Origin of the sequence: Arthrobacter liuii (genome assembly GCF_014639275.1) — a bacterium.
GTDB lineage: Bacteria > Actinomycetota > Actinomycetes > Actinomycetales > Micrococcaceae > Arthrobacter > Arthrobacter liuii.
The window spans coordinates 1-55,871 of record NZ_BMFW01000016.1; the positions used below are offsets into that span (position 1 = coordinate 1).

Here is a 55,871-nt window from a genome sequence, read left to right on the forward strand (position 1 = left end):
CCTGATTCTCCGCCGGCGTGCAGTCCTCCAACCAGAACAAGTCATACGGCTCCAACGCCTTACCAAGCTTCGCCGCCTGGATCGGCGTCATCCGGTGATGCCCATCGTGCAGCAACGGGATCTCCGGACCGAACTCGTTCCGGACCGCCTCAAACACCGTGGGCAGATGCCGCAGGTAGGCCCGGGTATCCCAGTCCTCCTCCTGCGGGAACGCACCCCGGCCGGCAGGTTCGTAGTCATACCGCTCCCCCGACGACTGGGCCTGCGCCGCCACCCCATACACGGCCTTGATCCCCGGGACCGCGGTCTGGATCCGGATCGACTTATAGCCCAGGTCCAGGTGCTCACGCACCGAATCGAACAGCGACTCCAGGTCCGAACCCGACGCGTGCCCATACGCCCGCAGCCCGTTCCGCGACGCACCACCGAGCAACTGGTACACCGGAAGACCCGCAACCTTGCCCTTGATATCCCACAACGCCATATCCACCGCCGCGATGGCCGCCATCGTCACCGGACCNCAGCTGGTCCTTTCGAAGACGGCGGGTCGCAGGGGTGGGGATGGTGGGGGACTGAATATTTGTTGGTGCTCAGCGGCCTTCTACGTGGACGGCCGCCTGGCTGTGTTCGGACGCGCTTACGGCCTGGCGGGCCTTGATTTCCGCGACGATCTCCGCGTGGGCAATGTCGGTGAGCTTGTAGAAACGCATGATAGCCATACCCAGCGCGCACAGCACCAGGGGCACGAGTCCGGCGGCCAGCTGCAGCCCCTGGATGGTGGCATCGCTTTGGCCGGTCTCGGAACGGACGTATCCCGCACTGGCGATTGCGTAGGCCATGACGGCTCCGCCCAGGGCCTGGCCCATCTTGCGGGTGAAGGAGAACAGCGAGTAGATGATGCCTTCGGTTCGGACACCGGTGCGCGCTTCGCCGTATTCCACCGTGTCGGCTTCCAGCGCCCAGACCACGATATTCATCATCTGGACGCCAAGGAGGCTGACCACGAGTCCGGTGAATGCCAGGTAGGTCAATGAGTGCGGGGTAAGCATGACCATCAGCGAACCGAGCATCACCAGGCCACCTGCCATCAGATACAGGGCTTTCTTGCCCCATCGGCGCACCATGGCAGGGGTGAGGACGATAACGACGACGGCCAGGACCACGTTGATCACGGCCATGGGCTGGGCGAGGCTGACGTTCTGCAGCACATCGCGCAGGTAGTAGACCTGGATGGTGGACAGCCCGGTGCTGGCGGTCAGCATCAGCAGGGAGGACATGCAGAGCATCAGCAGTGGACGGTTGCCCTTGAGCGTGGCCAGTGACTGCTTGAACGTCACCTTGGGGACTTCGCGGTGGACCACTTCGCGGGTGGTGAACACTGTCATCAGGTAAAGCGCCATGCCCACCACCACGAAAGTGATGGTCAGTGTGGTGAAGAGTGGCTGCAACTGCGCGGCACCCTGCTTGGTGAGGGGCGTGATGAAGAACAGCAGGCCTGAGCCAACGATGAGCGACCCGCACGAGCGGGCAGCGCCCAGCTTGGCGCGTTCGGCCGGCTGCTGTGTCATGGCACCTGCAAGGGAACCGTAAGGGATGTTGACCATGGAGTATGCCAGGCCCAGGCCGGCGTAGGTCAGGTAGGCGTAGGCGAGCTTTCCGTCGTGGCTCCAGTCCGCCGGGACGGAGAACGTCAGGGCGCTCATGATCAGCAGCGGAAGTCCACCGAAGAGGATGAAGGGACGGAATTTGCCCAGCTTCCTGTGGAACGTGCGGTCCACGATCCTGCCCGCGAAGACATCGGCGAAGGCATCGAAGAAGCGGACCAGGAGGAAGAGCGTGCCCGCTGCTGCCGCTGAAATGCCTGCTACGTCCGTGTAGTACAGCAGGAGGTACGTGGTGGAAAGCGTGAACGCAAGGTTGTTGGCAAGATCCCCGGCGCCGTAGCCGACGATTGTCAGTTTGCTCAGCTGTTTCGTGGCGGGTTCGCGCGTTTCACTGGCTTGCTGTTTGAGCATCTGGAAGTCCTATCGCGTCATTGCGGTTGTGGCAGAAAAAGAATTGGGGCCGGCGGAGCGCCGGGCTATTGCTCTGGCTGTAATCCTAACCAAAATGGCAATCGAACGGCAACCGGTTGCCAAAAGTTGCATAAAAGCCTCATCAAAAAGGCTGCCCCGCACGTGTGCGCCGGGCAGCCTTTCGATGGGAGCACTACAGGGAAGCTGGATAGCCCGCTTCCGTCCCGCACAGGCCCTCCACCAGCCGGACCACGCTGGCGTCGCCGGCCAGGACAGGGTCAATGACTGCCAGCAGTGCCTTGATGCGTTCAATTCCTTCCAGCCGGTTGGCTGCGGCCACGTCCTCAGCCAACGGGTCCTGGAAGGATGCAGCGGTGGCACTGTAGTCCATCCAGGCCGCGATCATCAGGGCGGCCGCTGCACCCGTCCTGCCGGCCGCACGTTCAGCCTTCAGCACCGGAACGGCACGCATGCGCAGTTTGGTACTGCCATCCATGGCGATTTGGGCCAGGTTGTGGGCGATCCTGGCATTGCTGAAGCGGGCTGCGAGAGCAGCACGGTATTCGGGGATCTGCAGCCCAGCGGCCTGGGGAAGGTTGGCTTCTGCTTCGTCCCAGAAAGCTTCCACGGCACGCCTGCACTCCGGGTCCACCAAGGCCTCGGCCACGGTTTTGTGACCCCTCAGCTGGCCCGCGTAGGCCAAGAGTGAGTGTGCGCCGTTGAGCAGCCACAACTTCCGGTTTTCATACGGTTCGATGTCCCCGACGAACAGTGCACCGGCGTCCTCCCAGCGCGGACGCCCCGCGGGGAAGTCCCCGCTGAGCACCCAGCTGGAGAAGGGTTCGGTCACTACTGGCGAATTGTCCCGGTAGCCGCAGGCTTCCCGTACGGCCGCGAGATCCTCGTCCGTGGTCCGCGGTGTGATGCGGTCCACGGACGTGCTGACAAAGCTGACGTTGCCGTCAATCCAGGCGGCGAACCCGGGATCCCAGGCCTTTGCAAACCCTGCAACCCCCTGCCGGGCCACAGTGCCGTTGTTGGACAGGTTGTCGCAGCAGACGACGGCGATCGGCCCCGAGCCGGCATCCCGGCGCGCTGCGAGCGCAAGCACCAGCCGTCCCAGCGGCGTAGCCGGCTGCGCGCTGCCTGAACCCAGCAGCGCAAGGTCGGCGGCGACGTCGGGCGCGCTGATGTCCAGCTTGCCGTCCGCACCCAAACCGTAGGCGGCCTCGGTGATGGTCAGCGTGACCAGGGCAGTTTCCGGCGCGGCCACCAGGGCGGTCAGCCGGCCCAGGTCCGCTCCGTCCACAGCTTCCACGATGCTGCCGACCACAGCAAAGGAGTCGCCCCCATCCGCACGTTCCACCAGCGTGTAGAGCCCGTCCTGCTCAGCAAGGGCAACCGCGGCATCCGGGCGCCGGCCGGTAAAGGCCGCGATGCCCCAGTCTGCCGAGTCGGATGCCTGCTGGGTGTACCAGGCCTGGTGCGACCGGTGGAAGGCACCCAGTCCCAGGTGGACTATTCGCACCGGGGCTTTGGGGACAGGACGGAGCTGCCGGTTCAGCCGCGGAAGGTCTGCGGCAGGCGATGTTGCGGACGGCGGTGTCTGGAATTGGGCACTCACAGCTTGAACACTCTCCGGGGTGATGCGTCCACGATGTCAACGATGAGTTCCTGTGCCCGTTCCTCGGTAAGCCTGTGCTCCGCCACGAGCCGGGCCAGGAAGGACGCCTCGATCCGCCGCGACGTATCGTGCCGCGCCGGGATGGAGCAGAATGCGCGGGTGTCGTCGATGAAGCCGGAGGACCGCGAAAATCCAGCCGTCTCGGTCACCGCGGACCGGAAGCGCAGCATGGCATCCGGCGCGTCGAGGAACCACCAGGGCGCGCCGAGGTAAACCGAGGGGTAGAAGCCGGCCAGCGGGGCCAATTCCCTGGAGAACACGGTCTCGTCCAGCGTGAACAGGACCAGGTGGAAGTCCTTTGCCGTGCCGAAGTCCTGCAACAGCGGCCGGATAGCCTCGGTGTAGTTCACTGCCACCGGGATGTCGTGGCCGGTATCCGCCCCAAACGCTTCGAACGTGGGCGCATGGTGGTTGCGGAAGGAGCCCGGGTGGATGGTCATGACCAGGCCGTCTTCCACCGACATTCGGGCCATCTGGTACATCATGTGGGCTTCGAAGGCGTCCCTGTCCTGTGCACTGGCTTGGCCCGCCCTGCCGCGCTCGAAAAGCCGCTCCGCCTCGCCGTCGTCCAGTTTCAAGGTGGCCGGTGTGAACACGCCGTGGTCAGCCGACACGGCGCCGCGCTCCACGAAGTGGCGCCGGCGTGCCTCAAGCGCCTTCATGTATCCCGTGTAGCCTGACGCGCCCTCCCCGGCGGCACCGATCAGCCGCTCCACATTGTGCTGCCAGGTCGGATGTGCCATGTTCAGGTACTGGTCCGGCCGGAAGGTGGGCACCACGCGGCCCGCGAACGCGGGATCGGCCTGCAGCGCGGCGTGGGAGTCGAGGGAGTCGAGGGGGTCGTCGGTGGTGGCGAGCACCTCGATGTTGAACTCCTTGAACAGCTCGCGCGGCCGGAAACCGGGCTCCGAGAGCTTGGCCTGCAGGGCATCGTAGAGCTGGTCCGCGTTCTGGGCGGATGGTTCCCCTTCAAGGCCAAACACATGGGCGAACTCCTGCCGGATCCAGTACCCGGAGGCCGTTCCCTCGAAGGCGGGCCACGCCTCACAGAAATGGCGCCACACCTGCCGTGAATCAGCGGGCACGCCGCCCAGGCCAAGCTGGTCCATGGTTACTCCGCCGGCGTGGATCAGGCGGGTGACGTAATGGTCAGGGGTGACCAGGAGCGCGGCCGGGTCCGGGAACGGTGTGTTCTGTTCGATGACCGCAGCGTCGACGTGCCCATGCGGGGAGATGATGGGCAGGCCTTCCACCCGGGAGAAGAGTGAGCGGGCTATGTCACGGACGCCGGGATCGGCCGGCAGGAGCCGGTCCGGGTGGTCCGCTATGGGGTGTCCCATGGCTCAACGCCTCCCTGCGGCGACCCGGAGCCCGGCCAGGGCGGCCGTGGAGCGAAGATAGTCAAGGTTGTCCGCCGTCCGCTGAGCCAGTGGGAGGTCTGTGGAGAAGTCCTCCACGGTTACCCATCCGTCATAGCCGAAGGCGGCGAGCGCCTTGAAGTACTCCAGTACGCTGCCCTGGCCCGAACGCAGCGGCGCCCACTCGTTCCGGTAGACCGCGGCGCCGGACTCGTCTGTTTCACCGCTGTTGACCCAGACGGCGTTTTTCACATGGACGTGCGCCAGGTAGTCACCCAGGAGCTCGAATGCGGGGAGGTAGTCCTCCTGTCCTTCGATCAGCAGGTTGCCGAGGTCATGGATGACGCCCACGTGACGGGGGTCCAGGCCGTCCAGGAGCCGCAGCGCCGATGATGCGGATGCAGTGATGGTGCGGTGGTGTAATTCCACGAGGGCTTTCACCCCGTAGTGAGCGGCCCGTTCGGCGATCCACTCGAAGTCACGGCGGGCATTGGCAAAGAGTTCGGGGTACGGTGTGCCGCTTGCCGGTTCATTTCCCCATGCCGCGGTTCCCAAGGGAGGTGTTGTCACCCGGACCTTTCCCGCACCCAGTTTGGCGGTGGCTGCCAGCATCCGGTCCACATCGGCATGGTTGTCGCACCGGGCGTAGCCGCCGATGCCGGAAAACTCCAGGCCGGCGTCCGTGGTGATGGTGGCGATCCGGTCCAGGTGGTCTTCCATTCCGGTGAGCGGGATGGTGGCCTTGTTGCCGGCCCAGAAGCCCGGCTCGGCAGCGTCGGCCTGGTCGGTGATGCGCCATTCGATGCCGTCCCAGCCCTGTTCGGCGAGGTGCTGGACTGCTTCTTCAGGGGCCCATTCGGGGGTCGATGCCGTAAATACTGAAAACTTCATAGCCTCAGGCGCTTTCTGCCGCAGTGTTGCCAGTGCGGACTTCAAGGTCGTTGTACTTGCCCGCCAGGACGTCCTCGAAGAGGACGGGCTGGCCGAGGGTGGCTGAAACGTAGACGGAGCGTACCGCGGCAAGGGCGTTGACGGCGTCGCTGACGGTCACGCCTGCCTGCCTGCCGCCGGCGATGGCGGCCAGGATGTCACGGTACTGCCGCACGTGGCCGGCGGGGTAGACGGTGGGATCGGCCGCCTTGTAGTCCTCCTCCGGGTATTTGGCCAGTTCCTGTTCCGCCTGGTTGCCCCCACCCTGGAGGCCCATGTCCGCGGACTCGCCGCCGGCGTCGCCGCTGTGGAAGTACTGCAGGCGGTCGTTGTCCACCACGGCCGAACCTTCCGATCCCATCAGCTGCACGCGCACGGTAAGCCCGGGGTAGGCGGCGGTGGTTGCGTGCAGGACTGCCAGTCCGCCGTTCTCGAAGGTGACGGTGGCCACTGCCGTGTCCTCCACCTCGATCCGTTCGTGCGCGAGCCGGGCGGTGTGCGCGTGGATTTCCACGGGGCGCCCCATAAACCACAGGAGGAGGTCCACGGTGTGGACGCCCTGGTTCATCAGTGCGCCTCCCCCGTCCATGGCCCAGGTGCCGCGCCAATCACCCGAATCGTAGTAGCCCTGGCTGCGCCACCAGGCAACGGAAGCGATGGCGGAGGTCAGCCTGCCGAAACGGCCGTCGGCAATGGCGCGGGCCACCGCGACGCTGGACTGGTCGAACCGGTGCTGGCTGATGACTGAGGCCACGATGCCCTTGCCCGCGGCTTCTTTTGCTGCGGTTTCGATTTCCTGGGCCCGCGTGAGGTCCACGTCGAGGGGCTTTTCGATCACCACGTGCTTGCCGGCAGCCAGGACTTCCAGGCTTTGCTGGATGTGGAGGCCACTCGGGGTGGCCAATGCCACGAGATGGATGTCCTGGGCAGCGAACGCCTCCGCCTGGGTGGTGTACAACGCCGGCCGATCACCGCCTTGCTGCTCAATGAAATCGGCGAGTGCTTCGGCCGCCGCGGGAATGGCATCAACGAGCGCCACAATGCGGACTTCCGGAAATTCACGAAGGGCAACGGCGTGGGTGCGGCCAATGACGCCGCATCCGGTGATGGCTACGTTAAGGGTGCTCATGCTGTCTGGACTCCTGCTTCTGCGGTGACTTTTGCGAAGGCGCGGGCTGCGATACCGAAGGCGGCGGGCCCGGAGAACCCGCCCAGGCCGTGGGCGCCCGCCAGGTGCGGCTCCAGGGAGGCGAAGCCTTCATACCCATCGGCTTTTAGGGCCTCCACGGTGCGGAGCACGTCGCCGTCGCCTTCACCGGCCGGCATCACGTGTCCATTGGCGAAAAGTGCGTCCTTGACCTGCAGGTACTCAAGGTGCGGGCGAAGCTTCGCGTATCCCTCGTCAAAGGGTTTGACGCCCACCTGGACGAAGTTGGCGGCATCCCAGGCCACCTTCAGTGCCGGCGAGTTGACCGATTCGATGATGTCCAGGACGCGGTCGGGGACGTCACCGAAAATGTCCTTCTCGTTCTCGTGCAGCAGGATCATGCCGGCTTCCTCAGCCACATCGGCCAGCGCCCGCATCCGCTCGATGACGGCGTCGCGGATGCTTTCCACCTGGACCCCCTCGCCATAGTAGAAGGAGAAGATGCGGATGTACTTGGCGTCAAGGACTTTGGCGGCATTGGCTGCCCGGCGAAGCCGTTCCACTTCGTGCTCCACAGGGAGGCTGACATCCACCTTGCCGATGGGGGATGCGATCGCCGAGACCTTCATGCCCTTTTCTGACAGCAGGGTGGCGAGGGCCTGGAGCTGTTCGTCGCTCAGGTCCACGATGTTGGTGCCCCATGCGCTGCGGACTTCGATGTGGTTGGCGCCGAGTGCCTGCAGCACTGCTATCTGCACTGCGGGGTCGTCGTCGATCTCGTCGCCGAAGCCTGACAGCTGCCACGTGACCTGGGTGGTCGAAACCATGGTTATTTAACTCCTCCGGCGGTCAGCCCGCCTACTAGGTAACGCTGGAAAATCAGGTAGAGAATGACCACCGGCGCGGCGCACACCAGGGCTGCGGCCATCATCTGGCCGTAGTAAGGGATGGCGCCGCCTTCCTGCGACGCACCAAAGATTTGAAGGGCGACGGCGGCGGTCTGGCTTTCCGGACGGGTCATCACCGAGGCGAACAGCACGTCATTCCAGCCGAGCAGGAAGGCGAAGATGCCGGAGACAACAATGCCGGGCCAGCTGAGGGGCAGGACGATCCGGAACAGGACGCCGAGGTTGGAGGCGCCGTCGATCCGGGCTGCCTCCTCGAGCTCCTTGGGAAGCCCGCGGAGATAGGTGACCATCACCCAGGTGGAGAACGGCATGGCGAAGGTCAGGTAGGTCACGAACAGGCCCCACTGCGTACCGATGACCTGGATGCCCAGGTAGGTCGAGGCAGAGGAAAACAGGACGAAGACCGGCAGGACCATCAGGGTCCCGGGGACGGACTGGAGCGCCAGCAGCCCGCGGAGGATGGTCAGCCTTCCACGGAAGGTGTAGCGGACCAGCACGAACGCGGTGGATATGGACAGCGCTGCGGATACGACTGCCGTTGATCCGGCCACCAGGACGCTGTTGGTGAGGCCGGTTGCCAGGCCCACGCTGGTCCAGATCTTCGAGTAGTTCTCGAACGTGACTGAGGACGGCCAGAATTCACCGTTGGCCACCCCAATGTCCGAGTTGACCGAAGCCAGGAAGATGTACAGCACCGGGATCAGGACCAGGGCGCCCAGGAAGACCAGGATGAAGATCAGCAGGGGGCCCGGAAGAAGCCGCAGCACCTCATGCTGGCGGTGTGAGCCTGGGCGGTCGACGTTGAAGGTGGCCGCACCCTGCCGGCTGGCTGTCGTGGTGCTCATTTCTTGGCTCCTGGTGTTTCGGCGTCGTCAAGCTTGACGGCACGCAGGTAGACGAACAGCGGGATGGCAATGAGCACCAGGGAAATGAAGGCCATGGCAGCGCTCAGGCCAAAGCGGAAGCTCTGGAAGCTGGTGACGTAGGTCAGGATGGGAAGGACCTCGACGTCGGCCGGCGCCGGTACGCCGAACAGCACGTACGGGAGGGTGAAGTTGTTGATGTGGTGCAGCATGCCGATCAGGAAGGCGAGGGCCAGCGGGCCTTTCAGGTAAGGGAAAACAACGTAGCGAAGTTTGTTCCACCACAGCGCGCCATCGAGGGCTGAGGCTTCATGGACCTCGTGGTCGACGGACTGCAGGCCGGACAGTGCCAGCAGGTAGATGAACGGCCAGGAAGCCCAGATCTGGACCAGTACCAGCGTCCAGAATGTCTGCGGGCCGTTGAGCCAAAGCCCAACGTGGATTCCCACCGTCCCCAGGGCCTCGTCCACGATTCCCCCCGGCTGGAGCATGGTCCGCCAGACCGTTGCCACCACGAAGGAAGGGAGGACATACGGGATCAGGAAGATCGACCGGATGACGGCGCGTCCCTTGAAGGCGTTCTGCGTTGCCACTGCCGCCGCGATGCCAAGGGGCAGCGTCACCACCATGGCGAGCAGTGAGTAGCTGACACTCAGCCAGACAGCGTGCAGCAGGGGCGAGTTGGTGACGGCCTCAACGAAGTTATCCAGTCCGATGAACGGCGCACTGACCCATTTGCGCAGGGTGTACTGGTCAAGGTTGAGGGTGGACATGTAGATGCCCAACAGCAGGGGTACCACGATGATGATGATCATCAGGACCCCACCGGGGATGAGCATCCAGAGCGGCCGGTTCCTTTCGCTCATGCCCTTGCGGCGCGGACCGTCCTTGCGCCCGGGCAGGTGCCCGGTGGTATTGGTGTTCCGGGGCGCCCGGCCTGCAGCGGACTCCGCCGCAGGCCGGACTTCATGAGGGGTGTCGGTTGACATCGGTACTTATCCTTTTGAGGCCCGGTCCAGGGAAGCCTGGCCCTTGCTTTGGGCGTCCTTGATCCTTGAATCGAGGGCGGATTCGTCCACCTTGCCAGCGGCAAGGTCCGGCACGGACTGAACGGTGACGTTGAGGAGGCCGAGCTGGATGTCGCCCCATGCGCCGGTGAACGGAGTGGCCTTGGACTTGGCGGCGGCGTCAGCCAGCGGCTTGAGCTTGGCGTCGATCAAGGCAGCAAGTGCTTCGGCGTTGGCCGGAAGGTCACCGAAGATCTTCTGGTAGTTCAGCTGCTCGTCCTTGGACGTGATCAGCTTGATGTACGCGAAGGCGAGGTCCTTCTGCTTCGAGTAGTCGGCGACCACCAGGTTGTCACCCGAGAGGATGCTGGCGGCGTCGCCGTCGGACTTGGACTGCGTCTCACCCGGCGCGATGGTGGGCATCAGGGTGTATTCGTACTTGCCGGCAATGGCCGACTTGTCCAGGGTGGGGATGGAGCTGGACGTTGTCATCATCAGGTAGCCGGCCTTGCCGCTGGCGAAGGCGGCCACGGCGTTGCTGTTGCTCCAGCCCACTGAGGCGGGGTCAACGACCTTGTCGTTGGTCAGCCAGCCGAAGTACGTTTCGTAGGCCTTCTTGACCGTGGGATCGTCCATCTTCAACTTGTTGCCGTCAACCAGCGGGTTCCCTGCCTGGACGGACATGGCCCAGATGAACTTCCAGGGATCGTAGTTGTCCTTGTAGCCGGTGGCGATGCCGTAGGTGCCGTCCTTGGTCATCTTCTTGGCCTGGGCGGCAAGCTCATCCCAGCTGGTGGCCGGCTTGTCGATCCCAGCCGCCGCCAGCAGGTCCTTGTTGTAGGCCATCACGAACGGGCGGCTGACGAAGGGAATGCCTGCCAGGTGGTCCTTGTCCGGACCGGAGATGCCCAGGGCGGCCTGGTTGAAGCGGTCTTTCCCGCCCACTTTCTTCCAGTCGTCATCGGAGAGGGTGACAAAAGCCTTGGTGGCGTAGGCCGTAGGAGTGAACGTGGTGCCCAGCCCGTAGATGTCGGGGCCCTGGCCTGAGACCACGGAGGTCTGGATACGGGTGAGCTCATCATTGGCCGAAGCGAAGGTTTCAAACTTCACGTCGGCCCCGGTTTCAGCCTTGAACTTGGCGGCGATGTCGCTCTGCCACTGCTTCTGCTGCTCCGGGTATTGGCTGAGAACGCCCACCAGGACGTTGAGGGTCTTGCCCGTGCCGTCCACCTTGCCGTCTGCGTTTGTGGAACCTCCGCCCCCGGAACTCGATCCGCAGCCGGTCAGGGCGAGCGCTGCAGCCGTGACAATCGCCGCAAGCCCAGTAGTCGATTTAAACCTCATTGTTTTTCTCCTCTAGGACACCCACATGGCCACATCCGTCCTGTGGCGGAAATCACTGCAGGCGACTCGAGAGCCAGTCTAGGAAATCGGAAAGCGTGCGGCAAGCGGTTGCCAAAAGTTGCCATGAGTGGTCTTATTGGAGAATCCAAAGTCAAGGGCACGCAGGCGGAACACCGCCGGTAGCGGGTTCTTCCAGCCAGCGAGGAAAGGTCGGCAACTATGGCTAATCCATCGATGGAAGCCGCAACACGGGGTGCCGCAGACGCGAGTGCCCGCCGGGACCGTCCGCCCACCATCCGGGACGTGGCGGAACTCGCCGGCGTTGCGACGTCCACGGTGTCCAGGGCCCTCTCCCGGCCGGACCGGGTGAATCCCCGGACGCGCGTGCGGATTGAAGAGGCTGCAGCGGAACTCAACTACGTGCCGAGCTCCCAGGCGCGCGGCCTTAGCTCGGGCCGGACGAACGCCGTGGCCGTGCTGGTGCCTGACATCACCAACCCGTTCTACTTCGACATCATCCGCGGCACCCAGCATCAGCTCAAGGCCGCAGGGGTCACGCAGCTCCTGGTCGATACCGAGGAGTCCAGCGAGATGGAACTGGACGCACTCCATAAAATGCGCAAGTCCGCCGACGGCTTCATCCTCGCCGCCTCCCGCCTGACGGATGCCCAGCTGGCTGAGGTCTCGCAGTCGCAGGCTCTGGTGACCTTCAACAGGGCCTCCACCAGCGCCCCCACGGTGATGATCGACACGCCGTCCGCCATCATCCAGGCCCTGGAGCATCTGGCGTCGCTGGGCCACCACAAAGTCTGCTACGTGGCAGGACCGCCCACCTCCTGGTCCAACCAGTTGCGCTGGAAAGTCTTTGAGGAGGACGCGACCAAGCGCGGCATGGAAGTGCACCGAATCGGCCCCTACACCCCCAAGACGACGTCGGGGGCCGCCGCCGCAGACGCTGCGGTCCGGACGGGTGCAACAGCGTGCATCGTCTTCAACGACCTGCTGGCAATCGGCATGCTCCAGCGCCTGCAGGCCCGTGGCATCCGGGTGCCTGCGGATATGAGCATCATCGGATCCGATGACATTTTCGGCGCGGACTTCTGCAATCCTCCGCTGACCACCATCTCGAGTCCCATCGAACAGGCGGGCAGGGTGGCGGTGTCCATGCTGTTGGCCCAGCTCAACCCGCTCTCGGGAAGCGCCAGCCGGCAGCTCGCCGTCATGCCCACCCACCTGACCGTCCGGGAGTCCACAGGTCCCGCACCGGTTTAGGGGTGCAGGCTCGATCCGCCCGAGGTGAACGGCAGGACCAGCCGGGACTGGTGGTGTGCGTCCCGGTAGATCTTGTGGGTGACGGGCCGTCCCACCGGGAGGTGGAACGCATCCGGCGGGAGCAGCGAGTTGTGCTCATCGGCCAGCGGCTCGCCGTTGGAGAGCTCCACGGTCAGGCGGTGTCCGGGGTTGAAGGTGTTGGCGAAGGGGTAGAGCCGGACCACGTACTCCTCGATCTTTCCCGGTTCCACGGGAACTGCCCGCGTGTGCGGGTGGTAGGGGCTGCCTTCGGTGGTGCGTTCGTCCAGTTCCCGATGCGAGGCCTTGAGGTAGCCGGTGGTGATGAGCTGCCGCTTCCCGTTGGGCGCGGTGTCCCAGAGCCGGAGGATGAAGTTGGTGTCCGGCTGGTCGATCTCCGCGAAGATGTGCGCCGCGCCGGTGCCGATCATTTCGATGGGCTCTTCGAACGTCTCCGTGCTCCAGCTGATGATCTGCACCTTGTCGGTGACCGTCAGCGGGGCCTGGTAGAAACCGTCAGGCGCGGCATATTCGGATCCCATCAGCTCAGGCTGGCTGGAGAGCTTGTGGCGTGGCCGCAGGTACAGGGCCCGGTAGTCGACGTCCTTGGGCGGCCATGCCTGCGCGGTAACCACCTCGCGGGAGCCTTCCACGAAGACGCTGACAGCGGGTTCGTCCATCACACCGTTGTCGATGCCCTTGATCCAGTAGTCGTACCAGCGGAACATCTTGTCGTGTTCTTCGATGAAGGGCCGGGACTGCATGGGCGGGTAGGGGCCGATGTCCAACTTCTTCGGGCCCTTGAGCGCGTTGAACAGCTCGATGGTGCCGTCCAGCGTCCAGCCGCGGCCCTGGTCCAGTTGCAGCCAGACCGGGATGTCGATGTTGGGGGCCAAGGCGACGGGGTTGCGCTCCTCGTACCAGTCGCCGTCGACTTCATTCATGACGATGTCGAACCAGGCCTCGTGGTTCGTGGGGTAGTTCAGGACGTGGACCAGGTTGGGCCACGCGGCGACGTCCGGGTCCTGAAGCCGTTTGGCCACCAGGTCCTTGAGTTCGTCCGGGGCGAACTTCTCGATCATGCGGGACTTCACCCGGTCGGTGAAGGCCCAGCCCGAGTCCCCTCCCCTGCCCTCGCGGGCCGCCCGGGGCATGAACCACATGACACCGCCGTGGTAGGTGGTCTCGTAGAAGTCGTAGTGGCCGCCGGAGACGAAGATCGCCTTCAGGTGGGGAGGCCGTTCGGCGGCGGCGAGGACCTGCATGGACCCGAAGTAGGAGATACCCACCATGCCCACGTTGCCGTCGCACCACGGCTGCTCGGCGACCCATTCGATGAAGTCGTAGGCGTCCTGCCCCAGGGAGACCCCGCCGGCGTTGTAGTTGCCGATATGCTCGCCGCCCGAGTGCCCGGAACCGCGCAGATCGCCGATGACGTGGACATACTCTTCCTGGACGATCCTGGCGATGTCACCGGCCTCGATGCAGCCATCCCACATGGGGCTGGGCCGGCGCTGCGGCGGGGTGGTCAGGGCCAGCGCCTGCAGTTCCTTCCCGTAAGGACTTAAGGCCACCAGCGCAGGGCGCGGCTTGTCATCCATGCCCTGGTAGGCGTCGGCCGCAAGCTCAACACCGTCCCGCATGGGGACGCGCAGGTCCTTTCGGATGGCAATCTTCTGCCCGCCGGCGTCGACCGTTTGATACTCAGGCATGATTCTGAACGCTCCTCTGCGATGACGTGCTGGTGAACTGCGTGCGGTAGCCGTTCATTGTGGTGAAGAACGGCGAAGGCTCAAGGCTGGGATCGCCGTCGTAGTTAAGGTCTGCGGCGACGGGCGCGAATGGCGAGTACACCGAGTCCGTGTGCTCCAATCCCGCGGCCAGGCAGCCGCACGCCGCACAGTTGACGCGGGACTCGAGATCCAGGCTTTCCGTGAGGGCTTCACTGGCTTGGGTTGCGTCCAACTCCACCCCGTACGGCGTGCCGTCGGCGCGGCGGTACGGGTGCCCCAGGTACAGGCGCCGCGGGCGGACCTTGTCGCGAACGTACTCCAGGCTGGTGCGGTAGCCGTCCGGGTCCACATAGCCAGGGAAACCGTTGGCAGCACCGTGCACCTGGACAGCGTCGCCGACGAAGGCATCGTGTTGGCCGTCAATGACGTAGGCCACCGAGCCCGGTGTGTGGCCCGGAATAGAGTGGACCGACACCGTCACGCCGCCTCCAAGCGGGAGGGTCTCACCGCCGCGGACCAGCAAAGACGGCTCCATTTCCCCCGAGATAACGGCGTTCGCTGCCGCCACCTGTTTCTCTTCGCCCTTGGAATCGTGCAGATACTGCCCCCGGCCGGAAAGGTACTCCTCCACGTGGGCCCGGCGTGAGCGGAGAAGAGGTGCATCAGCTTCGTGGATGACCACCCGTGCGCGCCGCCCGGTGAGCTCCCACAGGGCGTGAGCGCCGCCGACGTGGTCGATGTGCCCGTGGGTCAGCAGGATCCAACGGACATCCTCGATCCGGCGGCCGATGGCTTCCAGCGCCGGCACCATGCCCTCCGCGGGCGAGGAGGCGATGCCCGTATCCACAATCGCCGGTTCCGGAGCGTCGATGTAGAAGCTGTACAGGCCAAACCGGCCCCAGGGGGACACCAAAGGGTGGACAGCAACCGTCATGGCCGCGCCCCCGGGTTGACCGCTGCACCGTTCAGGAAGTCGGCCGTCTCTTCGAACGCCCGGTAGAACTCCGGGATCCAGGAGAAGTTCTGCACGAAGCCGTGGTTGGCTCCGTCATAACGGCTGATGGTGACGGCGACGCCGGCCTCGTACAGCCTGCGTCCGTACAGTTCGCCTTCGTCCCGCAGGGGGTCGTGCTCGGCGGTGATGACCAGGGCTGCAGGGAGGCCGCTGAGGTCGTTGCGCTTGATCGGCGAAACGAGCGGGTGGGTGGGCTCGGCTCCGCTCTCCAGGTAGAAGGCGTTGAACGGCCTCAGCCCCGCCGTTTCCAGCCCGTACCCTTCTGCGTTTTCGCGCATGGACGGGTAGCGGTCCTCATCGAAGTCCAGGTCCAGGGAGGGGTAGAACAGGATCTGGTGGGTGATCCGGTCAAAGCCGTCGTCGTGGGCCTTGGCCGCGACGGCGGCCGCGAAGGTGCCGCCCGAGCTGTCGCCCGCGATGGCCAGGATTCTCCCATCCCAGCCCAGGCTCCTCCCCTGCTCAGCGGCCCATCGGACCACGCCGTAGCAGTCCTCAAGCCCGCCCGGGAAGGCGGCTTCCGGTGCCAGCCGGTAGCCCACCGAAATGACCTTGCAGCCCGTTTCCTTGGCCAGTGAGCGGGCCACGTGGTCGTGGGTGTCCAGGCTGCCCAGGAAGAAGGCCCCACCATGGAAGTACACCAACAGTCCATACGATTCCGCCTCTGCCGGCGTGTAGATACGGACGGGAACCTCGCCGGCCGGCGTCACCGCCGTGGCATCGTCGACGGCGTGAAGCGGCAGTCGCTGATCGGCGGGCGGGACGTGGGCTGCTTCGCCGGCACGCATGGCTGCTGGATCCAGCGGCGCGCCGTCAGGGGCAGGGAGGGTGCTGAGGACCTTGGCAATCTCGGGGTGGATGGTCATGGATCAGGCCTTTACTGGTTCTGCGGGCTGCGATGCGGGCTTTCGGGATGCTGGCTTCTGGGGTTTGGGCTTCTGGCCCGGGAAGACATCGTTGACTTCTTCCTCGCTCCAGCCCTGCCGGGAGATGCGCTGCAGTTCGTCGGTGACCGGCTTGCGGGTGGCCTGGAACAGGACCAGCGCCTCCTTGACCGAGCCTGCTTCCGCCAGGGCGTCGGCGAGCGCCCCCGCGTCTTCAATGGCTGAGTTGGCGCCCTGGCCCTGGTGGTGGAGCATCGAGTGGGCGGCGTCGCCCATCAGCACCACCGAGTCGGTGTGCCAGGTATCCACGGGGTCGATGTCGTAGACGGCGCGGACATTCACGCTGTCCATGTCCAGGCCGCGGGCGATGTCCACGATCCGCTCGTCGAAGCCTTCCACCGTCTTCAGGAGGTCTTCCTTGGTGATGGCCGGCGCCCACGTGCCGTCCGGGTTCAGGGCGGTAATGTCGAAGGACATCTGGTTGCGGTGGCGCAGCGGCAGCAGGTACACCTTGGTGCCTTTGCCGATGTACATGCGCAGGTTGTCGTCGGTCACCATGCCGTGGGCGTCGTCGGCGGAGATCACCACACGGTAGGCGTGCTCACCGGAGAACACCGGGCCCTTGGCGCTGAAGAGCTGCCCGCGCACTGAGGACTTGATGCCGTCGGCGCCCACCACCAGGTCGGCCTCGGCGGTCCCGCCATTCGAGAAGACAAGGAGTGAGCGGCCGCCCTTGTCTTCGATGGACTCCAGCCGGTGGCCCAGCTGCACCATGCCCTCGGGGAGGACGCCCAGGAGGGCCTCAATGAAGTCGCGGCGGTGGATGAGGTAGGTGTGCTTCTCTTCGCCGAATTCCGGCCAGGTATCCTTCATGATCGGGTCGCCGGCGGCTGTGAGGATCTCGAAGTAGTCGCTTGCGGAGCTGACGCTGGCGATCGTGTCGAAGATCCCCCACTGGCGGAACCGGGCCATGGTGGCCGGACGCAGGCCGATGCCGGCGCCGACCTCTCCCATCTGGGGAGCCTGCTCATAGACCTTGACGTCTGCACCGAGCAGGCTCAGCGCCTTGGCCGCGGCAGCGCCGCCGTAGCCTGCGCCGACGATGGCGATCTTGAGGTTCTTGAGGTCTTCAGCCTTCATTGGATAAGTCTCTTTCGTTTGCCAGGGCTGGGCCTGGGGAAGTGGGAGGGAGTGGTGGCCTGTCCGGTCAGGCGTGGAGTGACAGGAAGTCGGCCGGGTTGTCTTCGAGGAGGAGCTTCAGGGTGGCGTCATCGATGCCGGCGGCCCGCATGTCGGGGATCATGTCCTCGAAGATGTAGTTGATGGTGTGGCCTTTCACGCCCGGCCAGCCCAGCGGGCTGCAGTTGGCGTCGGCCGAGACCAGGAGCTTGTCCGCGTAGCCCTTGTTGACCAGCTTGACGAAGTGCTCCATTCGCTCGGCGCGCTTCCGGCCCCAGAAGGGCGGGTCCGGGAGCTCGAGGTCGTACCCGAAGGTGTCGAACCCGATCCGGCCGCCCTGGCCGTAGATCCAGTCATGGGGAGTGATGGGCGCGTTCAGGCCGTCGTCGGCATGGCCGAAGAGCACCCGGTCCAGCGGCAGGCCCTCTTCCTTGAAGATGCTCACCGCGGGTTCCGGATCGATGGCCAGGTGGGTAAGGATCGGGGCTCCGGTGGCGACGGCGGCACGCGCAGCGGCCCGGTAGATCCGTTTGTCCAGGTCCGTCATGTGTCCGCCGCGGCTGACACCGACCTTGATGACGCCGGCCTTGGCCCCCGTGTCACCGATACCCACGGTGATTTCATGGATGAAGACTTTGGCCAAGTAGTCCACGGTGGCGCGGGAGAAGTGCGGCAGGGCCGTGTCGCCGCCCACGAAGCCGGTGCAGGCCACGATGTTGACGCCGGTCTTGCGGGACAGGGACTTGTAGTAATCGATGTCGCGGCCGTTGCAGATGCCGGTGGCGTCCACCATGGTGCCGCCGCCGTACTCGCGGAACTTCCGGAGTTTCGGCACTGTCTCCCCATACGCCTGTTCGGGCGTCTTCCACCACCGGGTGTCCAGTTCGGAGCCGGGCATGCCGTAGCCGATATGTTCGTGGACGGCCACGATTTCCAGTTCTTCGGCCGGGATGGTTCCCAGCACCGTGTTGACCTTGCTCATGAAATCTTCCTGCTCATTCGTTCACCTGGGGGGTTGCAAGTTTGTAAGGGTGCAGGCGCGTGCTCAGCGGACGGCCAGCAGGTTGCGCGGGTTATCCACCAGGATGCGCCGGGCGTCCTCATCGCCCAGGCCGCGGGCCTTGAGGAACGGCACGAACGTGGCCAGGACGTGGCTGAAGGGCAGGTTGTACTCCGGCAGGCCCTTGGCCACACCAATGGAATTGCCGGAAAGGATGATCTTGTCCGCGTGGCCGGCGGCGATGAGCTCCAATACCAGTTCCGCGCGTCCGTGGTCGGTGAGGTAGTCGGGGTGGTCGTTGAGGCCCACATGGTCTATGCCCACGAAGGCGCCCCGTTCGGCCACCTTGCCTGCAGCGCCGGCAGCGTCGATGCGGTCAAGGCCGCCAACGAGCACCCGCTCCGCCGGGAGCTCCTCGTCCAGGACGATGTCCAGGTCATGCAGGGCATCGGCGCCGAAGCGGATCGAAACCGGAGCTCCGGTGTCCCTCGCGGCCCGGGCCGAGCCGCGGAAGAGGCTTTCCTCGGTGGGGGTCATGCCCGCCCGGTCCGCGGCCGTGGCCACGATGCCGGCAGCAGCGCGGCGCTCCACCCGGGGCACCACCATTCCTTCAGTGACTTCCTTGCCGAAGAGATCGCTGAACTTTTCGGCAGGCCAGGGGGTGGGCGGATTGGTTTGGGGCGTCAGGAAGTAGCCGCCGAGTTCCTCTTCCGGCCCGAGGCCCGTGGAGGCGATGATGTGGACGCCGGTGGAGCGCGACAGGGCCTCGTAGAGCTTGAGGTCGCGGCCGTGGAACATGCCTGTGCTGTCAACGATCGTCTGCCCGCCATGCCGGCGGAAGTCGGCGAGCTTTTCGGCGAGCACGGCGAAGATGTCCGAACGGTCCATGGAGACGTCGGGGGCGTATTGGGCTCCCGGGAGGACTGATAACAAGGCCTCGTGAACGGCGGTGACGCCCAGTTCCGAAGCGGAAACAGGGCCGAGGACCGTGTTGACGGTGCTCCGCTCTGTGGTGGTTGGGGCGTCGCGGGAATCGACGGCCATGTGATTGCTCACGAAGTTCTCCCTTGATCCGGGTGGCTTTTGCTGAAGGTCCCGCCGAGCCCTCGCTCCGTTGCGGTGTTGCCAGCATCACATAAATCTTTACATGGTGTCAAGAAAACTTTCATTATTAATTTTGCTTGACACTGTGTAATAAATCACTACAGACTGTTGGAAACACCACACCGGAACAAAGGAGTTTCGTCGATGACCCAAAGCATCTCCGTACCGAACCGCGGTTCGGTACGGGCCACCTTCATTGCGGCGTACAGCGCCGTGACCCTGGCGCAAATCACCAATGCCCTCCCCGGCGCCCTGAACGGCACTTTCGCCGTCGAATTCCGCACCTCAGGTGCCGGCCTGACCTGGATTGCCGGCATGTTCATGATGGGGATCGTCGTATTCGAGCTCAGCTGGGGCCTGCTGGGAGATCTTTTCGGCCGAAAGAAGCTGCTCTACGCCGGAGCCGTCGTCAGCGTGGCAGGCTCCGTCCTTGCCGCACTGGCGGTCAACACCGAAATGATGATCGCCGCCCAGGCGGTGGGCGGCATTGGGGCGGGCATCCTGTTCCCGATCTCGCTTTCCATGATCGCTGCGATCACCCCGGACCACCGTGCCAGGGCCAGGGTCATTGCCACTTGGGCGGGGTTCCTGTCGCTCGGGGCGGTCATTTCGCCCATGCTGGCGGGCCTGACGTCGCAGGCTTTCACCGTGGCCGGCCCCGTGGCGGGCGCCCCCAACATCTTCAGCGGGTGGCGCGTTGCCTATTACATCGCCGCCGCGATCGCCGTCGCCGTCCTGGTGATTGCCATCAAGGCAAAGGATTCCGCTGCCGCGGAGGGCCGTAAGCTCGACCTGCCCGGACAGGCCACCCTCGCACTCGGCCTGATTGCGGTGCTCTTCGCCACCGTGCAGGCGGTCGACGCCGGATTCGGCAGTGCCGAGGTCATCGCAAGTTACGTCTTGGGCGCCGCCCTCCTGGTTGCCTTCGTTGTCATCGAGGCACGCACCAAACAGCCACTCATCCACCTGTCACTGTTCAGGAACAGCGCCTACTCCATCACCGGCGTCGTGGCCGTGACGGGCATGTTCGCTTTCCTGGCCGTCTGCTTCAGCACCAGCGTCGCCGTCGGCGGCCTGGCACTGGCCGAAGCATGGAAGGTGGGGGTGCTGTTCGTCTTTATCCAAGGCCCGGCTTTCGCTTTCATTCCGGTGGTGGGTTGGCTTATCCACCACGCAGCACCGCGCTGGGTGCTCACGGCCGGCTTCGCCTTCATGGCAGCCTCCGCCTTCTGGCTTTCGTCATTTTCACTGGGCACGCCGGAAGCCTTCGGTGGCACCCCCTGGACCGCGTTCATTCCGCCGCTGTTGCTCCTGGGCATCGGCTTCGCGCTCACTGTCGGCTCCATCACCGCGGTGGCCATCAACACCGTGCCGCCGCAGCACATCGGCATGGCCTCGGCCACCACCAACCTGCTGCGTGACCTGGGCTTCGCCCTGGGACCTGTGATCGGCTCGGCCATCGCCTTCGGCATCGGCGCCTCCGTCTTCGCCGGACCCCTCGCCGGGATTCTGGGCGGAGTGGGGCTTCCCGCCGAGGCCGTCGCGGGGCTGTCCAACGTGCCGCCCCTGGGCTTCCTCTCCGGCTGGGACGGCGTCATTGCCCAGTTCACCGGCCAGGCAGCGGCCGGTGGAGCTCCCGCCCAGGCCGTTGACGGAATGGCGAAGGCCCTCGGCTCCGCGCAGCAGCAGATCCAGGGCGTTGCCGGAACCTCTCTGGGCCAGGGCTTCCAAGCCGTCTACCTCGCCGCGGGTATCGCCGCAACCCTCTCCGCCATCCTCACCCTCTTCATCTCCGCCCGTTCCTCGGCCCCCACCCTGGATGCCATCGCGGAGACCACCGAAGCCAATGCCGAGGCAGCGGTCCAGGCATAACCAAGCCGCGGCCTGCCCAGCCCGGGCGCCACCGCCCTCCAAACCTCAACCACCTTCCGCAAGGAGACAACTGTGAACCCCATTGAATCCGACGTCGACATCTGGGATGACGACATCACGGTGGACCCCTACCCCACCTACACCGCGCTGCGCGACCTGGGCGGGGTGGTCCACCTTCCGAAAAACGACCTCTACGCCGTCACCCGGTACGACCTCATCCGCGACGTCCTGGCAGACCCTGCGTCGTTCTCATCAACCACCCTCGGCTTCAACCCGATGGTGAACGAAGCCCTGCAGGGCACCTCGCTGGCCTCGGATCCGCCAGTGCACACCCAGCTGCGGGCCACCCTGTCGGCGAACCTCACGCCCCGGGCCCTCCGCGGCCTCAAGGTGACCATTGACGAGAAGGCGGACAAGCTGGTTGCCGAACTGGTGGCCACCGGTTCGTTCGAGGCCATCGATTCCCTGGCCCGGGCCTTTCCGCTGGACATTGTGGCAGACCTGATCGGCTTCAGCGGCCATGTCAAGGACAACATGCTGCGCTGGGGCCAGGCGGCCATGCAGGTGATCGGCCCGCTGAACCACCGCACCCAGGAAAGTTTTCCCATTGCCGGCGAGCTGTATGGATGGTGTTCCTCGGTCACCGCGGAAGACCTGGCCCCCGGGTCCATCGGCCGTGGAATCTTCGACGCCGAGGCACGCGGGGACATCCCGCAGGGGTCCGCAGGCCACATCATCCACCAGTACCTGGGCGCCGGCGTCGACACCACCATCGCGTCCATCGGCAACATCGTGGCGCTGTTCGGCCGCCACCCGGAGCAGCTGAAACTGGTCCGGGAAAACCCGGAGCTCGTTCCTGCCGCCTTCGCCGAGGTGCTCCGCTACTGGACTCCGCTGCACATTTGGGGCCGTACAGCCGTACGGGACGTCGAGCTCGGGGGCGTGACCGTTCCGGCAGGTGCCCAGCTGGGCATCCTCCTGGGCGCGGGCAACCGCGACCCGCGCCACTATGACAACCCCGACGTGTTCGATGTGACCCGCAACCCCGTGGATCACCTGTCCTTCGGCTACGGCCCGCACGGTTGCGCCGGACAGGGTCTGGCGCGGCTTGAAGGCCACGCCATCGTGGAAGCGCTGGCCCGGCGCGTGAAGTCCCTGACCTTGGGCGACGGGTACCGGGTTCCGAGCAATATCACCAGGAGCTTCGAACAGCTCCAGGTACTGGAGGTGGAAGCAGCATGAGGATCGAACTGGACCGGCCGCGTTGCGAAGGGCACGGACTCTGCGAGGAGGCCGCCCCTGCGCTGATGCACCTCGACGACGACGGCGAGCTGGTCATTGACTCCCCCGACGTCGACGGGGAACAGGACATCGCGGCCGCCAAGGCGGCAGTCCGCGTCTGCCCTGTGGCAGCCCTCAAACTGGTGGCGGCATGACGCTTCGCCGCATCGTCGTCGTCGGAAACGGCATCGCCGGCCTGACCGCCTGCGACACCCTGCGGGCGGAGGGCTTCGACGGCGAGCTGACCGTGGTGGGTGCCGAGCGCCACTCCCCCTACAGCCGCCCTGCCTTGTCCAAGGCGCTGCTCCACGGCGGCGACGGACTGGCGGCACACGAGCTCCCCGCACCCACGCATGGCGCCACCGAGCTGCTGGGCGCCAGCGCCGCAGGGCTCGACGCCGAGGCGCGGGTTGTGAAGCTCGACGGCGGCGGGGGCCTGCCGTACGACGGGCTGGTCATCGCCTCCGGTTCCCGTGCCAGGCGGCTGGGCGGCGGGTCCAAGCAGGAAACGGACGACGGCGACGGGTCCGGCGAGCTGACGCTGCGCACCCTGGAGGACGCGGTCCGGCTGAATGAACTGCTGGCCGCCCGCCCGTCGGTCATCGTGGTGGGCGGCGGCCCGCTCGGAATGGAGGTGGCTTCCGGCTGCCTGCACAGCGGCTGCGACGTCACCCTCGTGACCGACGGCGAACCGCTGGTGCGGCAACTGGGTGGCTACCTGTCCGGCATTTTCACCGCGGCGGCCCGCGCGAACGGGCTGCGGATCGTCAACGGCCCCAAGGCCCGGCTTATCCACTCCGGCACCGCCCCGAAGGTGGCGCTGGCTGATGGAACTGTCCTGGCAGCGGACCTGGTCCTCAGCGCGATCGGCGACGTGCCGAATACCGAATGGCTGGCAGGTTCCGGCCTGCTCACGGGCGGCGTCCTGCGGGCCGATTCCCGCGGCCGGGTCCGGCCGGACATCGTCGCGGCCGGCGACGTGGCATTCTTCCCAACCCGGCGGGGGCTAAGCCGCGTCCCCCTGTGGACGAGCGCCATCGACCAGGCCAAGGCCGCCGCCGTCGGCCTCCTCCGTGGCGATGACGCGCCGCCGCTGGAATTCCAGCCCTACTTCTGGACGGAAGGCTTTGGACTGTCACTCAAAGCGGTGGGCTTCACGCCGGTGCACGGGGCGCCGGATTTTCGGGAACAGGGCACTGACGCCGGATCCACACTGCTGCGGTGGGAACACGCAGACGGTTCCGGGACGGCTGCGGCCATCAATTACCGCATCCCCATCCCCAAGTTGCGGCGGCTGGCGAACACCGGGGCGCACGCCGCCAGGCCGGCAGAACCCGTGACGGCCTGACGCCGCCGGCCCCGGCTCCAGTAACCGGCTCCAGCGCCCGGACGCCACGTTAGGATTGACGCTATGCCATCGCTGCGCGAAGCCCAGAAGCAGCTGACGCGCGACACCATCGTGGAACGGGCGCTGGAGCTTTTTACCGAAAAGGGCTACGCCGCAACCACGATCGACGAGATCGCCGCGTCAGCCGGAACCACCCGTGTGACCTTTTACGCCTACTACCCCGCCCGGGCGGATTTGATGCGGGACTTCATGGCCCGGGTGAACGCAGTCCTGGAGCGCGCCGACGGGCCTGACAGTGCATCCACCGCCGCCGATTTGGTGGCGGTGGTCCGGGACGGCAAGCTCGCCGGCATCCTCGCCTGGCTGGAATCCCGTGCCGTGCTGTGGCCGGTGTTCCGCCCCTACCTGGACGTGCTGGACGAGGCCGCCGCAGTGGACCCCGAGGTGCGGGCCATGGTTGAGGGCTGGCATGAGGAGGTCATCTCCGACATGGTCCGCGGCATGCAGCTCGCCGGCCGTTTCGCAGCGGAGACGCACCACATCCGCGGCACCCTGGCCTTCACGCAGCTCGACTACGTGGCCACCCTCTGGACGCGCCGGAAGCTCGAACCCAACCGCGAGCATGCGCTGGAAGTGCTCGCCGACAGCTGGTACCACCTGCTCTGCGACGAGGGGTAAGCGCAGGCTAAACCCGTTCGGTGATCCACGCCCCCAGCTCGGCGGCGGTTGCCGCGGTGATGGCGTGGCCGCCGGGGTCTTTGCGGGCATGGGTGCTCGCACCGGAGTCCCCCAGCAGATAGTCCCAGGTCCGGTTCAACAGCTCGGCCGGGATGACGGTGTCGGCTGCACCATGGGCCAGGAACACCGGAGCCCCGGCAAGGCGGTCCGGTGACGTTGGGACACCTGCCTCAAACGGCAGGGTCCCGTAGAGAATGACCGTGCCGGCAAACCGTGCGGGATCGGCCAGCAGCAAACCGCCGGCGAACGCTGCACCGCCGCTGAAGCCGACCAGTATCACAGGCCGTCCTGCCGGTGCGAGCGGGTCAAGCCAACCCCGGAACCAGGCCATTGTTTGGTCCAGGGACTCGGCCACAGGCCGCCCGGTCCCGCGGTTTGCGAACCAGGCATACCCGCCCCCTGCCGGAATTGGCGCGCGGACAGCAGCGTAGGAAGGTCCGGCAGGAAGGTGATCGGCCAGGCCGATGATCCCTGCCTCATCGGATCCGCGGCCGTGCAGCAGCACGACGAGCGGACGGTCGGGCTCGTCGGGGTGTTGCCAGGCGACGGTGGGTTCGGCGAACGGAGCGTGCATGAGTTTTTCCTCGGTGTCGTTGGTGCTAATAGGTCCGGACGGGCGCGGGGGCCTGGATTTCGCGGTTGACCGCGGGCATGATTTCGGTGGCGAGCAGCTCAATGGACCGGGCCGTCTCGGCGAACGGCATGCCGCCGAGCCCGATCTGGGCCATGTAGCGGCTGGTGCCCAACGCCTCGTGGATGGCAAGCAGTTTCTCCACCACCTGCTGCGGGCTTCCCACCAGGAGGCCGCCGCCGGGCTCGGACCAGTCGTCGAAGGTGGAACGCGGGAAGTGGTCCACGGGACGCGGCATGTTCTGTTCGAAGTACGCCCGGTAGTAGGGGTAGAACGTATCGCGGGCCTGCTGTGATGTGGGGGCCGCGTAGAAGTGGCCGCCCGCACCCACCTGAAGCGCAGCTGCATCATGCCCGGCTTTGGCACCACTGTGCCGGTACAGCTCCACCAGCCGGCGGAACCGCTCCGGTCCGGAGAGCAGCGCGACGAAGAGCGGCAGGCCCAGCCGCCCCGCCCGGGCGAAGCTTGCCGGAGTGCCGCCGACGCCCACCCAGACGGGTAGTTTCTCCTGCAGCGGCCGCGGGGCGATGTCCATGCCCGAGATGGATTGCGTCAGCGTCCCCCGCCAGTCCAGCCGGGCGTTGTCCCGCAGTTCCAGCAGCATGCGCAGTTTCTCGTCGAAGAGGGCGTCGTAGTCTGCGGTGTCGTAGCCGAAGAGTGGGTAGGACTCTATGAAGGCGCCCCTGCCGGCGATGATTTCGGCACGGCCGCCGGAGACCAGGTCCAGGGTGGCGAACTGCTCGACCAGGCGTACGGGATCCTGGGTGGAAAGCACGGTGACGGCGGTACTCAGGCGGAGGTTGGTGGTTTCCCGTGCAATGGCGGCCAGCACGATCTCGGGCGCAGACAGGGCGAAGTCGTGGCGGTGGTGCTCGCCCAGGCCCAGGAAACCAAGGCCTGCCTGGTCGGCCAGTTTGGTCAGTTCAATGATCTCCGCCAGCCGTTGCCGGGGCGAGAGGGCTTGGCCTGCTGCATTGCGTGACAACTCGCCAAAGGTAAAGATTCCGAAGTCCATGCTTTGTTGAACCTTCAACTTTCATGCTTTATTCCCCACGCGCGAGGCGGGCGTACGACGGCGGGAGCCAGCCGCCGTCGTACGCCCGCCTTAGGAAGCGGTGCTCAGGCCTCCACGAGGCTGGCCTTGGCCGGAACCTCGGCGGGAGCCCCGGGCTCGCCGCGGCCGTACAGCCAGTCGTTGTACTGGAAGTTGTTGTCGCCGCGGCTCTTGAACAGCATGTTCCGGAGCACGCGGGCCACGCCGTCCACGTGCCAGGACTCGCCCCAGATACGGGCTGTGCGCTGGACGCGGGCGGTGCGCGCTGCGCGGGTTTCGTTGAACTCGCGGAAGGCTTCCTCCCACGCACCGGCGTCGATGCCCTCAGGCGTGAAGACCTTATTCTGTGCGACGTCCTGGAGCACCGCCGCGTCCTCCAGCGCCTGGCACGCACCCTGCGCCAGGTACTGCAGCATCGGGTGGGCGGCGTCGCCGATCAGGGCCATGCGCCCGGACACCCAGTTCTCGATGGGATCACGGTCGTACATGGGCCAGCGGATGCCGGTGGCCAGGTTCTTCAGCGCTTCCTGCACGGCAGGGACGCAGCCGGCGTAGGCTGCCTGGAGCTCGTCCACGCCGCCATACTGCTCTTCGCCGCGCTCAAACGATGGGGACTTGAACACTGCCACGGTATTGAGGAGCTTGCCGGCCCGCAGCGGGTACTGGACCAGATGGCAGTCCGGGCCCAGGTAGACGATGACGTCCTCAAGGTCGGCGGCAGGGGTCTCCGCCGTAATGGGCACGGTGCCGCGGTAGGCCACGTAGGCCGAGTTGACCGGGCCGTCGTTGGCAACGGTGGCGCGGAGGGTGGACTTCAGCCCGTCCGCTGCCAGGATGGCGTCGGCTTCGAACACTTCACCCTTGGCGGTGTAGGCGCGGGCCCGGTCGCCGTCTGTTTCCACTTTCTGCACCAGGACGTCGTTCACCAAGGTGACGCCGGCTTCCTGGCAGGCCTCGAGCAGGATCCGGTGGAGGTCGCTGCGGTGGATCACCACGTAGGGGGCGCCGTAGCGTTCCTCGAACTCGCCGCCCAGGGTCTGGCGGGTCAGCTCCTCCCCGGTGACCGCGTCGCGGAACACCAGGTGCTTGGGCTGGACGCCGATTTCGAGCGCCTTTTCGAGCAGGCCCCAACGCTTGAGGACGCGGGAGGCGTTGGGGGCCATCTGCAGGCCTGCGCCCACTTCGCCGAAGGCCGGTGCCACTTCCACGAGGGTGACGTCGGCGCCGTTTTCGCGCAGGGCCAGCGCTCCGGCGAGGCCGGCCATGCCGCCGCCCACCACGAGGACGTCGGTGGAGGCTTTGACGTTAGACATTGGAAACTCCTACTGCTGTTGATTTCTTGATTTTGATTCCGACTGCTGCGATCAGGACTGCTGCCGCGGCGGCTGCTCCGGCAAATGCCAGGAAGTTTGAATTGACGCCCATGCCGGCTGCGAGCAGGAGCCCGCCCACCTGCGGTGCGGCCACAGCACCGATGCGGCCCACGCCAAGCGCCCAGCCAAGGGCGGTACCGCGGAGGTGTGCAGGATAGTGGCTGGCCACGGCGGCGATGATCAGGCACTGGGTGCCATGCGTTCCCACGCCGGCGAGCACCAGCATGAAATAGACGACGGCGACGGGCGGCCCGGTCACCAGGACCACCAGGGCGGCGGCTGCTACGGCCGCTGCCGCAACCGCCGTGGGAATGGGCCCGAACCTGGTACCGGCCCAGGCGGTCAGCACCGAACCCGCCACGGCGCCCAGGTTGAGCGCCAGCGCGAACGTCAGGGCCGAGCCCAGGTTGTAGCCGGCCAGCTGCATGAGGTTGGGCAGCCAGGTGCCCAACCCGTACCAGGCGAACAGTGTCACCAGGGTGCCGATGGCAAACAGCAGGCTGATGCCGAGGTAGGGCGCCCGAAGCAGGGACCCGAAGCCCACGGCTTCTTTGGCGGTGCGGCCCCCGTCCACAGCGGTGCGGCCGGGCGCCAGGGTCTCCGGCAGGTAGCGGATACCCAGCGGGATCACCACCACCAGGGCGACGACGGCCACCAGGAACATCACGGGCCAGCCGAAGGCCGGGATCAGCGGGATGCCCACCAGTGCGGCGATGGAGCCGCCGATCGGAACCCCCGACATCATCAGGGTGGCGATCGTGGACCGCCATTTCTGCGGAACCAGCTCGGCTACCAGGGCATTGGCCGAGGGCACCAGGCCACCCAGGCCGATGCCGGCCAGCAGCCGCAGGCCGCCGAAGACCGGCGCGTTGGGCGCGAACGCGCAAAGGATGGTGAAAACGGAGAACACGACGGCGCAGCCGATGATGGTGCGCCGGCGGCCCCAGGTATCGGACATGCGGCCGGCGAAAACCGCTCCGATCATCATGCCGACGAAGGCCATCGACCCGATGGTTCCGGCGGTGGCCTTGGTCAGGCCCCAGCCGGTGTCGTTGATGAGCGAGCCCTGGACCGTGCCGTAGACGATCAGGTCGTAGCCGTCGAAAACGACCAGCAGCCAGCACACCAGGACGGCGAGCACGGAAGACCGGGAAAACCCGGAAAGGCCTGCGCCCGGAGCGGGGGCGGCCGGACGCTGCGGCGCTGCAGCGGAAGTTGTGTGATTCATCCCACCACTGTGCTGGCAGCCACACCCTGGTGCACATAAGATTCTGTCATGCAGAATCTGCCCGCCCGGCGGAAGCCCACCTACTCCATTGAGGCGGTGGACAACGCCCTGCAGCTCCTCCAGATCCTGCGGGATGTCGGCAGCCTGCGGCTCAAGGACGCCGCGGCGGAACTGGGGGTGGCTCCCTCCACGGCGCACCGGCTCCTGGCCATGCTGGTGTACCGGGGCTTCGCAGTCCAGGACGAAACGCGCCGCTACGTCCCCGGGCCTGCCATGGGCGCCGGGCCGGCGGGGTTCAGCTGGACGCGCCAGCTGCGGGACATCTCACGGCCGCACATGGAGGTGCTGTGCGCGCGCACCAACGAGACCGTCAACCTCATGATCCGGGTAGGCACCAAGGTCCGATTCCTGGACACGGTGGAAAGCGGCAACATCCTCCGCGTGGGTGACCGGCAGGGAACCCTGCTCCCGGCGCACAAGGCCTCGGGCGGAAAGGCCATCCTCGCCGAGCTGGATCCCGCCGTGCTCGAGCAGCTGTTCCGCAGCCCCAACGCCGAGCTGGCCGGCGACTACATTGCCGACGCCGAATACCCGGCATTCCTGCGCGAGCTTGAGTCCGTGCGTGCCAACGGTTTTGCAGCGAACTTCGAGGGCACCGAGGAGGGCATCAGCGCGTTCGGGATGGCCCTGCACAACGGCAAGGGCATGGTGGTGGGTGCGCTCAGCGTAGCCACCCCGGTTGCCAGGTTCAGGCCACTGTTCGACGCCGGGCTGGTGGGCGTCATGATGGAAACCCGCCGCCAGCTGGAGATGGATATCGCGGCCAACCCGACGGACGCGGCGGGGAGCCTCTGATCCACCGCCGCGAACGTCCCAGGGTGAATTCTGCCAGCCAGAATATGCTGGGGATCACAGCCCGCGTTCCCTAAAGTCGAATCCACGTCGCAGTCAGTCCGCACGCAAGGAGAAGGCCAGTGTCGATCAGCGCTGAAAACCAAACACACGAGTCCGTGGCGCAGGAACACCATGTTCCCGAGCCGACGCCGGAGGAGGCTGTTCAGCTTGAGCAGCTGTACCAGGACTTCAATAAGGAGAACCTGATTCCGTTGTGGACGGAGATCGCCGACCTGATGCCGATGGTCCCGTCCCCGAAGGCGGTGCCGCATGTGTGGCGCTGGGATGACCTGTATCCGCTGGCCGCACGTGCCGGTGACCTGGTGCCCGTGGGCCGGGGCGGGGAACGCCGGGCCATCGCCCTGGCGAACCCGGGCCTGGGCGGTACCCCGTATGCCACCCCCACCCTGTGGGCTGCCATCCAGTACCTGGGCGGCCGGGAGACTGCTCCGGAGCACCGCCACTCGCAGAACGCCTTCCGCTTCGTCGTTGAAGGCGAAGGCGTGTGGACCGTGGTGAACGGCGACCCCGTGCGGATGTCCCGCGGCGACTTCCTGCTCACCCCGGGCTGGAACTTCCACGGCCACCACAACGACACCGACGAGCCGATGGCCTGGATCGACGGCCTGGACATCCCGTTCGTGCACTACGCCGACGCCGGCTTCTTCGAATTCGGCACCGAGCGCGTCACCGACGAGGCCACCCCGGACATCTCCCGGTCCGAACGGCTCTGGGCCCACCCCGGCCTGCGCCCGCTCTCCGGCCTGGAGAACACCACAAACTCCCCCATCGCCGCCTACAGGTGGAAGTACACCGACGCCGCCCTGCGCGAACAGCTGCTCCTCGAGGATGAGGGCCACCCTGCCACCGTTTCCCAGGGGCACGCCGCCATCCGGTACACCAACCCCACCACCGGCGGGGACGTCATGCCCACCATCCGCGCCGAATTCCACCGCCTCCGCGCCGGCGCCTGGACCGAGACCGTCCGCGAAGTGGGCTCCAGCGTCTGGCAGGTCTTCGAAGGCACCGGCACCGTAACCCTGAACGGCGAGACCAGGGTCCTGGCCAAGGGCGACCTGTTCGTGGTCCCGTCCTGGGCCGCCTGGTCGCTGCAGGCAGAATCCGAGTTTGACCTGTTCCGGTTCAGCGACGCCCCCATCTTTGAGCGCCTGAACTTCAACCGCACCTACATCGAAGGACGCACCAAGTAATGAAACTCCTCACCCTCCGCCTCGATAACGGCAAGAGCACCGCGGCGGTCCGCCAGGACGGCGACACCCTCACCGAAATCCCGGGCTTCGCCGACGTCGGCGCCCTGCTGAAGGACCCTGCCTGGGAAGCCACCGCGAAGGCGGCCAACGGCGCAACGCACCCGGTCGCCGGCGCCGACCTCGCCGCCGTCGTGCCCTCCCCGGGCAAGATCATCTGCGTGGGCCACAACTACCGCAACCACATCAAGGAAATGGGCCGCGAAGTCCCCGAGCACCCCACCCTGTTCGCCAAGTACGCCGAATCCCTGATCGGGCCCAACGACGACCTGGCCCTGCCGCAGGAATCGGACACCGTGGACTGGGAAGCCGAACTCGCCGTCGTGATCGGCAAGGCCGGCCGCCGCATCCCCGAATCAGAAGCCGCCGGGCACATCGCCGGGTACTCCGTCCTGAACGACATCAGCATGCGCGACTACCAGTTCCGCACCATCCAGTGGCTGCAGGGCAAGACCTGGGAGAAATCCACCCCGTTCGGCCCGGCCCTGGTCACCAAGGACGAATTCACCGCCGGACCGCTGATGACCTCAGCGGTGGACGGCGAAATCCAGCAGAGCACCCCCACCTCGGACCTGGTGTTCACGCCCGAATTCCTGGTCTCCTACATCTCCACGATCATCACGCTGAACCCCGGCGACGTGATCGCCACCGGCACCCCCGGCGGCGTAGGCCATGCCCAGGACCCCAAGCGCTACCTGCAGGAGGGCCAGGTCCTGGTCACCACCATCGAGGGCCTGGGCCAGCTGACCAACCGCGTGGTCAAGGAGGCCTGATGGTTGCCCGGCACGACCAGACCGCCGATCCCGTCCTGCTCGAAGGTCTGCTGCAGGCGAGGCGCGGCACCGCGTTCTTCGCCCGCAAGCTCAACGAGCTCACCGACGCGGAACTGGACGGGGACTCGCTGCTGCCGAGCTGGACCCGCCGCCACGTTGTAGCGCACGTGGGCTACAACGCCCGGGCCGTCGCGCGGCTGGTCGAATGGGCGGACACGGGGGTGGAGACACCCATGTACCCCTCGGCTGAGGTCCGCAACCACGAAATCGACTTCGGCGCCACGCTGAGTCCCATCGCGCTGCGGAACCTCTTCGACCACTCCGCAGTCCACCTGAACGTCGAGTGGCGCGACCTGCCCGCGGACAACTGGCACCACAAGGTCAAGACCGTCCAGGGCCGGACCGTCCCGGCAGAAGAGACCGTGTGGATGCGCACCCGGGAGGTCTGGGTACACGCCGTGGACCTGGACAACGGGGCCACCTTCACGGATATCCCGGAACCCGTGCTGGAACGCCTGCTCATGGACATCACCGGCGCCTGGCACGCCCGCGGCACTGACGAGGCCCTGGTGGTCGAGGTCACCGGCCAGGCCTCACCGCTGACCTTCGGCGACACGGCCTCCGCCTCCCCCACCGTGGTGTCCGGCTCCCTGCCGGCCATCGCCCGGTGGGCCACGGGCCGGGGCACGGACGGAACCACGGCAAAGCGCGACGGCACATCATTGACCCCGGCGCCGCCGGCACCGGCCTGGATCTAGGCAGGCGCCAGGTTCCAAAAGCAGTCCAGCGATACAGCAGGCGAACGACGGCGGGACTTCCCGCCGTCGTTCGCCTGCTTTAAGTTGCGTCCCGGCAACGCCAGCGCCGGCTACAGCGCCGACCAGCCGCCGTCCGATGCCAGGACGGCGCCGTTGACGTTGGTGCCATCGTCACTGAGGAGGAAGGTGATCGACGCGGCGAGCTGGGCGGCCGTGGCCGGTGCCGGGATGTTTGCCTGCATCAGCGGGCCCAGGCGTTCCGCCGCCATCTGCGATCCCCAGTTGGCCACGATGTTCGTAATGGTGGCGCCGGGGGCCACGGCGTTGAAGCGCAGGCCCCTCGGTCCGTACATCACGGCAGAGTTCTTGGTCAGGCCCACCACTGCATGCTTCGACGCGGTGTATGCGGCGCCGGCGGCGGAACCCCGCAGCCCGGCTTCGGAGGAGACGTTGACCACCGACCCCGACCCCGCCTCCAGCATCAGCGGAACCACAGCGCGGGTGAGCCGCATCAGGGCAGTGACGTTGATACGGAAGACACGGTCCCAGGTGTCGTCATCAAGATCGTGGACCGGTGCGAATTTGTCCATGATGCCGGCAACGTTGGCCAGCGCGTCAACCCTGCCCCCGGCAGCGGCCACCACGGCGGCTACGGCTTCTTCCGTGGAAATGTCACCGGCGACCGGAACCAGGTCCAGTTCCGCGTTCTGCTCCACCAGCTCATCCAGCCGCTCCTTGCTGATGTCTGCCGCAACTACCCGGCCCCCTTCCCTGGCCACGCGCAAAGCCGTTGACTTTCCGATGCCGGACCCGGCACCGGTGACAATGACGGTCCTGCCGGCGAACCGGCCAGGGGTAATGGTTTCCTGCCATGAAGCTTCGTTGCCCATGATGTCCTTCCAGCACGAGGTGTTTTGCGAACGTTGTAACGCTGAAGGCCGGCATCCGGTGGATGCCGGCCTTCAGCGTTCCTGGCTAGACCTGGTCGGTGCGCTCGCCGCCCTTGTGGCTGCCGCTCCGCAGGTTTTCCTGGACCTTCCCGAACAGGTCCTTGATGGTGGACTCCGCGTTGGTGATGACGTCCACCGGAACGTAGACATCATGGTTTACCGGCAGGTCGTACTCATCCTTCAGGTGGGTTCCCCCCGCGACCCCGGTCAGGGACAGGTAGACCATGGCCTCAGTCCGCGCGATGCCGGCGAGTTTGCCGAAGACGACAGTGAACTCGTTCGGCTGGAAGCTGATTGTCTGGCCAATGTGGGTGCGGCCCAGTTCACCGGCGGTAACGACCTTTTCCGACTGGCTTCCGGTGTAGTCCATGAACTTCTCCTTCGATCGCCAACACGTACGCAGGCAGTCTAACCCTGCCCCCCATGCCGTCACAGGGCCCCTGCTGGAGTGCCCGGACGATTGCCACAACTGCACAAGGCCGGAAACCGACTGAAAGGCCGGTAGAATCTGGAAGGCTGGAGCCTTGGTTCCAGCCTTTAACCGGAGCCTGCCCCGCACTCGGCAGGGGCCTTCTGACGGCGGGAGGAGCAGCCATGCATGGTTCCCTCCCCCGGGCACCCTTCCACGTCCTCCGCGCCTCGGCCCTGGCGGCCGGCACTTTGGCCCTCGCAGCCGGCGCCCACGTGGCCGGCGGAGGCCGGCTGCCCGCCCCGGGAATCCTCCTTGCGGCGCTGGCACTGACCGCGCTGGCCAGTACCGCTGCCACCCGGCTTCGGCTCTCTTTCCCCGCCCTCGCCGCGCTCCTGGGCGGTGGCCAGTTGGTCCTGCACGAACTCCTCACTGCCTTCTCCGTACCCCTTCCGGGCGCGGCAACCGTGGCAGCGCCAAACCACCCGCACAGCGACAGCCTGGTTGCCTTCCACGGGCTGGCTCCCCTCGCGGAACACCTCAGCCCCGCCAACCCCGGGCTGGCACCACTGATGCTCGGAGCACATGCGGCGGCAACACTGGGCTGCGCATTGCTACTCGCCAAGGGCGAAGCTGCCGTGTGGGCACTCGCCGGCTGGCTCCGGCCCTTCACCGGACTTCCCCGGCCCGTGGGACCAACCCCTGCTATCCGCCTGGACGGACTGTTCAGGGACACCCCTTCGCGCCGCTCCCCCTGGCGCAACCTTCGCCCGGACAGCCGGCGCGGCCCGCCTTCCGCCGTCGTGCTTCCCCTTTAAAGCCCGGCTCCGGCCTTCCGCCCAGCGCCGGGGACCATACTTTGCACCCTCCTTCCGAGGCGTGCGCCAGAAAGGCAACCATGACAACCCCCTTCCTTCACCATGCCCTGACAGCGTCCGCAGCCGCCGCAGGCTCCGCTGTGCTCCTGCTCGCCGCCGCCGGCGGCGCCTCCGCGCACGTTGGCGTGACACCGGATAAGACCGACGCCGGCTCCTACGCCCTGCTGACGTTCGGAATTCCCCACGGCTGCGACACGTCCCCCACCACCAAAGTGGCCATCACGCTGCCGCAGGAACTGAACGATGCGCAGCCCACCGTCAACCCCAACTGGACCGCGGAAAAGGTGACCGAACAGTTCGCCGAGCCCCGGAAACTCCCGGATGGTTCCAGCATCACCAAACGGACCAGCCAGATCGTGTACACGGCCAAAACACCGCTGAGCCCCGAACTCCGCGACGCCCTGGTCCTTTCGGTGCACTTGCCGGAAACTGCCGGCACCACCCTGCACTTCCCCACGCTGCAGACCTGCGAAAGCGGCCAGACAGACTGGTCCCAGATCGCCGCCGACGGCCAGGACCCCCACGACCTGAAGACCCCGGCGCCCTCAATCACCATCACCGGGGCGGCCGGCGGGGACGGCCACGGCGCCTCGGCGCATGGCACCGAACAGGCTGCCGCCGTGACCGACAGCGGCGCCGATGTACGCAGCTGGACCGGGCTGGCCGCCGGCATGGGCGGGCTGGTGCTGGGCGGGGCGGCCCTGTTCCGCAGCAGGGGCGGCCGCCGGGCGCCGGTGCAGGACACGGCCGGCAAAGGTCCGGCCGTAAACCAGTAGCGCTTTTGATGCCCGGATCATCACGATCCGGGCATCAAATTGCTGCTACTGCATGTGGCTCGTTGACGCGGGGAACGGCTACCGCGAAGGTGGTGGCATGAGGTCTCAGAAAATTTCCCAGGGGTTGGTCATGACGACGGCGGCCGCAGCGGCGGCACTGCTGCTCACCGCGTGCGGTCCAAGCCAGCCGCAGTCCCAGGCGACCACGTCGCCAGCCACCGGACAGGCCAGCCAGTCCCCCACGTCGTCGGCGTCAACGCCGCCTCCGGCGTCTTCGGCGTCTTCGGCGCCGGCCACGTCGACGCCAGGGTCTCCTGCCCCTTCCACGACTGCCGCCGGCGCGCCCGGCCTGTGCAAGGCGGCCGGGCTCACCGCAGCAACCGATGCCTCCGGTGGCGGTGCTGCCGGCAGTGTCTACATGAAGCTCAACCTCACCAACAAGGGCGCGGAGCCCTGCATCCTCAAGGGTTTCCCCGGCGTCTCCCTGGTGGCCGATGCCGCCGGCGCCCCCATCGGCGCTCCGGCCGCGCGGGATGATTCCGCTGGTGTTGCCGACGTCCTGCTGGCCCCCGGCCAGACCGGCACTGCCGTGCTGCGCTACACGCAGGCCGGCAACTACCAGGGCTGCGCGGTGGTGGACGCCGCCGGCTACCGGATCTACCCGCCGGAGGACACCGACTCGCTGTTCATCCCGCAGCCCACCAGGGCCTGCAGCAACGCAGAAATCACGTTGCTCAGCATCGGCGCGTTCCAACCTGCCTAAGCGCGGGAACCCACTCCTGGCTCGACTGAAGGCGGCCCGGCAACCACGCCGGGCCGCCTTCCGGGCTGTTTGGGCCGTCGTCGGGCGTTCCCAACGCCAGCGTCATAAGTACACTGATAAAATCCGCCGCGGATGGAAGGGCCCCATCACGGACCCATCACGAGGACGGCCCGTCAGGGCCCTGGACCGGAGGCAGGTTGGACTGGCATGACCTCGATATGGCTGGACCGCAGGGAGACCTTCACCTCTGATCCGTTCGAGCCGGAGACCAGGTATGACACGGTGGTGGCGGGCGCCGGCCTCACCGGGCTGGTCACGGCACTGTTGCTGGCCCGGTCCGGGCAAAGTGTGCTGGTGCTGGAGGCCCGTTACCCGGGGGCCGTGACCACCGGGAACACCACTGCGAAAGTAACCCTGCTGCAAGGAACATTCCTGTCCCAGCTCGCGCGCCAGTATTCGCAGAAACAGGTGCAGGCATACGTGGACGGCAACAGAGAAGGACAGGCGTGGCTGCTGCGCTACCTGGAGGAACAGAACGTTCCCTACCAGCGCCGCAACGCCTACACCTACGCCGCGTCCGCCCAGGGCACGGAGAAGCTGCGCGAAGAGATCAGCGCGGCCGGGACTGCAGGGCTGGACGTTGATTACGTGCGCGACGCCGGGTTGCCGTTTCCCGTCCACGGCGCCGTCCGCCTGCGCCACCAGGCCCAAATCAACCCGGTGGAGGTCCTTGACGCACTCGTGGCGGATATCCGCAGCCGGGGCGGACGCATCGTCAGCGGTGTGCGGCTCCGCGATGTGACCGGTGATTCTCCAGCGGCCGTACGGACCGACCGGGGCAGTGTCAGGGCGGACAAGGTGGTCCTTGCCACCGGCATCCCGGTCCTGGACCGCGGCCTGTATTTCGCCAAGCTGACGCCAAGCCGCTCCTACGCCGCCGCACTTGAACTGCCGGAGGACCAGGCACCGCCGCCGGGCATGTACCTCTCGGTTGAACAGCCCACCCACTCCCTTCGCGACTACCAGGTGGACGGCAGGAACCTGCTGCTCGTGGGCGGGCACGGGCACCACGTGGGCCGGACGGACTCGGAGAAGGCGCACCTCACCGGCCTGCTCGAGTGGGCCTGGCAGCACTACCCGGGCGCGGTCCCCACGCACATGTGGTCCGCGCAGGACTACCTTCCCACCAACCTCATGCCTTTCTTCGGCAAGCTCCCCCGCGGCAAAGGCCAGATCTACTTCGGCACCGGCTACAACAAGTGGGGAATGACCAACGCCGTCGCCGCCGCTCTGGGCATATCCGCAGACATCCTGGGCGGCCAGGTGCCCTGGGCGGACACCATCCACCACCGCATCACGTCACCTGCCGGTGCGTTGTCCGCCGTCGCGCTTAATGCCGGAGTGGCGGCGAGGCTCGCCTCGGACTGGGGAAAGGTGACCGCCGAGGGACGGAAGTTCGACGGTCGGAAACGGGGCACGGACCAGCCACCGGTTCCTGTTGCGGCTGGTCCTGCTGCGGAACAGGGCGGCGCCGTCCCTGCTGCACCTGTCCCGGCTGCACCTGTACCGGCTGAAGGCCAGGGCAAGGTGTACCGCGAGGGTAACCGGCCGGTGGCAGTGTCCACCGTGGGTGGAAGCAGCTGCCGACTGTCTGCAGTCTGCACCCATCTGGGCGGCATCCTGCACTGGAACGACAACGAACAGACCTGGGACTGCCCCCTGCACGGGTCGCGTTTCACGAACGAAGGCAAGCTGCTTGAGGGCCCGGCCACCAAGGACCTGCCGACGGCGGGAAGTGCTTGAGCAGGGATCGGTAAGCAGCGGGCCTGAAAGCTGGCCGTTGGTGGCCGGAACCCGGGTGGTGGGATGTTCGGCTTCGGGCGGAACCCCGGCCGCTCCCGGGGGTGGGTGTCAGTGCCTTGCGGCATGATGGAGGCATGAACCAGGAACAGCGTCCTCCCGGCGGAAGTGATTCCGGCGCGGCCGCCCCCATGGGTCAGTTCAGCCGGCCAACCAGGGACTGGTTCATGGGCGCGTTTTCCGAGCCGACCCCTGCGCAGGCCGGGGCATGGAACGCCATCTCGTCAGGATCGCATGCGCTGGTGGTGGCCCCCACCGGTTCCGGAAAGACCCTCGCAGCCTTCCTGTGGGCCCTGGACCGGCTCCTGGTTTCGGAGTCGGAAGCCCCTGCTCCTGCCAGTGCTGAGCCGGCACCGAAAGGGAAGCGGACCCGGGCTCCGAAGCGCAAGACCCGCGTCCTCTACATTTCGCCCCTCAAGGCCTTGGGTGTGGACGTGGAACGGAACCTTCGGTCCCCGCTGATCGGCATCACCCAGACGGCAAAGCGGCTGGGACTTCCCGCGCCGCTGATCACGGTGGGGGTCAGGTCCGGGGATACGCCCGCCGCCGACCGCCGTACGCTCTTGAGCAACCCGCCGGACATCCTCATCACCACCCCCGAATCACTGTTCCTCATGCTCACCTCGAAGGCCCGGGAAACCCTCGCCGAGGTAGACACCATCATAATCGACGAGGTCCACGCCGTGGCCGGGACCAAGCGCGGGGCCCATCTTGCCGTAAGCCTTGAACGGCTTGACGCGCTGCTGCCTAAACCCGCGCAGCGCATCGGGCTTTCCGCCACGGTGGAGCCCCGGGAACTCGTGGCGCAGTTCCTCGCCGGTTCGGCACCTGTGGAAATCGTCGCGCCGCCGGCCAGGAAGAACTGGGACCTCACGGTCTCCGTGCCGGTGGAGGACATGTCGGACCTGCAGGGCGCGGCGGGGGCGTTCGATTCCGGCCCGGCATCCGGGCTGCAGCCCCACGCGTCCATCTGGCCGCATGTGGAGGAGAAGATCGTGGACCTGGTGCTGGCCAACCAGTCCACCATCGTCTTCGCCAACTCCCGGCGCCTGGCCGAACGCCTCACCGCGCGGCTCAACGAAATCTACGCCGAACGCCAACTGGTTGCCGTCGGCGGCGGGTGGGATGAGCCCGGTGCGGACGGGCAGGCGGGCACCCCCGGCACTTTGGCGGGACCGCCGTCGGGGATTCCCGCATCAACCGCCACGCCCGCGCACATGATGGCGCAGGCCGGAAGTTCCGCCGGCGCTGATCCGGTGCTGGCCCGCGCCCACCACGGTTCGGTTTCCAAGGACCAGCGTGCGCTCATCGAGGACGACCTCAAGTCCGGCAGGCTGCGGTGCGTGGTGGCCACGTCGTCCCTGGAGCTGGGCATCGACATGGGCGCGGTGGACCTGGTGGTGCAGGTGGAGTCCCCGCCGTCCGTGGCCAGCGGCCTGCAGCGGGTGGGCCGCGCCGGGCACCAGGTGGGCGAGATTTCCCAGGGTGTCCTTTTCCCCAAGCACCGCGCAGACCTGGTCCATACGGCCATCACGGTTGAGCGGATGCTGGACGGCAAAATCGAGCGGCTAAGTATTCCTGCCAACCCGCTGGACATCCTGGCCCAGCAGACCGTGGCCGCCACGGCCCTGGGCAGCATTGATGTGGAGGAATGGTTCAGCACCGTCCGGCGCTCTGCACCCTTCACTTCCCTCCCCCGGTCGGCGTTCGAAGCCACCCTCGACCTGCTGGCGGGGCGGTATCCGTCTGACGAATTCGCCGAGCTGCGGCCCCGGATCATCTGGGACCGCAACGCCGGCACCATCGAGGGCCGGCCCGGCGCCCAGCGCCTGGCCGTCACGTCCGGGGGCACCATCCCGGACCGCGGCCTGTTCGGCGTCTACATCATCGGTACCGAACAGGAGGGCTCGGCCTCCCCCTCGGAGGACGGGAAACCGGCACGGGCACCGAAAGGCGGCCGCCGCGTGGGCGAACTCGACGAAGAGATGGTCTACGAGTCCAGGGTGGGCGACGTCTTTGCCCTGGGCGCCACCAGCTGGAAGATCGAGGACATCACGCACGACCGCGTCCTGGTCTCCCCCGCGTTCGGACAGCCCGGCAAGCTGCCGTTCTGGAAGGGCGATTCGCTGGGGCGGCCGGTGGACCTGGGCCGCGCCCTGGGTGCGTTCGTCCGTGAGCTGTCGGCGTCCGACGCCGGCCCTGCCACCGAGCGCGTCAAGGCCAGCGGGCTGGACGACTTCGCCGCCAACAACCTCATCCAGTACCTCAGCGAGCAGAAGCAGGCCACGGAGGTGGTCCCCAGCGACACCACTCTGGTGGTGGAGCGGTTCCACGACGAACTGGGCGACTGGCGGGTCATCCTGCACAGCCCGTTCGGCATGCCGGTACACGCGCCGTGGGCCCTCGCTGTGGGGCAGCGGCTGCACCAGCGCTACGGCCTGGACGGCTCGGCGATGGCGGCCGACGACGGCATCGTGCTGCGGGTGCCCATGATGGAGGACGAGCCGCCCGGCGCCGAACTGTTCCTTTTCGATCCTGAGGAGCTGGAGCAGATCGTCACCGCCGAGGTGGGCGGCAGTGCCCTGTTCGCGTCGCGGTTCCGCGAGTGCGCTGCCCGTGCGCTCCTGCTGCCCCGGCAAACCCCCGGCAAACGCCAGCCCCTGTGGCAGCAGCGCCAGCGGTCCGCCCAGCTGCTGGACGTGGCCCGGAAGTACCCCACGTTCCCCATCGTGCTGGAGACCGTGCGCGAATGCCTGCAGGATGTCTACGACCTGCCGGCTTTGAAGGACATCGCCGCTTCCGTGGAGCGGCGGGAGCTGCGGATCCTGCAAACCACCACGCAACAGCCCTCACCGTTCGCAAAGTCCCTTCTTTTCGGCTACGTGGCCCAGTTCCTCTACGAGGGCGATTCCCCGCTCGCGGAACGCCGCGCCGCGGCCCTGGCACTGGACTCCACGCTCCTCAACGAACTGCTGGGCCGGGTGGAGCTGCGTGAGCTCCTGGACGCCAAGGTCATCGAGGCAACCGAACGCGAGCTGCAGCGGCTAGCCCCGGACCGGCGGGCGCGCGGGGTGGAAGGCGTGGCGGACCTGCTGCGGCTGCTGGGCCCGCTCGCCCCTGAAGAAACGGCAGCGCGGCTCCAGGGTGTTCCTGTGGCGGGGCTGGACGCCGCGGCGGTCGATGCCACCGAACCTGAGGCTGAGCCTGCCGGCACCGGGCCCGTCGAAGCCGCCGCCACCGTGGAAGAAGCCGGGGCCCACCTCGCTGCGCTCCAGCGCGCCAACCGTGCCATCAAGGTCAACATCGGCGGGGTGGAGCGCTTCGCCGCCGTGGAAGATGCAGCGCGCCTGCGCGACGCCATCGGCGTGCCGCTGCCCATGGGTGTGCCGCTGGCCTTCATAGAACCCGTGGCCGATCCCCTGGGTGACCTCGTCTCCCGGTATGCGCGCACGCACGGCCCCTTCACAGCAGCCGAAGCCGCAGCCCGGCTGGGCCTGGGCGTGGCAGTGGTAGGCAGCGCACTGAAACGCCTGGCGGCGGATGGCCGCGTGGTGGAGGGCGAGTTCCGGCCCCACGTCACCCCGCCTGAGGCCGTACCACCGGACTCCGCGCGGCAGGAAGACTCCTCCGAGGCTCCCGGGCGTGATGCGGCAACGCAGCCCACTGACGTACTGGCGGGACCTGCTGCCGGCGAGCATGCACCCGACATTCCGCACTCCATCGCCAGCGAATGGTGCGACGCCGAGGTGCTCCGCAAGCTCCGCCGTCGTTCCCTGGCCGCCCTGCGCGCCGAAGTGGAGCCGGTGGACGGCGCCGCCTACGGTCGCTTCCTGCCCGCATGGCAGCACGTCCGGACCCCCGGCGGCGGCCGCGGGCAGCCCTCACTGCGGGGACTGGACGGCGTCATCACCGCCATCGACCAGCTCTCGGGGGTGCCCGTTCCCGCCTCGGCGTGGGAGCCCCTGGTGCTGGCCTCGCGGGTGTCCAACTACCAGCCGGCCATGCTGGACGAACTCATGGCTGCCGGTGAGGTCCTCTGGTCCGGCGCCGGGGCGCTGCCCGGAAACGACGGTTGGATCAGCCTCCACCTGGCGGACTCAGTGGAACTGACGCTCAACCCATCGCCCGAGTTCGAACCGGGGGACGCCGGGCAACGGCTCCTCGACCACCTGCGGACCAACGGCGGCGGGTATTTTTTCCGGCAGCTGACCGAGGTGGCGGGCGGCATGGACGCCGTGCTGGGCGACCAGGAAGTGGTGGCTGCGCTGTGGGATCTCGCGTGGGCCGGCAGGATCACCGGGGACACGTTCGCACCGGTCCGGGCCCTGATTGCCGGCGGCCACACCGCCCACCGCCAGGTGGCCCGCGCGCCCCGGGCCAGGGCACCGCGGCTAAGCCGGCTGGGCCGTTCGCACGGCACCGGCCTGATGGGATCCCCAGGGCTGGCCGGCGGCCGGTACGGACCCCAGGGGGCCGCCACCCCGCCCACTGCCGCCGGCCGCTGGTCCGCCCTCCCCGACCCCGAACTTGACGCCACCATCCACGCCCGCGCCACCGCGGAACTCCTCCTGGACCGCTACGGCGTGGTCACCAGGGGCTCGGTCATGGCGGAACAGATCCTGGGCGGTTTCGGACTCATGTACAAGGTCCTGGCCCGGCTGGAGGAGGCCGGCCGCTGCCGGCGGGGCTACTTCATCGAGCACCTGGGTGCCGCCCAATTCGCTGTTCCGGCCACTGTTGACCGGCTTCGCTCCTACTCCGAGGACACACAGCTGGCCAAGGCAGAACCCGTGGCCCTGGCCCTCGCCGCCACCGATCCCGCCAACCCCTTCGGCGCCGCCCTCCCCTGGCCTGCGCTGCAGGACGACGCCGGCACCGGCCACCGGCCAGGCCGGAAGGCGGGGGCGCTGGTGGTGCTGGTGGACGGTGCGCTGGTTCTCTACGTGGAACGGGGCGGGAAGACCCTTCTGGCGTTCAGCGATGACGACGCCGTCCTGGCGGCGGCAGGTGTGGCGCTGGTGGGCGTCGTGACCCGCGGAGCGGTGGACAAGCTGGTCATGGAGAAGGTGAACGGGCACGGAATCCTTGATACCCGCGTTGCAGTCGCCTTGAGCTCCGCCGGCGCCTACTCCACGCCGAAGGGACTGAGGATCCGTGCCTGAGGGGGATTCCGTCTGGCGGGCAGCCCATCAGCTGCACCAGGCCCTGGCAGGCCAGACTTTGCTTGCCTCCGATTTCCGCGTGCCCCGGTTCGCCACGCTGAACCTGGCAGGCTGGACCGTCGCCGAGGTAATTCCCAGGGGCAAGCATCTGCTGATGCGCGTGGTGGGCCCAGACAAGAAACGGCTGACCATCCACTCGCACCTAAAGATGGAAGGCGCCTGGCAGGTCTATCCCCCGGGCGGCAGGTGGCGGAAACCTGGTTTCACCGCACGGTGCGTGCTGCGCACGGCTGCGGCAGACGCCGTCGGGTTCTCCCTTGGCATTGTGGAAGTGGTGGCAACAGCCAACGAAGACTCCATCGTGGGGTTCCTCGGCCCGGACCTCCTGGGCCCGGACTGGGACCTCGACGAGGCGGAACGCCGCATCCGGTCCCACCCGGACGCTCCCGTGGGCGTGGCGCTGCTGGACCAGCGGAACCTTGCGGGCATCGGCAACATCTACCGCTGCGAAGCGTGCTTCCTGTCCGGGGTCCATCCCGCCACGCCCGTCTCGGAAGTTGCGGACGTACGGACTTTGATGGCCGATGCCAAGCAGCTCCTTGAGGTCAACCTGGGGCCCGGCCGCCGCGTCACCATCCTCAACGCCCGGGGCATGCCGGTGGGCCGGATGGCAGGCAGGCCCGGCTACTGGGTCTACGGCAGGGAACGCCAGCCCTGCCTGAAATGCGGCACGCCCATCCAGCGAGGCCTCCTGGGCAAGCCGAACGGCGAGGAGGAACGCGACATCTACTTCTGCCCGAAATGCCAGCCGGCGCCGGCCTGACCTCCGGTCACCGGGCAGCGTTCAACAGTTAGCGGCGCTGGGTTCCTTGGTGGTTTTCGGCGCCACCGGCTGGACCATGAAACGCGGAAGCAGCACGTGGACCAACGGACCGATCGCCAGCGCGTAGACCACCGTACCCACGCCCACCGAACCGCCAAGCAGCCAGCCGGCCGCCAGCACCGTCACCTCGATGAGCGTACGGGACAACCGGACGCTCCAACCCGTGCGGCGGGCCAGGCCGGTCATCAGCCCGTCGCGCGCGCCCGGACCAAAACCGGCGCCGATGTAGCAGGCCGAGGCGACGGCATTCAGCAGCACAGCCCCGGCTAGAAGGCCGATCTGGCCGGCAAGGTGGGACACGGCAGGGATCAGTGCGAGTCCGATGTCTGCGAACACGCCCACCAGCACCGCGTTGCACAAGGTTCCAAAGCCTGGCCACTGGCGCAGCGGAATCCAGAGCAACAGCACCAGGAAACTCACGATGATGACCACCAGGCCGATGCTCAGCCCGGTGTGGTTGGCCAGTCCCTGATGGAAGACGTCCCACGGGTCCAGGCCCAGGCCGGCACGGATGAACAGGGCCAGGGAGATGCCATACATGGCCAGGCCGGTGGAAAGCTGGAGGAGTCTGCGGGTCATCATGCAAACACCTTCCCATTCGACTGGCATGCGATTACATATCCAGTTTGAGATACTGGCCTCATGGCTCCTTCACTTGGCGCAGCAGCCCTGTCCCGCCTGCTCGGCCCGTGGAACCGTGGGTCGGGCCCGGCTTACCGCGGACTCGCGGACGTTCTGCGGCTCCTCATCCTCGACGGGCGGGTACCACTGGACACCGCACTGCCCAGCGAGCGGTCCCTGTCCTCGGCACTGGAAGTCAGCCGAACGACGGTGACTGCCGCTTATTCGAGCCTTCGGGAACAGGGGTTCCTCAGCAGCGGGCAGGGCAGCCGGGGCCGGACCCGCATCCCGGAGAACACTACGTTCGGACGCGCGCTCTACGGTCCACGACCCGCGGCCGGCGGCGCGCAGGTCGCCCCGGGCCTCACCGCGCCGGAGGGGCTGGTTGATCTGGCCTACTCGGCACTGCCCGCCAGCGGTGAGGTGGTGCACCGGGCGTTCGCGGCGGCCCTGACGGAGCTCCCCGCGTTACTGCCGGGATTCGGATACGACGCGCTGGGACTTCTGCCGCTGCGGCAGGCCATCGCAGACAGGTATTCCGCCGCCGGAGCACCCACCCAGCCAAGCCAGATTATGGTGACCTCCGGCGCACAGCATGCATTGACCATCATCATCCGCGCGCTGGCAGACCGGCAGGACAGGATTTTGGTGGAACATCCCAGCTACCCCAACGCACTGGACGCTGTCCGCGCCGCCCACTGCCGCCCGGTCCCGGTAGCGTTCACGGACAACGGCTGGGACCTGCCCGCGCTTGAGTCCGCCCTGGCCCAGCAACGTCCAACGATCGCCTATGTGATCCCGGATTTCCACAACCCCACGGGCATGATCATGCCCGACAGCCAACGCCGAAGACTGGCACGGGCGGCCGCCGCGGCGGGAACGGTCCTGGTGGCAGACGAGACCCTCCGCGAACTCAACCTCGACGGCGTTCCCAGCACTCCCATGGCAGCCTTCGGCAAAACCGTTGTGTCCATCGGATCGCTGAGCAAGTCCCACTGGGGCGGCCTGCGTACGGGCTGGATCCGGGCGTCGGAGCCGATGATCCAGCGGTTTGCATCCACCCGGACGGCGCTGGACCTGGGCGGCCCGGTCATGGAGCAGTTGGCGGCAGCCCACCTGGTCAGGGCCCTGGATGAGCCGCTGCCGGCATTGCTGGACATGCTGCGCGGCAACCGCGCTGCACTCCTGGCCCTGCTGCAGGATCACCTGCCCGAGTGGGAAACTGCAGTGCCGGCCGGCGGCCTGTCCGTTTGGTGCCGGCTCCCCACACCCATCAGCACGGCGCTGACCGTCATCGCCCCGGACTACGGGATCCGGCTGGCGGCGGGGCCGCGGTTCGGGGTGGGCGGCGCCTTCGAACGCAACCTCCGGCTGCCGTTCACGCTTCCGCCGGAGAAGCTGGAGGCGGCCGTGCTGGCGCTCAAGGCTGCCAGGGACAGGCTCGACGCCGCTCCCCAGCTCCGGCGCTCGCTGACCCATGCCCCCGCCGTCGCCATTGCCTGACCGCCGCCGCAAACGCCGGAACGGTGCCAAAACGCCGTAGCGGAACGGCGTCCCCGCAGCATTCCAGCGATCCCGGCAGTTGAAGCGGCAATAGGAATGGCGGGACCGGGCCGGAGCTACGCGTAGACGCGCTCCAGGAACCCGCCCCAGGCCTTCGCAGTGGCGGCGGGATCACCGGCACCGCTGAAGTCGTGCACCGTCATACCCACCGGGGCGCCGAAGGCGTTGCGGCCGAAGAAGCGGTACAGGACGTCCGGGGTACGCAGGCCCACGAAGTGCTCATTCGCGAAGTCCACCTCGCCTGACAACTTCCCCACGCCGTCGAGCTCCACGTCAACGGCGGATCCCCGGCCGGCAGAGCCGACGCCCAGGGCGTCGCGCAGCCGGGTGAAGCCGTCCGGGGCCTGGGACGCGGCAGGGGCCTGGATGTCGGTGAACACCACGGGCCGGCCGTCGAAGTACTGCAGGTACTGGCCCAGCGTGTGCAGGTAAAACTCCGTGTGCCGGCTGGCGCCGTCGTACTGCCCGTCCCAGTCGTCCGTGAAAATGCCGCTGTGGACGTAATGCAGCCGGGTGCGGCCGCCGTCGAGCGCTTCCAGCACGTGCTCGAGCTGGTTGAACCAGCCGTCCGGCCCGTCCATCCGGGACACCAGGTGGTGGGGGTACTCCTCGACGGTCCTGACGGCCGGCCACTGGTCCGTGGGAAACATCCAGGCTGGCGTCCCGTTCGTAACGGCTTCCCATACCCGCTCAGGGGTGCCGGGGAGCTCCGTATCGTAAACAATCTCGAAGTTGCGCTTGTCAGTCATTTGTCCTGTTCCTTGCCTGGGTCGGATTCGTTGCTTGCGATGGGGGCACTGGCTTCCTTGAGGGCCGGGTGCAGCGCCACGACGAGCCGGTGCCGCCGGCCCCGTGACGACGCGCCGCCGTCGTGGTACTTGTCCACCAGCCGCGTGACCTCTACGCCGAGTTCTTCGGCGAACGCAGCCCGGTCAGCGGCGGAGCGGAAGGTGATGTCACCGTCAATGGCGAAGGTGGCCAGCTTCTGCCGTGCAGCGGCAGCACCGGCTATCAGCGTTCCCATTTCCTGGACCATGCGGCCCGCGAGCGCCAGCAGCCAAAACGCGGAAAAGCGGTCGGCGAACCGGCGCGGATCCGGTGAGACTGCGGCCAGCGCGGAGGGTGAGATGAGGTATGAGGCCGCCGTGGCCTGCAGGATCCGCTCGGTCACGTTGCCCTTGCGGCGCTCTTCCACCAGCTCCACCAGCCCATGCCGCTCCAGCGCCTTCAGGTGGTAGTTCACCTTCTGCCGCGGCAGGCCCACCCGCACCGCCAACTGGGTGGCCGAGCCCGGCTGGACCAGCTCGCGCAGGATCCGGGTGCGGATGGGGTCGAGGGATATCTCGGCAGCTGCCGGGTCTTCGATGACTGCGATGTCCTGCATGCCTCCATTCTGGTCACCGACAAAATTTATTGTCAAGAAATATTTATCCGTCGGTTTTATCCCGCTCCTTATGGCCGCAAGGCTCCCGGGACCCCGCCGGTAGAATGGACCGGTGATGCAATCCCCCCTTCCCGTGCGCGACGGCGTCAACGCCACCCGCCTCCGCCTCCCGGAAGAGGGGCCGTGGGACACCGCAATGGACTACATGATGCACCGCTGGGGGCACATCGATCCGCAGGGCATCGAGGAAAGGTTCGACGCCGGCGAGATCGTTGGCGAGGGCGGCGTACCTTTGGACCGGACAACGCCGCTGCAGGACCACACCTTCATCTGGTACTACCGCACGCTGCCTTCCGAGACGCGGCTGCCGGTGGAGATCAGCATCCTGCACCAGGACGAACACCTGCTGGTGGTGGACAAGCCGCACTTCCTGCCCACCACGCCGGGCGGCACCTACATCCAGGAATCCGCCCTGGTGCGCCTGCGGAACCAGCTGGACCTGCCGGACCTGATTCCCATGCACCGGCTGGACCGGATGACCGCCGGCGTCCTGCTCTTCTCCACCAATCCCCTGACGCGCGGCAAGTACCAGGTGCTCTTCGAAAAGCGGCAGGTGCAGAAGGAATACGAGTGCATCTCCGCCGCCGCGCCCGCACCGGGGCACCCCGCCGTCGAATTCCCCGTGGTGGTCCGCAACCGGATGACCAAGTCCCGCAGCTACCTGCTGGCGGAAGTCATCGACGGCGAACCGAACGCGGAAACCAGGATTGAGCGTCTGGAAACGTTCGACGGCGGCCCTTCGTTGGGTGCCAACGGCACCACCGAACGCCTCGCCAGGTACCGGCTGGAGCCGCATACCGGCAAGACGCATCAGCTGCGGGTCCACATGGCCTCATTGGGACTGGGGATCGTGAACGACGCCTTCTACCCTGACCTGCTGGACAAGGCCCCGGACGACTACGCCAAGCCGCTCCAGCTGCTGGCCCGCGGCATCAGGTTCGTGGATCCGATCTCCGGCAGGCCCGTGGAGTACCGCAGCAGCATGGAACTCAGCGAAGCGGTCCCAGCACGTCCTTGAACACTGCCTCCACCTCCGCGGTGTGCAGCACGAACTCCACCAACTCCAGGCCGCTGGCCGGATGCGAAGCCCGGAACCCTTCAACCGCGTCGAGTGCCGCCTGCGCCACGGCCGCCGCGCCCCACCCGTAGGCCCCCGCACCCACTGCAGGGAAGGCAAGCGCACCGGCATCCAATGTGTCAGCCAGCCGCAGGCTTTCGCTGAAGCAGGACACCAGGAGCGCGCGGTTGGTTTGTCCCGCATGGCGGTTAGGCCCCACCGTGTGGATCACCCAGCGGGCCGGCAACCCGAAAGCGGGTGTCGCCACCGCCGCCCCGGTCTGGAGGCCGTGCGGCAGCCCGGTGGCGCGCAGCTCCCGGCAGGCAGCCAGCAGCTCCGGCCCGGCTGCGCGGTGAAGCGCCCCGTCCACTCCCCCGCCGCCCAGCAGTGACGAATTCGCGGCGTTCACCACCACGTCCACCCGCCGCCGCGTAATGTCACCCTGCAGAACCGAGATCCGCATGCCGCCAGTTTCCCAAGTGCGGTACGTTGTGGCAATGGACTTCGGCAGCGTTGACAGCTGGGGGGCGGCCCTCTACTTCTGGGTCATCCCGCTGGTGATCGGCGACGCCATTTTTCCCCCCATCCCATCGGAGATGGTGGTGATTACCGGTGGCGCACTGTCGGCGGATGGCCGGGCCAACGTGTTCCTGGTGCTTGTACTCGCCGCCGTGGCTTCCTGGCTGGGCGACATGGTGGTATTCCACCTTTTCCGCCGGCGGCTGAGCCATGTGCTGGACCGCTGGAAATGGGGCCGGCGGGTCCACAGCGGTATCCACGCGGCGCTGGCCAAGGCCGGCCGTTCCTCCACCTACGGGACCATCATCGGCGCCCGGTTCATCCCCGGCGGCCGGCTTGCCACGTCGGCAGCGTCCGGCATTGCCAACGTGTCCGTCCGCGGCTTCGGGCTGTGCGCCGGACTGGGGGCGGTCCTGTGGGCCTGCTGGCTGGTGGGGCTTGGCTACTTCACCGGGTCAACCACCAAGCTGCCGTTCTGGGCCAGCTCCCTCATCGGCGTGGCCGTTGGGCTGGTGATCGGCGCCGTCGTAGGGATCATCGTGACCCGCCGCCGCGGGGACCGGTCCCCGGTCGAGGATGAGCCCCTCCCCGACGCAGGCTAGACAGGCAGCCACTTGCCGCGGCTGCGCCGCAGCACGCTGAGCGAACCTGTCAGCGCAACGCGTTCGACGGCGTCGCGCATCATCGCTGCCGACTCCAGCGCCTGTTGGTTCTCGCCGCTGTACTCGGTCGCCTCAACCAGGAAGCGCAGGTTCAGCTGCGCCACGCCGCCGGCGAGCTGAAGTTGGTGCGCCTCCACGTGGTGGCGGGTGCCCAGCGCCTCAACGGCCGCGTCCATGACGGCCTCCGGCGGATTGCCCGGCCGGAGCCCGGTGATTTTGAGGCGGGTCTGGAACGAAGGCATGGCTCCAACCCTATCCAACCCGGATGCCCGGTCAGCAAACGGGGTTTAGCCGGTATTGCGCAGGCCCGCCGCCACCCCGTTGACGGTGATGAGCATGGCCCGCTGGAGGCGTTCGTCGATTTCCGCTCCACTGATATCGGCTTCGGTCCGGATGCGGCGCAGGAGTTCCACCTGCAGATAGCTGATGGGGTCCAGGTACTGGTCGCGGATTTCCAGGGACCGTTTCAGTGTGGGCTGTGCATCCAGGAGCAGGTTCTCGCCGGTCAGTTTGCGGACCTCGGCCACCGTGAGCTCAAACTCTTCGCGGATACTGCGGAACAGGTGGTGCAGCTCCTCGGGAACCAGGGTGGCCACGTAGTAGCCGGCAATGTCCATGTCCGTCTTGGCGAGCGTCATTTCCACGTTGGACAGCACGGAGCGGAAGAAGTGCCAGTGATCCATCATCTCCACCAGCTGCGCCGAATGCCCGGCCTCCCGGGCGGCCTTGAGTCCCGAGCCCACGCCAAACCAGCCGGGCACGATCTGCCGGGACTGCGTCCAGCCGAACACCCACGGGATGGCCCGCAGGCCGCCCAGTCCGGCGCCGGAGTCGGGGCGCTTGGACGGGCGCGAGCCGATGTTTAGCGATCCCAGCTGCTCCACAGGGGTGGAGGCCATGAAGTAGGCGGGCAGGTCCGGGTGGTCGATCAGCTGGCGGTAACGGTCAAACGCCGCGTCCGAGATGGCCTCCATGACGTGCCCGTAGCGTTCCCGCTGGTCCTCCGAGGTCCGCGGGTCGCGGTGCAGGGCCGAACCCTGCAGCACCGCGGCCAGTGAAAGCTCCAGGTTTTCGCGGGCGAGCTCCGGCAGGGAGTACTTGTCGGAGATGACTTCGCCCTGCTCGGTGAACTTGATCTCGCCTTCCAGGACCCCATGGGGCTGGGCCAGGATGGCATCGTAGGTGGGTCCACCGCCGCGGCCCACGGAACCACCGCGGCCGTGGAACAGGCGGACGCGCACGCCATGCTTGGCGGCAACGTCCCGCAGCTTGCGCTGGGTCTTGTGGATTTCCCACTGGCTGGTCATCACGCCGGATTCCTTGTTGGAATCCGAGTAGCCCAGCATCACTTCCTGGATGTCGCCGCGCAGCCGCACCAGTTCACGGTAGGAGGGGTCGGACAGCAGCTGGTCGATGATCTCGGCAGAGGCCCGCAGTTCCTCCACCGTCTCCAGCAGCGGGGCGAAGCCCAGCTTGGCGTAGGGCTTGTCGCCGAAGAGGTTCACCAGGCCGGCTTCGCGGGCCAGCACGGCGGCGGCCAGGACGTCGTCCGCGCCGCGGGTCATGGAGATGATGTAAGTCTCGATGACGTCCGGACCGTACATGCGCAGGGCGCGGCGGATCTCGCGGAAGACATCGTAGGTGCCGTCGGCGGCGCCCTCGAGCTTGATCGGGTGGCCGGAAAGCGGACGACGGGAGGCCAGTTCGGAGCCCAGCACTTCGAAGCGCTCTTCACGGCTCAGTTCTGCGTACCGCAGCCCGGGGCCGCCGATCCGGTCCATCAGCTGCCCGACGGCGTCGTGGTGGTGGTCTGCGTGTTCCCGGATGTCCAGGGTGGCCAGGTGCAAGCCGAAGGAGGCGATGGCGCGGCGGACCCGGGCCAGGGAGCCGTCCGCAGCCAGGGCGGCGGAATGGTTGCGGAGCGACAGTTCCAGCAGGTGCAGGTCCGCCAGGAGTTCTTCGGTTCCGCTGTAGTCCCGGCCGTGCTCGTGGTTGGAGTTGGCGGCAACCCGTTTGCCGGTGTTGATCAGCTTGGCCTTGATGCAGGTGAGCTTGAGCCGGTAAGGCTCCTGGGCGTTCAACTCCAGGACACGCTTGTCCAGGCCGGGCAGCTTCTGCAGGTCCTCATCAATGGACTCAAGAAGCGATTGGTCAGCACCGGCGAGGGCCGTGGAGTTGGACAGGATGGAAATCAGCTCATCGATCATGCCGATGCTGATCCGGATGGCGCTCTGGTTCTGGATCTGCAGGATCTCGCGGGTCACCGCGGCGGTGACGTTCGGGTTGCCGTCCCGGTCACCGCCGATCCAGGAGCCAAACCGGATGGGGGCGTCCTTGGAGGCGAGGGTGACGCCGTGCTCGCCCAGCAGTTCGGAGAGCTCCGAAAGCATTTCCGGCATGGCGTCGGTGAGGATGCCGCCCAGGTAGTAGATGGCGTTGCGGGCCTCGTCCACCGGGGTGGGCCGGACCTGGCGGAGTTCGTCGGTCTGCCACATCTGGTCGATGATTTCGGCCAGCTGCCGGTCCTGCCGGCGCCGGGCCGTGGAACCTTCGGCGGTGTGCTGGGACAGGACGTCGGAGAGCTTCCGGATCTTGTCCAGGACCGAGCGGCGGGAGGCCTCCGTGGGGTGGGCGGTAAAAATGGGACGCACGTCCAGCCCGTTGACGACCTCCTGCAGCACGTCCGGGCCGGCCTGCGCGGCAATGTCCGCCACGGTCTTGGCCAGCCAGCCGTCCTTTTCGGCGCGGGTCCGCAGGCCTCGGACCCGGTGCACTTGCTCGGCGGCGTTGGCCAGGTGGAAGTAGAACGCAAAGGCGCGCACCAGGTCGGTCGCCTGCTCGATGGGCAGGGAGCCGAGCATCTCGCGGACCTGGGCAACGACGTCGTGCGCGCTCCATGGCCCCGTGGCGTGCGCACCGCCACGCGCTGCTTCCTTGGATTCCTTGGTCAGGAGCCGGACCTGCTCAACGAGGTCCAGGAGTTCCGGTCCGTGCTGGCGGACCAGCGATTCGCCCAGCAGGGTGGACACACGCCGGACGTCCGCGCGCAGTTCGGAGGCAAGATCGGTTTCGGGAGGTGTTGCAGTGTGAGCCATTGAAACAATCTTTCGAGGGATTTGGACTTGGCCCGTACACTGCGCTGGATACTGTGAGCCACGTTACTAGCTAAAGATGCTACCCCCGGACCGGCGGCTCAGTGGAATCCGTCTCACAAGATGTCGCGGTACCCCACGTGGCGTTTCACAGCGTCCAGCTCCGCCCGGAGCTTTTCCACCTCGCCCTGCCAGGCCGCAGCCTCGGCTCTACGACGGCGGGCCTTCCCGGCCTGCACGGCAGCGGCTGCAAGCGCCACCGGCACCGAGATGGCCGTGGCCCAGCCGGCGGCTGCGAAGAAGTCCAGCGCCACGGGCAGGGCGGCGCGGAAGTCGATGAAGTCGTTGACCCCGCCGGCCATGCCCGCCATGGCCCCGTCCAGGGGCTCCAGGAACTGGCCCACCACCGGGGTCCCGGAAAGCGCGGGCGGGGCGAGCTTGGGCTGGCCGTCCCCGCCCCACCGCCCGTCCGCAAGATGGTTCAGCACATAGATGCCGGCGCCGGTGTTTGCTGCCATGAAGACAACGACGGCGGCGAGCGCCGCAAGGTCGGCCCGGCGGCGGCGCCACACCATTGAGCCCGCGCCGGCAACCAGCGCTGCCATCCAGGTGAGCGCCGCCAGCCACTCACGATTCATTCCGGCAAGGATGTCCACTCACCCATTCAACCCCGGCGGACCACCTTGAACGTGAAATCCGGGGTTCCCAGCGCGCCGAACAGCCGCAGCCAGAGCGGCAGCACCATCTCGGCGCCGCGGGCGGTGGTGATGTCGCCGGGGTCGATGATGTCCCGGTGGCCCAGCGCCTCCAGCAGGCCTGCGGTTTCGCTGGGGTCCCGGGCGCCGGCCGGAACAAGGGGAATCAGGGGCGGAATGAACATGCGCGGCCGGCGGTTGTAGCGGGGGCATACGCAACCGGAAGGAACCATGACCACCACCCCAGCCGCCAAAGTCGAACGCTGGCAGCGCTTCCGCACCAACCGCGACAACGCCCTGGCAACGCCGCACGGCTGGCTCACCCTCACGTCCTTCCAGTGGCTCGAAGACTCGCCTGGCGCCGTCGACCTCTCCCCCGGTCTGTGGTCAACGGACGGCTCAGGCACCACGGCGTTCCTCACCGCAGCGGCGTCGGACGGTCTGACACTGGTGGAGACGGGGGAAAAGGTGGACGGCACGGTGTCCGCCGTCCTTGCGGACGAGGAGTCACTGATGTGGGTGCAGTTTGGTGGCCCGGACGGGGACCAGGTGGTAGTTGAACTGGCCATGCGCGGGGGCCGGTACGCCATCCGTACCAGGGACGCGGCCTCGCCGGTTTTTACCGGCTTCGACGGCGTGCCCACCTACCCCTACAACCCTGGCTGGGAGGTGACCGGCCGGTTCGAGCCCTACCCTGCGCCGGTGGACGTACCGATCGGCACCGCGAACCCTCTGGTGGACGGCGTCCACCGCAGCGTGGGAGAGGTGGTGTTCAGGCTCCCGGGCAGCGCCCACGAGTTCCGGCTGCAGGCGGAGGAGGAGAAACTCGGTGCCCTGACCGTCACGTTCCATGATGAGACCAACGGCGATACCACCGGCGATTGGCGGAAGCTGGCGCTGTCCAGGCCCCGGCACGACGGCTCCGTGGTCCTGGATTTCAACCGGGCCATCAACTACCCCAGCGCCTTCACCCCCTACGGCACCTGCCCCATGCCGGTGAAGAACAACAGCCTGGACATCCGCGTTGAGGCAGGCGAGAAACAGCCCTACCCCTCATAACCTGCCGGATATCCTCCGCCTGGCGCCAGTTAGGGAACACCGCTCATTTTGCGGCTGGCGCGCCGGACCGGCCGGCGGGGAGCGCTGGTGGGCGGGGCTGCCATCCCCACCTGGACCACGGCCGGTGGCCGCGATTCGGCCACCGCCGCGGCCGGCTTAGCTACGTTTGTGCCCGGCAGTGGTGGTGCGGTGGAGTGGTAGGTGTGGCCGGTTGGGGTGGTGGTTGCCACGGTGTGGCGTGGGCCGGGGACGGGTTTTGCGGTCCAGCCGGGGGTTTCTTTGGTGTGGTTGCAGGCTTCGCAGAGGCCCTGGCCATTGCCGGCGCTGGTGGGTCCGCCGTTGTGCCAGGCGGTGATGTGGTCGTGGTGCCTGATCGGGGCGTCGCAGTACGGGGTCCGGCAGGTATCGTCCCGGATTTGGAGGAAGCGTTTCAACCCGGCAGGGAAGAGCCGGGCTTTGGAGTCCATCGCGACCAGCTCTCCGGAGCCGGGTGCGGTGTACAGCCGGCGGACCCACAGGTCCAGCTGGCGCAGACCTGCGACATCATCGGCGCTGGCGTCCTCACCAGCGATCCCGACCGTGACCGCGTCTGACCCGCGGCCTGTGAGGCTTTGAGGCGCTGTCTCGCTGTTGCGGGCTTCCCCGGTGAGGGCGATGTCCCGTGCCCAGGCTGCCGGGACCGTGCCGTAGCCGGGGAGCCTTGCGGGTTCGGCGTCGGCCTGGAGGAGGGTGCGGTCGGTCATGACGAGCTGGATCTCCACGCCGCTGATCCCGCCGGGGGTGCCGGTGATCCTTTCGACGA

At 67.1% G+C, this 55,871-nt stretch carries 51 protein-coding genes and 1 pseudogene (1 of these 52 running past the window's edge); 20 read left to right on the forward strand and 32 right to left on the reverse strand.

Annotation, left to right across the window (positions count from 1 at the left end):
* The 10 genes and pseudogenes from IEW19_RS14815 to IEW19_RS14860 all read right to left on the reverse strand — a co-directional run.
* Positions 1 to 520 (reverse strand): annotated as a pseudogene (locus tag IEW19_RS14815) (enolase C-terminal domain-like protein); the annotation flags it as partial.
* 70 nt (positions 521 to 590) lie between these two features.
* Positions 591 to 2,015 (reverse strand): glucuronide transporter, encoded by a 1,425-nt coding sequence (gene uidB, locus IEW19_RS14820; RefSeq protein WP_188572385.1) that lies wholly within the window; start codon positions 2,013 to 2,015, stop codon positions 591 to 593.
* Between the two features lie 193 nt (positions 2,016 to 2,208).
* Entirely contained in the window at positions 2,209 to 3,639 is a 1,431-nt protein-coding gene (locus IEW19_RS14825) for a mannitol dehydrogenase family protein (protein WP_188572386.1), read from the reverse strand.
* On the reverse strand, positions 3,636 to 5,039 hold the full coding sequence (gene uxaC, locus IEW19_RS14830; RefSeq protein WP_188572387.1) for a glucuronate isomerase: 1,404 nt from the start codon (positions 5,037 to 5,039) through the stop codon (positions 3,636 to 3,638). The genes IEW19_RS14825 and uxaC overlap by 4 nt, the downstream gene beginning before the upstream one ends.
* A 3-nt stretch (positions 5,040 to 5,042) precedes the next feature.
* The gene (locus IEW19_RS14835; protein ID WP_188572388.1) at positions 5,043 to 5,948 is read right to left on the reverse strand and encodes a sugar phosphate isomerase/epimerase family protein; all 906 of its coding nucleotides are present in this window, start codon (positions 5,946 to 5,948) and stop codon (positions 5,043 to 5,045) included.
* A gap of 4 nt (positions 5,949 to 5,952) precedes the next feature.
* On the reverse strand, positions 5,953 to 7,116 hold the full coding sequence (locus tag IEW19_RS14840) for a Gfo/Idh/MocA family protein (RefSeq protein WP_188572389.1): 1,164 nt from the start codon (positions 7,114 to 7,116) through the stop codon (positions 5,953 to 5,955).
* Positions 7,113 to 7,961, reverse strand: coding sequence for a sugar phosphate isomerase/epimerase family protein (locus IEW19_RS14845; protein ID WP_188572390.1), 849 nt, complete (start codon positions 7,959 to 7,961; stop codon positions 7,113 to 7,115). Before IEW19_RS14845 ends, IEW19_RS14840 begins: the two co-directional genes overlap by 4 nt.
* A 2-nt stretch (positions 7,962 to 7,963) precedes the next feature.
* Positions 7,964 to 8,887 carry a carbohydrate ABC transporter permease gene (locus tag IEW19_RS14850; RefSeq protein ID WP_188572391.1) on the reverse strand — a complete coding sequence of 308 codons (924 nt, stop codon included), beginning with the start codon at positions 8,885 to 8,887 and terminating at the stop codon, positions 7,964 to 7,966.
* On the reverse strand, positions 8,884 to 9,894 hold the full coding sequence (locus tag IEW19_RS14855; protein WP_188572392.1) for a carbohydrate ABC transporter permease: 1,011 nt from the start codon (positions 9,892 to 9,894) through the stop codon (positions 8,884 to 8,886). Before IEW19_RS14855 ends, IEW19_RS14850 begins: the two co-directional genes overlap by 4 nt.
* Positions 9,895 to 9,900: 6 nt before the next feature.
* Positions 9,901 to 11,256, reverse strand: a complete 1,356-nt coding sequence (locus tag IEW19_RS14860) for an ABC transporter substrate-binding protein (RefSeq protein WP_188572393.1) — start codon at positions 11,254 to 11,256, stop codon at positions 9,901 to 9,903.
* A 234-nt stretch (positions 11,257 to 11,490) separates the two neighbouring features.
* Between IEW19_RS14860 and IEW19_RS14865 the strand changes: the two genes are divergently transcribed.
* On the forward strand, positions 11,491 to 12,528 hold the full coding sequence (locus IEW19_RS14865; protein ID WP_188572449.1) for a LacI family DNA-binding transcriptional regulator: 1,038 nt from the start codon (positions 11,491 to 11,493) through the stop codon (positions 12,526 to 12,528).
* On the opposite strand, the gene IEW19_RS14870 is transcribed toward IEW19_RS14865, so the two are convergent.
* The 6 genes from IEW19_RS14870 to IEW19_RS14895 all read right to left on the reverse strand — a co-directional run bounded on the left by IEW19_RS14870 (position 12,525) and on the right by IEW19_RS14895 (position 19,410).
* Positions 12,525 to 14,258, reverse strand: a complete 1,734-nt coding sequence (locus IEW19_RS14870) for a CocE/NonD family hydrolase (protein ID WP_188572394.1) — start codon at positions 14,256 to 14,258, stop codon at positions 12,525 to 12,527. The two genes, IEW19_RS14865 and IEW19_RS14870, sit on opposite strands and share 4 nt — an antisense overlap.
* On the reverse strand, positions 14,251 to 15,213 hold the full coding sequence (locus IEW19_RS14875; RefSeq protein ID WP_188572395.1) for an MBL fold metallo-hydrolase: 963 nt from the start codon (positions 15,211 to 15,213) through the stop codon (positions 14,251 to 14,253). Before IEW19_RS14875 ends, IEW19_RS14870 begins: the two co-directional genes overlap by 8 nt.
* The gene (locus IEW19_RS14880; RefSeq protein WP_188572396.1) at positions 15,210 to 16,157 is read right to left on the reverse strand and encodes an alpha/beta hydrolase; all 948 of its coding nucleotides are present in this window, start codon (positions 16,155 to 16,157) and stop codon (positions 15,210 to 15,212) included. The genes IEW19_RS14875 and IEW19_RS14880 overlap by 4 nt, the downstream gene beginning before the upstream one ends.
* 3 nt (positions 16,158 to 16,160) lie before the next feature.
* On the reverse strand, positions 16,161 to 17,315 hold the full coding sequence (locus IEW19_RS14885) for an FAD-dependent monooxygenase (protein WP_188572397.1): 1,155 nt from the start codon (positions 17,313 to 17,315) through the stop codon (positions 16,161 to 16,163).
* Between the two features lie 67 nt (positions 17,316 to 17,382).
* On the reverse strand, positions 17,383 to 18,336 hold the full coding sequence (locus IEW19_RS14890) for a phosphotriesterase family protein (protein WP_188572398.1): 954 nt from the start codon (positions 18,334 to 18,336) through the stop codon (positions 17,383 to 17,385).
* 63 nt (positions 18,337 to 18,399) lie between these two features.
* Complete coding sequence (locus IEW19_RS14895; RefSeq protein WP_229748497.1) at positions 18,400 to 19,410, reverse strand: phosphotriesterase family protein; 1,011 nt, start codon at positions 19,408 to 19,410, stop codon at positions 18,400 to 18,402.
* A 192-nt stretch (positions 19,411 to 19,602) separates the two neighbouring features.
* On the opposite strand from IEW19_RS14895, the gene IEW19_RS14900 reads away from it, so the two are divergent.
* From IEW19_RS14900 to IEW19_RS14920, 5 genes are all read left to right on the forward strand, one after another.
* Positions 19,603 to 21,330, forward strand: a complete 1,728-nt coding sequence (locus IEW19_RS14900; RefSeq protein WP_188572399.1) for an MFS transporter — start codon at positions 19,603 to 19,605, stop codon at positions 21,328 to 21,330.
* A gap of 72 nt (positions 21,331 to 21,402) precedes the next feature.
* The gene (locus tag IEW19_RS14905; RefSeq protein ID WP_188572400.1) at positions 21,403 to 22,572 is read left to right on the forward strand and encodes a cytochrome P450; all 1,170 of its coding nucleotides are present in this window, start codon (positions 21,403 to 21,405) and stop codon (positions 22,570 to 22,572) included.
* On the forward strand, positions 22,569 to 22,766 hold the full coding sequence (locus IEW19_RS14910; RefSeq protein WP_188572401.1) for a ferredoxin: 198 nt from the start codon (positions 22,569 to 22,571) through the stop codon (positions 22,764 to 22,766). The genes IEW19_RS14905 and IEW19_RS14910 overlap by 4 nt, the downstream gene beginning before the upstream one ends.
* Positions 22,763 to 23,959: an NAD(P)/FAD-dependent oxidoreductase gene (locus tag IEW19_RS14915; protein WP_188572402.1), complete on the forward strand. Its 1,197-nt coding sequence runs from the start codon at positions 22,763 to 22,765 to the stop codon at positions 23,957 to 23,959. Before IEW19_RS14910 ends, IEW19_RS14915 begins: the two co-directional genes overlap by 4 nt.
* A 63-nt stretch (positions 23,960 to 24,022) precedes the next feature.
* Positions 24,023 to 24,637 carry a TetR/AcrR family transcriptional regulator gene (locus IEW19_RS14920; RefSeq protein WP_188572403.1) on the forward strand — a complete coding sequence of 205 codons (615 nt, stop codon included), beginning with the start codon at positions 24,023 to 24,025 and terminating at the stop codon, positions 24,635 to 24,637.
* Between the two features lie 7 nt (positions 24,638 to 24,644).
* Here IEW19_RS14920 and IEW19_RS14925 read toward each other — a convergent pair whose 3' ends face one another.
* From IEW19_RS14925 to IEW19_RS14940, 4 genes are all read right to left on the reverse strand, one after another.
* On the reverse strand, positions 24,645 to 25,271 hold the full coding sequence (locus IEW19_RS14925; protein ID WP_188572404.1) for an alpha/beta hydrolase: 627 nt from the start codon (positions 25,269 to 25,271) through the stop codon (positions 24,645 to 24,647).
* Between the two features lie 25 nt (positions 25,272 to 25,296).
* On the reverse strand, positions 25,297 to 26,343 hold the full coding sequence (locus tag IEW19_RS14930; protein ID WP_188572405.1) for an LLM class flavin-dependent oxidoreductase: 1,047 nt from the start codon (positions 26,341 to 26,343) through the stop codon (positions 25,297 to 25,299).
* Between the two features lie 104 nt (positions 26,344 to 26,447).
* Positions 26,448 to 27,695 (reverse strand): FAD-dependent oxidoreductase, encoded by a 1,248-nt coding sequence (locus IEW19_RS14935; RefSeq protein ID WP_188572406.1) that lies wholly within the window; start codon positions 27,693 to 27,695, stop codon positions 26,448 to 26,450.
* Positions 27,688 to 28,983, reverse strand: a complete 1,296-nt coding sequence (locus IEW19_RS14940) for an MFS transporter (RefSeq protein ID WP_188572407.1) — start codon at positions 28,981 to 28,983, stop codon at positions 27,688 to 27,690. Before IEW19_RS14940 ends, IEW19_RS14935 begins: the two co-directional genes overlap by 8 nt.
* Positions 28,984 to 29,031: 48 nt before the next feature.
* Between IEW19_RS14940 and IEW19_RS14945 the strand changes: the two genes are divergently transcribed.
* From IEW19_RS14945 to IEW19_RS14960, 4 genes are all read left to right on the forward strand, one after another.
* Complete coding sequence (locus tag IEW19_RS14945) at positions 29,032 to 29,838, forward strand: IclR family transcriptional regulator (RefSeq protein WP_188572408.1); 807 nt, start codon at positions 29,032 to 29,034, stop codon at positions 29,836 to 29,838.
* A gap of 119 nt (positions 29,839 to 29,957) precedes the next feature.
* Positions 29,958 to 31,088, forward strand: a complete 1,131-nt coding sequence (locus IEW19_RS14950) for a cupin domain-containing protein (RefSeq protein WP_188572409.1) — start codon at positions 29,958 to 29,960, stop codon at positions 31,086 to 31,088.
* Complete coding sequence (locus IEW19_RS14955) at positions 31,088 to 31,918, forward strand: fumarylacetoacetate hydrolase family protein (RefSeq protein WP_188572410.1); 831 nt, start codon at positions 31,088 to 31,090, stop codon at positions 31,916 to 31,918. Before IEW19_RS14950 ends, IEW19_RS14955 begins: the two co-directional genes overlap by 1 nt.
* A complete protein-coding gene (locus IEW19_RS14960) occupies positions 31,918 to 32,676 on the forward strand; it encodes a maleylpyruvate isomerase family mycothiol-dependent enzyme (RefSeq protein WP_188572411.1) in 759 nt (252 codons plus the stop codon). Before IEW19_RS14955 ends, IEW19_RS14960 begins: the two co-directional genes overlap by 1 nt.
* Before the next feature lie 110 nt (positions 32,677 to 32,786).
* On the opposite strand, the gene IEW19_RS14965 is transcribed toward IEW19_RS14960, so the two are convergent.
* Both IEW19_RS14965 and IEW19_RS14970 read right to left on the reverse strand, forming a co-directional pair.
* Complete coding sequence (locus tag IEW19_RS14965) at positions 32,787 to 33,566, reverse strand: SDR family NAD(P)-dependent oxidoreductase (protein ID WP_188572412.1); 780 nt, start codon at positions 33,564 to 33,566, stop codon at positions 32,787 to 32,789.
* A gap of 85 nt (positions 33,567 to 33,651) precedes the next feature.
* Positions 33,652 to 33,996, reverse strand: a complete 345-nt coding sequence (locus IEW19_RS14970) for a hypothetical protein (protein WP_188572413.1) — start codon at positions 33,994 to 33,996, stop codon at positions 33,652 to 33,654.
* Positions 33,997 to 34,220: 224 nt separating this feature from the next.
* Here IEW19_RS14970 and IEW19_RS14975 point away from each other — a divergent pair, with 224 nt between their 5' ends.
* Positions 34,221 to 34,853 carry a hypothetical protein gene (locus tag IEW19_RS14975; protein ID WP_188572414.1) on the forward strand — a complete coding sequence of 211 codons (633 nt, stop codon included), beginning with the start codon at positions 34,221 to 34,223 and terminating at the stop codon, positions 34,851 to 34,853.
* An 80-nt stretch (positions 34,854 to 34,933) separates the two neighbouring features.
* Entirely contained in the window at positions 34,934 to 35,689 is a 756-nt protein-coding gene (locus IEW19_RS14980) for a YcnI family copper-binding membrane protein (RefSeq protein WP_188572415.1), read from the forward strand.
* 105 nt (positions 35,690 to 35,794) lie between these two features.
* On the opposite strand, the gene IEW19_RS24130 is transcribed toward IEW19_RS14980, so the two are convergent.
* Positions 35,795 to 36,016 (reverse strand): hypothetical protein, encoded by a 222-nt coding sequence (locus IEW19_RS24130; RefSeq protein ID WP_308420003.1) that lies wholly within the window; start codon positions 36,014 to 36,016, stop codon positions 35,795 to 35,797.
* A gap of 22 nt (positions 36,017 to 36,038) precedes the next feature.
* Between IEW19_RS24130 and IEW19_RS24135 the strand changes: the two genes are divergently transcribed.
* The 4 genes from IEW19_RS24135 (at position 36,039) to IEW19_RS15000 (ending at position 44,297) form a co-directional block, all read left to right on the forward strand.
* A complete protein-coding gene (locus IEW19_RS24135) occupies positions 36,039 to 36,452 on the forward strand; it encodes a DUF4232 domain-containing protein (protein WP_308420004.1) in 414 nt (137 codons plus the stop codon).
* 207 nt (positions 36,453 to 36,659) lie between these two features.
* Complete coding sequence (locus tag IEW19_RS14990; protein WP_188572417.1) at positions 36,660 to 38,255, forward strand: FAD-dependent oxidoreductase; 1,596 nt, start codon at positions 36,660 to 36,662, stop codon at positions 38,253 to 38,255.
* A 134-nt stretch (positions 38,256 to 38,389) separates the two neighbouring features.
* Positions 38,390 to 43,474, forward strand: a complete 5,085-nt coding sequence (locus IEW19_RS14995; protein ID WP_188572418.1) for an Lhr family helicase — start codon at positions 38,390 to 38,392, stop codon at positions 43,472 to 43,474.
* Positions 43,467 to 44,297, forward strand: a complete 831-nt coding sequence (locus IEW19_RS15000) for an Fpg/Nei family DNA glycosylase (RefSeq protein WP_188572419.1) — start codon at positions 43,467 to 43,469, stop codon at positions 44,295 to 44,297. The genes IEW19_RS14995 and IEW19_RS15000 overlap by 8 nt, the downstream gene beginning before the upstream one ends.
* A gap of 21 nt (positions 44,298 to 44,318) precedes the next feature.
* Here the strand turns inward: IEW19_RS15000 and yczE are convergent, their stop codons facing one another.
* Positions 44,319 to 44,939, reverse strand: a complete 621-nt coding sequence (gene yczE, locus IEW19_RS15005) for a membrane protein YczE (protein WP_188572420.1) — start codon at positions 44,937 to 44,939, stop codon at positions 44,319 to 44,321.
* 60 nt (positions 44,940 to 44,999) lie between these two features.
* On the opposite strand from yczE, the gene yczR reads away from it, so the two are divergent.
* Entirely contained in the window at positions 45,000 to 46,481 is a 1,482-nt protein-coding gene (yczR, locus tag IEW19_RS15010) for a MocR-like transcription factor YczR (RefSeq protein ID WP_188572421.1), read from the forward strand.
* Between the two features lie 116 nt (positions 46,482 to 46,597).
* Here yczR and IEW19_RS15015 read toward each other — a convergent pair whose 3' ends face one another.
* A complete protein-coding gene (locus IEW19_RS15015) occupies positions 46,598 to 47,290 on the reverse strand; it encodes an SRPBCC family protein (protein WP_188572422.1) in 693 nt (230 codons plus the stop codon).
* The gene (locus IEW19_RS15020) at positions 47,287 to 47,925 is read right to left on the reverse strand and encodes a winged helix-turn-helix domain-containing protein (RefSeq protein ID WP_188572423.1); all 639 of its coding nucleotides are present in this window, start codon (positions 47,923 to 47,925) and stop codon (positions 47,287 to 47,289) included. The genes IEW19_RS15015 and IEW19_RS15020 overlap by 4 nt, the downstream gene beginning before the upstream one ends.
* Before the next feature lie 115 nt (positions 47,926 to 48,040).
* On the opposite strand from IEW19_RS15020, the gene IEW19_RS15025 reads away from it, so the two are divergent.
* Entirely contained in the window at positions 48,041 to 49,003 is a 963-nt protein-coding gene (locus tag IEW19_RS15025; protein WP_188572451.1) for an RluA family pseudouridine synthase, read from the forward strand.
* Here the strand turns inward: IEW19_RS15025 and IEW19_RS15030 are convergent.
* Positions 48,975 to 49,505: an O-acetyl-ADP-ribose deacetylase gene (locus tag IEW19_RS15030; protein ID WP_188572424.1), complete on the reverse strand. Its 531-nt coding sequence runs from the start codon at positions 49,503 to 49,505 to the stop codon at positions 48,975 to 48,977. The two genes, IEW19_RS15025 and IEW19_RS15030, sit on opposite strands and share 29 nt — an antisense overlap.
* A 34-nt stretch (positions 49,506 to 49,539) precedes the next feature.
* Here IEW19_RS15030 and IEW19_RS15035 point away from each other — a divergent pair, with 34 nt between their 5' ends.
* Positions 49,540 to 50,163 carry a DedA family protein gene (locus tag IEW19_RS15035; RefSeq protein ID WP_188572425.1) on the forward strand — a complete coding sequence of 208 codons (624 nt, stop codon included), beginning with the start codon at positions 49,540 to 49,542 and terminating at the stop codon, positions 50,161 to 50,163.
* Here the strand turns inward: IEW19_RS15035 and IEW19_RS15040 are convergent.
* From IEW19_RS15040 to IEW19_RS15055, 4 genes are all read right to left on the reverse strand, one after another.
* Positions 50,160 to 50,465 carry a hypothetical protein gene (locus IEW19_RS15040; protein WP_188572426.1) on the reverse strand — a complete coding sequence of 102 codons (306 nt, stop codon included), beginning with the start codon at positions 50,463 to 50,465 and terminating at the stop codon, positions 50,160 to 50,162. The genes IEW19_RS15035 and IEW19_RS15040 overlap by 4 nt on opposite strands.
* Positions 50,466 to 50,510: 45 nt before the next feature.
* Positions 50,511 to 53,318 (reverse strand): phosphoenolpyruvate carboxylase, encoded by a 2,808-nt coding sequence (gene ppc, locus IEW19_RS15045; RefSeq protein WP_188572427.1) that lies wholly within the window; start codon positions 53,316 to 53,318, stop codon positions 50,511 to 50,513.
* Positions 53,319 to 53,431: 113 nt separating this feature from the next.
* Positions 53,432 to 53,971: a hypothetical protein gene (locus tag IEW19_RS15050; RefSeq protein WP_188572428.1), complete on the reverse strand. Its 540-nt coding sequence runs from the start codon at positions 53,969 to 53,971 to the stop codon at positions 53,432 to 53,434.
* Positions 53,972 to 53,979: 8 nt separating this feature from the next.
* On the reverse strand, positions 53,980 to 54,195 hold the full coding sequence (locus IEW19_RS15055) for a hypothetical protein (RefSeq protein ID WP_308420002.1): 216 nt from the start codon (positions 54,193 to 54,195) through the stop codon (positions 53,980 to 53,982).
* A 46-nt stretch (positions 54,196 to 54,241) separates the two neighbouring features.
* On the opposite strand from IEW19_RS15055, the gene IEW19_RS15060 reads away from it, so the two are divergent.
* Complete coding sequence (locus tag IEW19_RS15060) at positions 54,242 to 55,069, forward strand: DUF1684 domain-containing protein (RefSeq protein ID WP_188572429.1); 828 nt, start codon at positions 54,242 to 54,244, stop codon at positions 55,067 to 55,069.
* 29 nt (positions 55,070 to 55,098) lie between these two features.
* Here IEW19_RS15060 and IEW19_RS15065 read toward each other — a convergent pair whose 3' ends face one another.
* Positions 55,099 to 55,871: the 3' portion of an HNH endonuclease gene (locus IEW19_RS15065; RefSeq protein ID WP_373283615.1), read on the reverse strand. It continues 631 nt past the right edge of the window; only the last 773 of its 1,404 coding nucleotides appear in the window; the start codon falls outside the window, past its right edge — the gene reads right to left on this strand; the stop codon is at positions 55,099 to 55,101.

What these genes read in the sequence shown, in the direction of transcription:
- IEW19_RS14995 (WP_188572418.1), top strand. Translation starts at nt 38,390, where the DNA reads ATGAACCAGGAACAGCGTCCTCCCGGCGGAAGTGATTCCGGCGCGGCC.
- uidB (WP_188572385.1), bottom strand. Translation starts at nt 2,015, where the DNA reads ATGCTCAAACAGCAAGCCAGTGAAACGCGCGAACCCGCCACGAAACAG.
- IEW19_RS14965 (WP_188572412.1), bottom strand. Translation starts at nt 33,566, where the DNA reads ATGGGCAACGAAGCTTCATGGCAGGAAACCATTACCCCTGGCCGGTTC.
- IEW19_RS14980 (WP_188572415.1), top strand. Translation starts at nt 34,934, where the DNA reads ATGACAACCCCCTTCCTTCACCATGCCCTGACAGCGTCCGCAGCCGCC.
- yczE (WP_188572420.1), bottom strand. Translation starts at nt 44,939, where the DNA reads ATGATGACCCGCAGACTCCTCCAGCTTTCCACCGGCCTGGCCATGTAT.
- IEW19_RS14955 (WP_188572410.1), top strand. Translation starts at nt 31,088, where the DNA reads ATGAAACTCCTCACCCTCCGCCTCGATAACGGCAAGAGCACCGCGGCG.
- IEW19_RS14945 (WP_188572408.1), top strand. Translation starts at nt 29,032, where the DNA reads ATGCAGAATCTGCCCGCCCGGCGGAAGCCCACCTACTCCATTGAGGCG.
- IEW19_RS14970 (WP_188572413.1), bottom strand. Translation starts at nt 33,996, where the DNA reads ATGGACTACACCGGAAGCCAGTCGGAAAAGGTCGTTACCGCCGGTGAA.
- IEW19_RS14840 (WP_188572389.1), bottom strand. Translation starts at nt 7,116, where the DNA reads ATGAGCACCCTTAACGTAGCCATCACCGGATGCGGCGTCATTGGCCGC.
- IEW19_RS14960 (WP_188572411.1), top strand. Translation starts at nt 31,918, where the DNA reads ATGGTTGCCCGGCACGACCAGACCGCCGATCCCGTCCTGCTCGAAGGT.
- IEW19_RS14990 (WP_188572417.1), top strand. Translation starts at nt 36,660, where the DNA reads ATGACCTCGATATGGCTGGACCGCAGGGAGACCTTCACCTCTGATCCG.
- IEW19_RS14860 (WP_188572393.1), bottom strand. Translation starts at nt 11,256, where the DNA reads ATGAGGTTTAAATCGACTACTGGGCTTGCGGCGATTGTCACGGCTGCA.
- IEW19_RS14885 (WP_188572397.1), bottom strand. Translation starts at nt 17,315, where the DNA reads ATGAAGGCTGAAGACCTCAAGAACCTCAAGATCGCCATCGTCGGCGCA.
- IEW19_RS15055 (WP_308420002.1), bottom strand. Translation starts at nt 54,195, where the DNA reads ATGTTCATTCCGCCCCTGATTCCCCTTGTTCCGGCCGGCGCCCGGGAC.
- IEW19_RS14855 (WP_188572392.1), bottom strand. Translation starts at nt 9,894, where the DNA reads ATGTCAACCGACACCCCTCATGAAGTCCGGCCTGCGGCGGAGTCCGCT.
- IEW19_RS14850 (WP_188572391.1), bottom strand. Translation starts at nt 8,887, where the DNA reads ATGAGCACCACGACAGCCAGCCGGCAGGGTGCGGCCACCTTCAACGTC.
- IEW19_RS15015 (WP_188572422.1), bottom strand. Translation starts at nt 47,290, where the DNA reads ATGACTGACAAGCGCAACTTCGAGATTGTTTACGATACGGAGCTCCCC.
- IEW19_RS14900 (WP_188572399.1), top strand. Translation starts at nt 19,603, where the DNA reads ATGACCCAAAGCATCTCCGTACCGAACCGCGGTTCGGTACGGGCCACC.
- IEW19_RS14845 (WP_188572390.1), bottom strand. Translation starts at nt 7,961, where the DNA reads ATGGTTTCGACCACCCAGGTCACGTGGCAGCTGTCAGGCTTCGGCGAC.
- IEW19_RS14910 (WP_188572401.1), top strand. Translation starts at nt 22,569, where the DNA reads ATGAGGATCGAACTGGACCGGCCGCGTTGCGAAGGGCACGGACTCTGC.
- IEW19_RS15040 (WP_188572426.1), bottom strand. Translation starts at nt 50,465, where the DNA reads ATGCCTTCGTTCCAGACCCGCCTCAAAATCACCGGGCTCCGGCCGGGC.
- IEW19_RS14935 (WP_188572406.1), bottom strand. Translation starts at nt 27,695, where the DNA reads ATGTCTAACGTCAAAGCCTCCACCGACGTCCTCGTGGTGGGCGGCGGC.
- IEW19_RS14875 (WP_188572395.1), bottom strand. Translation starts at nt 15,213, where the DNA reads ATGACGGTTGCTGTCCACCCTTTGGTGTCCCCCTGGGGCCGGTTTGGC.
- IEW19_RS14870 (WP_188572394.1), bottom strand. Translation starts at nt 14,258, where the DNA reads ATGCCTGAGTATCAAACGGTCGACGCCGGCGGGCAGAAGATTGCCATC.
- yczR (WP_188572421.1), top strand. Translation starts at nt 45,000, where the DNA reads ATGGCTCCTTCACTTGGCGCAGCAGCCCTGTCCCGCCTGCTCGGCCCG.
- IEW19_RS15035 (WP_188572425.1), top strand. Translation starts at nt 49,540, where the DNA reads ATGGACTTCGGCAGCGTTGACAGCTGGGGGGCGGCCCTCTACTTCTGG.
- uxaC (WP_188572387.1), bottom strand. Translation starts at nt 5,039, where the DNA reads ATGGGACACCCCATAGCGGACCACCCGGACCGGCTCCTGCCGGCCGAT.
- IEW19_RS14920 (WP_188572403.1), top strand. Translation starts at nt 24,023, where the DNA reads ATGCCATCGCTGCGCGAAGCCCAGAAGCAGCTGACGCGCGACACCATC.
- IEW19_RS14865 (WP_188572449.1), top strand. Translation starts at nt 11,491, where the DNA reads ATGGAAGCCGCAACACGGGGTGCCGCAGACGCGAGTGCCCGCCGGGAC.
- IEW19_RS14915 (WP_188572402.1), top strand. Translation starts at nt 22,763, where the DNA reads ATGACGCTTCGCCGCATCGTCGTCGTCGGAAACGGCATCGCCGGCCTG.
- IEW19_RS15030 (WP_188572424.1), bottom strand. Translation starts at nt 49,505, where the DNA reads ATGCGGATCTCGGTTCTGCAGGGTGACATTACGCGGCGGCGGGTGGAC.
- IEW19_RS14925 (WP_188572404.1), bottom strand. Translation starts at nt 25,271, where the DNA reads ATGCACGCTCCGTTCGCCGAACCCACCGTCGCCTGGCAACACCCCGAC.
- IEW19_RS14890 (WP_188572398.1), bottom strand. Translation starts at nt 18,336, where the DNA reads ATGAGCAAGGTCAACACGGTGCTGGGAACCATCCCGGCCGAAGAACTG.
- IEW19_RS15025 (WP_188572451.1), top strand. Translation starts at nt 48,041, where the DNA reads ATGCAATCCCCCCTTCCCGTGCGCGACGGCGTCAACGCCACCCGCCTC.
- IEW19_RS14880 (WP_188572396.1), bottom strand. Translation starts at nt 16,157, where the DNA reads ATGACCATCCACCCCGAGATTGCCAAGGTCCTCAGCACCCTCCCTGCC.
- IEW19_RS14930 (WP_188572405.1), bottom strand. Translation starts at nt 26,343, where the DNA reads ATGGACTTCGGAATCTTTACCTTTGGCGAGTTGTCACGCAATGCAGCA.
- ppc (WP_188572427.1), bottom strand. Translation starts at nt 53,318, where the DNA reads ATGGCTCACACTGCAACACCTCCCGAAACCGATCTTGCCTCCGAACTG.
- IEW19_RS15060 (WP_188572429.1), top strand. Translation starts at nt 54,242, where the DNA reads ATGACCACCACCCCAGCCGCCAAAGTCGAACGCTGGCAGCGCTTCCGC.
- IEW19_RS14975 (WP_188572414.1), top strand. Translation starts at nt 34,221, where the DNA reads ATGCATGGTTCCCTCCCCCGGGCACCCTTCCACGTCCTCCGCGCCTCG.
- IEW19_RS14940 (WP_188572407.1), bottom strand. Translation starts at nt 28,983, where the DNA reads ATGAATCACACAACTTCCGCTGCAGCGCCGCAGCGTCCGGCCGCCCCC.
- IEW19_RS14835 (WP_188572388.1), bottom strand. Translation starts at nt 5,948, where the DNA reads ATGAAGTTTTCAGTATTTACGGCATCGACCCCCGAATGGGCCCCTGAA.
- IEW19_RS15020 (WP_188572423.1), bottom strand. Translation starts at nt 47,925, where the DNA reads ATGCAGGACATCGCAGTCATCGAAGACCCGGCAGCTGCCGAGATATCC.